The organism is Carboxylicivirga caseinilyticus (assembly GCF_050589785.1).
GTDB lineage: Bacteria > Bacteroidota > Bacteroidia > Bacteroidales > Marinilabiliaceae > Carboxylicivirga > Carboxylicivirga caseinilyticus.
The window spans coordinates 1-57671 of the sequence record NZ_JBNGOX010000005.1; the positions used below are offsets into that span (position 1 = coordinate 1).

The following is a 57671-nucleotide window of genomic DNA, read 5'->3' on the forward strand; positions in this document are numbered from 1 at the left end:
AGTCCCCTTCAGGGGATTTAGGGGTGACATAAAATGATATTTTATTACAAATTGAAACTAACGTTGTTCTGATGTTTAGTTTTTGGACACCCTCATTTCTATTTCTTGAAAAAGTTGTTCTGAATTACTCAGCTTGTGGCTCTTCAGCAGCTTCTTCAGTTCCTTCAGCTTCAGCCTCAGGAGCTTCTTCACCAGCAGCTTCTGCAGCGGCAGCTTTCGCAGCAGCTTCAGCTTCAGCAGCCAACTCAGCTTTTTGTTTAGCAAGAGATTCAGCTCTGTCAGCATTAATTTTTGCCTCACGGTCCAAAGCAGCTTTATCAGCATCAGCTTTAGCACTAGCCAAACCATCTTTCTTAGCCTGGATTTTACCTTCTTTCTCAGTTAACCAAGCATTGAAGCGTTTTTCAGCTTCAGCCTCATCGAAAGCACCTTTCTTAACACCTTCCAATAAGTGCTTTTTCATCATCACACCTTTGTACGAAAGAATCGCACGAGCAGTGTCAGTTGGTTGAGCACCATTTGCAAGCCAAGTAAGAGCTTTGTCAAAGTTCAAATTAATAGTAGCAGGATTTGTGTTCGGATTGTAAGAACCAATTCTTTCAATGAACTTTCCATCACGTGGAGCTCTGCTATCTGCAACTACGATGTGGTAGTATGCATACCTTTTACGTCCATGACGTGCCAGTCTGATTTTTACAGGCATAGTATTACGTTTTAATATTTAAACAATTGCAAAAACTCGTTTTGCGGCTGCAAAGATACACTATAAAAATATTTCCACAAAGCCCTCATTCACAATAATTCATTAAAATATAGTTTTATACAGCTCTTGTGAATAAACTGTTGACTAAATGGAAGAATATAAACTTCCTTTTCCAGCCTAAAAACGTAACTTCGCAGTATGGCTATAAAGCCAATCAGGTTGGATTTTTAATAAGTGTAGTTGCATGTATTTTTTAGTATTCGATACCGAAACCACAGGTTTACCCAAGAAGTTTAAAGCTCCGTTAAACGATTTTGACAACTGGCCCAGAATGATTCAACTGGCCTGGCAATGTCACGATCTAGAAGGAAATCTGTTGTTTGCCAAAAACCATGTGATCACACCCGATGGCTTTACCATTCCTGAAGATGTCATAGCTGTACATGGCATCAGCAATGAGATTGCTCATGAAAAAGGGGTTCCTCTTAAACAGGCTCTCGAAGATTTTATTACAGACATTAAACAAGCTAAATTCATCATAGGGCACAACGTTGAGTTTGATATCAACATAGTTGGTTCAGAACTGCTTCGTTGCGAAATGGAGGAGATAATGACTACTTCACCCAGCTTGTGTACCAAGGATGAGAGTACTGAGTATTGTGGACTTCGCAATAAAAGCGGATCGATTAAACCCCCGACATTAACTGAATTACATATTAAGCTCTTTAATGAGCCATTTCCTGAGGCCCACAATGCTGCTGCCGACGTTGAATATACTACCCGATGTTTTCTTGAACTGGTAAGAATTGGTGCTATTTCAAACCAAAGACTACAGATGTCTGAAGGTCAGATTCAGGCTTTCAAACAAAACAACCCGGCCCCCATTCAACCAGCAGGAATTAAATATGAGTCATTCAAGATTAATACCTTTGATGACATCTCCATCGAAGAGGAAGAACGAAAATTAAAAGAAGCTGCAGCTAATGCTCAGTCACATTCTTTCGTCCATCTTCATGTTCACTCACAATATTCCATCCTTGATGGTGCTGCCAAAACAGCTGATCTGGCCGCCAAGGCTGTGGAAGATAACATGCCTGCTGTGGCACTAACAGATCATGGAGGCATGTTCGGCATTAAAGAATTTCATGTTGCCTGCACAAAAGCCGGAGTAAAGCCTATTTTAGGAGTGGAAGCTTATGTTGCCCGAAGAGGTCATTTGCGCAAAGATGACAAGACAGATGCCGGTGGACACCACATAATACTGCTGGCAAAAAACTACAAAGGATATCAAAATCTTTTAAAACTGACATCCATTGCGCATACTACAGGTATGTATTACAAGCCACGTATCGATAAAGAACTGATTGAAAAATATCACGAAGGAGTAATTGCTTTAAGTGCCTGCCTGGGTGGCGAAGTAGCCCAGAATATAATGGCCGGAAATTTTGATAAGGCAAAAGAAATAATCCTTTGGTATAAAAATATTTTTGGCGACGATTATTACCTCGAAATGATGCGTCATAAAAACGATGATCCTCGTTTACGAATTGACGTATGGGAAAATCAGGTTAAAGTAAATAAAATGCTTCGCGAGTTTGCAGAGGAACTTAATGTTAAGCTGGTTGCCACTAACGATGTTCATTTTGTTGAACCTGGTCATGCCGAAGCACACGACGTATTGGTTTGTTTAAGCACTGGTCGTGATTATGATGACCCAACACGCATGCGTTACACCAAACAGGAATGGTTCAAAACCACTCAGGAAATGAACGAACTGTTTGCCGATATACCGGAAGCTTTGTCTAATACCATTGAGATTGCCAATAAAGTTGAAAACTTTGAGTTAAATGCCAATCCTATCATGCCACCTTTCGATATCCCAAAAGAATTTGGAACACTCGAAAGCTATGGCAAAAAATATACTGAAGAGAATTTAATTGAAGAATTTGGTGCTGAAAGATATGAGAAGTTAGGTGGTTACGACAAAGTCCTTCCAATTAAGCTGGAATCCGATTATCTTGAATACCTGACATTTGAAGGATGTAAAATAAGATATGGTGATAACCCGGAGGAGCATGTAACAGACCGGCTTAAATTTGAGTTGGAAACGATCAAGACGATGGGTTTCCCTGGTTACTTCCTGATTGTTCAGGATTTCATCAACTGGGCAAAAAACAATGGTGTACTGGTTGGTCCGGGGCGTGGTTCGGCAGCCGGTGCAGCCGTAGCATACTGCGTAGGAATTACTGATGTTGACCCCATTAAATACGACTTACTGTTTGAGCGCTTCCTGAATCCGGATCGAATATCAATGCCCGATGTCGATATCGACTTTGATGACGATGGTCGGCAGGCTGTACTGGATTACGTAACCCATAAATACGGACAGGATAAGGTAGCTCATATTTGTACCTTCGGTACCATGGCTACCAAAAGTTCGATAAAGGATGTTGCCCGTGTTCTTCGTTTGGACTTGTCGGAAGCAAACAGACTGGCCAAGATGGTACCGGAAGCACCCAAAATGAGTTTCAAAAAAGCTTATAAAGAGGAGCCTGAATTACTAAAAGAAAAAGATTCACCCAACCCATTGATTGCAAAAACCATGCAGTTTGCAGAGGCTCTGGAAGGGTCTGTTCGGCAAACCGGTGTGCATGCCTGTGGTGTTCTGATTGGCAAAAACCCTCTGGAAGAACATCTCCCGGTAATGCCAACAAAAGGTGAAGAGTTGCTTACCACCCAATACGACGGCCGTTTTGTTGAAGACATTGGCCTGTTGAAAATGGACTTTCTGGGCCTAAAAACACTTTCTATCATTAAGGAAGTTCTGGGAAATATTAAACTATCGAAGGGAATTGATGTTGACATCAATCATGTGGATCTGGAAGATGAAGAAACATTTAAACTTTTCAGTCGAGGTGAGACAACAGCCATTTTCCAGTTTGAGTCTCCGGGGATGAAAAAGCACCTTCGTGCTCTTCAACCTAACCGGTTTGAAGACCTGGTTGCCATGAACGCATTATACCGCCCGGGTCCGATGGAATATATCCCATCATTTATTGCCCGTAAGCATGGCAGGGAAGAGATTGTTTACGATCACCCAATGATGGAACCGTATCTGAAGGATACATACGGTATTACAGTTTACCAGGAACAGGTAATGCTTCAGTCGAGAGCACTAGGTGGATTTACCCGTGGTGATTCCGACTCACTGCGTAAAGCCATGGGTAAAAAGATCATGGCCATGATGGATAAACTAAAAACCAAGTTTATCGATGGCTGTCTGGGCAGTGAAGAATTTGTTCAGGCATGTAAAGATGGCAAGACCACCAATAAAGATCCACAAAAGCTTATCGATAAGATCTGGTCTGACTGGGAAGCCTTCGCCAGTTATGCTTTTAATAAATCACACTCCGTTTGTTATGCTTATGTAGCATACCAGACCGGTTATTTAAAAGCACACTATCCTGCTGAATTTATGGCTGGTGTATTAAGTCGCAACCTTAGCGACATCACCAAGATTACTAACTTCATGGAGGAGTGCCGTAATATGGGGATGGAGGTTCTTGGTCCGGATGTAAATGAAAGTTACCGTAAATTTACTGTAAACAAAAGCGGAGCCATTCGATTTGGAATGGCCGGTATCAAAGGCGTTGGTGAAGGTGCTGTAGAAGCCATTATCAAAGAACGAGAACAGAATGGCCCATTTAAGGATATATATGATTTTGTAGAACGTCTTCCTCTTACAACTGTTAATAAAAAGAACATAGAAGCTCTGGCTTATGCAGGTGCATTTGATAACCTGGGCAATTATCACAGGGCTCAGTTTTTTGTTCCTCTTCCTAACGAAGATACCGCTTTTATTGAGAATTTAATTCGTTACGGGAACCGATATCAAGCTGATTTAGCAACTTCGCAAAACTCATTATTTGGAGCTATCGGTGGTGCGGTGGAGATCAAAAAACCTGATATGCCAAATTGTGAACCCTTCTCCAACATTGAAAAGCTCAACAAGGAGAAAGACTTTATTGGCATTTACCTCTCAGCCCATCCACTCGACGACTACAAGTTGGAACTAACTCATTTCATCCAGAACAACCTAAAGCAACTGGAAGATCTGGAAGCAATGAAAGGTCGTGACATAAGCCTTGGAGGAATGGTTGTTAACATGCGCAGAGGAACAACCAAAAAAGGAAATCCATTTGGCATTATGACTCTTGAAGATTATAGCGGCTCTTATGAATTTGCCTTTTTTGGTCAAGATTTCACCGAGTACATGCCATATCTGGAGATAGGTTATTTTATTATACTGAAAGGCCGCGTGCAAGAGCGTAAGTTCAACAAAGACGAATTAGAAGTTAAGATCAACCATATATCTTTTTTAAGCGAATTGCGTGAGAAAATGGTAAGTACCATTACTTTACAGGTCCCTTTAAAGTCCATCACTCAGGAATTAATTACTGAAATGTCGGCTCTTTTGAATAAGAATGAAGGAAATGTGACGCTTAAATTCCAGGTAATTGATAACGAAAGTAAAAACAGTGTTCAACTTCTGTCTCGAACAATGAGAATTGATTTATCCGATGAATTGGTTCGGTATATTGAAGAACATCCCGACGTCACAATGAACATTGCATAGCCCTAAATGTTGTTCTTTGCATATTAGGCACATATGGAAAAAAAGTATATTTTTGGAATGAAAGAACTTATTTTTGATAACTTTGTGCTTTCATACACATACGAGAATAGTTAAAATTATTAATCATATTAAGAAAACAGATTTGCTATGTTGATTGAAGTTACTGATGCGAATTTTGAAGAGGTTGTCTTGAAATCAGACAAGCCTGTTTTGGTTGATTTCTGGGCTGAATGGTGTGGCCCTTGTAGGATGATTACTCCAATTGTTAAAGAATTATCTGAAGAATATGCAGAAACTGCAGTTATCACCAAAATGGATGTAGATAATAATCCTGAAACTTCAGTGAAGTTTGGCATCCGAAATATCCCAACCATTCTATTTTTCAAAAACGGAGAGGTTGTTGATAAACAAGTTGGCGCAAGCCCAAAAACAATACTGGCATCTAAATTAGATGCTCTGGTATAGTTCGACATAAAAGAAATATGGGCTGTCAGAACTGGCAGCCTTTTTTATATCCACACAAGACAAACTATCATGAAAAACCTATCAATTATTTTAACACTGAGTATTTTTGTTCTTTCCGGGTGTCAGTTTTTTGCCCCTGAAACTTCAACAAATACATCGGGAAATAAAAATCCTGATGGTACAGTCATCAAGAAAACAAACTTTAACAACGATCCATCTGCACCAGTAGAATGGGAAACGACCTATAAATTAATGGAAGATGGTCCGGCTGTTAAACATGGTTTAGCAAAGAGATACTACAAAACAGGTAAACTTGCCGAAACATTTAATTACGTAAACAATAAAAAAGAAGGTTTACGCACCACCTATCATGGTAATGGTAAAGTGTACAAAGAACAAATGTACAAAAACGATCGTTTGGACGGCATTTGTAAACGTTACGACAGAGATGGAAACCTGGTGGCTGAATACCCATATAAAGGTGGACTTCCTGGAGTTGGATTAAAGGAATACACCAACCTAGGTGTTGAACGTCCTGCACCAGTTCTTTCAATAAAAGAAGAAAATAACATTCGAACAAGTAACAACTACATTATTACATGTTCGCTTGTTGGAGAGGCCGCAAGTAAAATCAAATCAGTTGATTTCTACCACGGAGACTTAATTGAAGGAAAATACTACCACAAAAACCTAACTCCACTACGTCCAATTTCTGACACTAAAGGTCAGTTAACGATTAATGTTCCTAAAGGAGCATCGTTAAATAAATCATTGAACTTTGTTGCTGTTGCAAAAACAAAAGACGGATTAACATACATACTTCAAAAGAAAATTGCTGTTGATGTTCGTGGAGTTTAGTAAGAAAAGTAAAAAATAACTACATAAAAAAAGCGTCCAAAATTGGACGCTTTTTTATGTAATTATTTAATTACAAAATCATATTTACCCCATCTACATTTGCTATATTATGCAATCCGCAACATCCAACAAGCCTTTCTCTAATACTTCTCGCATAATCTCATTATAAGCATTAATAAAGGTTTTTGAGCTCTCGTAAAATATTCGGCAGCAATCTATCAAACTACTGCCTTCTTACTAATAACGAACAAACTTATAACCTATCCTAATATCATTCCAACAATAGTAGCAGAAAGAAGCGAAGCAAGTGTACCCGCTAATAAAGCTCTGAAACCATATTTTGACAAGAACTCTCTTTTATTTGGAGCTAATCCTCCAATTCCACCAATCTGAATACCAATAGAAGCAAAATTGGCAAATCCACACAACATATATGTTGCCATTAATATTGATTTTGTATCAGTAAGAACGCCTGATGTTTTAAACTCTGCCAAACTGGTATAACCCACAAATTCACTGGCAATTAATTTCTCTCCCAATAACTGCCCCACTAATGCTATATCCTGCGATGGAACACCAATCAACCACATTAATGGCGCCAATCCATATCCGAGAATAAATTCAAGATTAAAATGCTGGTATTGACCATTAGTCATTTCAGCAATTGCAGTATTTAAACTGGTCCACTGTCCCACTTTATCAAAACCGTAGTTAATCAAGGCTATAAAAGCAAAGAACACCAACAACATGGCACCTACATTGGCTGCAAGCTTCAAGCCTTCAGTAGTTCCGTTACTCATTGCATCAAGTATGTTGCTACCAATTTTATCCATTGATATTTTTACTTCCGACTCAATTTCTTCTGTTTGAGGAACCAATACTTTGGCTACCACAATAGCTCCAGGAGCAGCCATCACTGAAGCAGTTAATAAATGCTTGGCAAACATCAATCGTTGTACAGGATCATCTCCACCTAAGAATCCGATGTATGCAGCCAAAACCCCACCGGCAACCGTTGCCATACCACCGACCATCACCAAAAACATTTCAGATGTATTCATCTTTGGCAAATAGGCTTTAATCATAAGAGGAGCCTCTGTCTGTCCTAAAAAGATATTACCTGCAACAGACAAACTCTCAGCACCTGATAATTTTAATGCCCGAGTCATCAACCAGGCTAAAGCCCAAACAATTTTTTGTATCACCCCTAAATAAAACAAAACACTGGTTAGTGCTGAAAAGAATATGATGGTTGGTAAAATCTGGAATGCGAAAATATATCCAAAGGATGATGAATCTAGTAAGCCTCCTAATAAAAACTCAGCTCCTACTTTGGTAAAATCAAGAACCAACGTAAATAACTTCCCAAAAAATTCAAACATGCTTTGAACAAAAGGCACATATAAAACACATACAGCCAAAAGCACCTGGATCACCAAACCGATCCCTACTACTTTCCACGAAATGGCCTTTCGGTTAATACTAAACAACCAGGCGATGCCAATAATAGCAACCATTCCTAATAATCCACGAAGGATTGTTAAAAAACTAAATGAGGCACCGGGTTCAACCACACTTTGTAAGGCAGGCGTTTGTGCCGACACTATTTGCATAGCAACCAGTGCCAACAAGGTAAAAATCACTTTCTTCATCGGAAGATTTTATAAATGTAAAAAGGGTGAACAATTCACCCTGCTTTATTCTTAAAACTTAATAATTATCGTTATTCTTCTTCTCGGGAATTAATTTCATCCCTAATATCAGAAGCTCTTTCATAGTCCTCCCCTTCAATGGCTTCCTGCAATAGTTTTTTTAGCTCCTCAATACTTTTCTCTTTGTATTTTTCAGCTGAAACAGGCTTTGTAGTAGAGGTCTTTTTTACAGGTTGTTCTTCTTTACTATCAAAATCAAGTACTATACCTGCTTTTTCAATTATGCTCTCGTAAGTGTAAATCGGGCACTCAAAACGAAGAGCCAAGGCAACAGCATCAGAAGTTCTTGAATCAATATGCAACTGCTCTTCTCCTCTTTGACAAATCAATTCAGAATAAAATATACCTTCTTCCAGTTTATAAATTACTACCTCAAGTATTTCTATTTCGAACGATTTTGAAAAATTTAAAAACAGATCGTGTGTCAAAGGACGAGGCGGCTCAAGGCCTTCTAATTTAATTGCTATTGATTGCGCTTCTACACCCCCAATTATTATAGGAATTCTTCGGTCTCCTTCCTCCTCTGCCAACACTAACGCATAGGCTCCCGATTGAGTTTGACTGTATGATAATCCTAAAATATTGAGCTTAACCTTTTTATTACTCATAAAACAATTGTTTCTTCACCTTAAAAACCACTAAACAAGGCGAATTCTAAATACAAATGGTATACCAAAACAAATATAGTAATTACTTTTAAACTAAAGGAGGTTAGATTTTGAATTAAAAACCTGATATATGTGTTTGAATATTATAAAAATCTAATTTTCAGCATAAGTAAAGTAAATTTGTTTGTGTGATGCAATATTTTTTTATACTTTTGCACTCCATTGAATCTTGCGGGGTAGAAAAAGTGGCTGATTTTAGTGTTAAAGCCCACCTCCTGGATAGAACCATAAATAATTGGTGATATGTACGCAGTTGTTGATATTGCTGGACAGCAATTCAAAGTAGAAAAAGACAGAAAGATCTTTGTGCATCGATTGAGTGCAGAGGAAGGTTCCTCTGTAGAATTTGAAAAAGTACTTTTGCTTGACAATGAAGGAGATGTTAAAATTGGCGCTCCGGTGTTGGAAGGTGCAAAAGTAACAGCTAAAGTATTATCTCACGTAAAAGGAGATAAAGTGATCGTTTTCAAAAAGAAACGTAGAAAAACTTTCAAGAAGAAAAACGGACACCGTCAGTACTTTACACAAATTCAAATCGAAGAAATCGTAGGTTGATAACTCAAAAAAATTAGAATAAGATGGCACATAAGAAAGGCGTCGGTAGTTCGAAGAACGGTAGAGAGTCGGAAAGTAAACGACTAGGCGTAAAAATCTATGGCGGTCAAGCTGCCAAAGCTGGTAACATTTTAGTTCGTCAGCGCGGAACTCAGCACCATCCAGGCGAAAACGTTGGTATTGGTAAAGACCACACTTTATTCGCTTTGATCAACGGTAAAGTTGAGTTCACAAAGAAAAGAAACAACCGATCTTACGTATCAGTAGTTCCATTTGCTGAATAAGATCGCTGAAAGCACAATTAAATCTCCTGTTTTTATTACTTTCGTGATGAATTCAGGAGATTTTTTTATCCAATTAATTGAAGAAGTATGTTGACCTTAAAATTCATTCAAGAACAAAAGGATGAAGTCATCAAACGTCTTAAAGTAAAGCGTTTTGATGCAACCGAAATTATAGAGGAAATAATCCGTCTCGATAACGAGCGTAAATCCACCCAGGCTCAGGTGGAAACCTTACAAGCTGAAATGAACAGCTTATCTAAGGAAATTGGACAACTTTTTAAGAGCGGGCAAGTTGAAGAGGCAAACAAGGCTAAAGCCAAAACCGGTGAATTAAAGGATAGTATCAAAGAATTGGATAATAAACTTTCCGAAACCACAACCCAGCTTAACAACCAGTTGGTTCAATTACCAAATGTACCCAATGAATTGGTTCCGGAAGGGAAAGGAGAGGAAGACAATGTTGAAGTAAAAAACGGTGGTAAGATTCCTGAATTACACAATGCCGTTCCTCACTGGGATTTAATTAAGCAATACGACCTGATTGATTTTGAATTAGGCACCAAAATAACCGGTGCGGGTTTTCCAGTATACAAAGGCAAAGGAGCACGTTTACAACGTGCATTAATCAACTTCTTTTTAGATGAAGCTGTTAAAGCCGGATATATGGAAGTTCTGCCTCCATTAGTTGTAAACGAGGATTCAGGTTTTGGAACAGGACAGTTGCCTGACAAGGAAGGTCAGATGTATCATGTTACGGCTGATAATCTTTACCTGATCCCTACTGCCGAAGTACCGGTAACCAACCTTTATCGCGATGTAATTCTAAAGGCTTCTGAAATGCCTATTAAAAACTGTGCTTATTCAGCTTGCTTCCGACGTGAAGCAGGTTCATGGGGAGCACACGTTCGTGGATTGAATCGTTTACATCAATTCGACAAAGTAGAGATTGTTCAGGTTGCCCATCCTTCTAATTCATATGAAGTATTGGAACAGATGGTTGCTCATGTACAAACATTAGTAGAAAAGCTTGAATTACCTTGGCGCATTCTTCGTCTATGTGGTGGCGACATCAGTTTCACTTCTGCTTTAACATACGATTTTGAAGTATATTCTGCAGCCCAGGAACGCTGGCTGGAAGTTAGCTCTGTCTCAAATTTTGAAAGTTACCAGGCAAATCGCTTGAAGCTTCGATATAAAGAAGATGGAGAAAAGAAAACTCAGCTGGCTCACACATTAAACGGAAGTGCATTGGCATTGCCGCGTATTATGGCTGCCTTGCTTGAAAACAACCAAACAGAAGAAGGCATTCGTATTCCTGAAGTACTTGTGCCATATACTGGCTTCGATATCATTAAGTAATTAATATATACATGGCGGGATAAATTTATTCCGCCTATATTTTTATTTTATGTTTATTTTCAACACTACTTTTTCTGTACAAAACACAGCCATTAATAACTGGCGAACATGGATGGACAGAAACTATTTACCAACCATGCAGGATATGATTCAAGGAATTCGGGTTGAATTATACGAAGTAATGGCTGTGATTCATGATGACAGCACCAACTTCTCCTGTCAACTACTTTGTAAATCACCAGAGGAGCTGGAAACGATTAATAAATACAATACTATTTTAATGGATAATCTATCAGGTCATCTGGGAGAGAAATGTCTTCATTTTAGCTCTATCCTAAAAGAAATTTAGGCTTGCCACAAGAACGAATCATATTAGGTATTGACCCGGGAACAACTGTAATGGGTTACGGAGTTATTAAGGTTGAAGGTAAATCAGCCCACCTGGTAACATTAGGAGTTCTTGAACTACATAAATATACCGATCACTATCTTAAACTTCAAAAGATTTTTGAGCGTGTAGTTGGACTGGTTGACAGCTACCACCCTGATGAATTGGCCATTGAAGCACCTTTCTATGGTAAAAATGTTCAATCGATGCTGAAGCTTGGGCGTGCCCAGGGAGTTGCTATGGCAGCCGCCTTATCACGATCGGTGCCCATCTTTGAATATGCTCCTCTTAAAATTAAACAGGCAATTACCGGTAATGGGCGTGCATCAAAAGAACAGGTGGCAATCCTACTTAAACAAATGCTCAAATTAAAAGAAATTCCCGAATATCTGGATGCAACTGATGGACTCGCAGCTGCCTATTGCCACTTTCTTCAAAATCAGAAGTTACAACTTACAGGTGGCGTCAAAAGCTGGAAAGAATTTATTAACAAAAATCCAGGCAGGATAAAAAAATAGGGCTGCTTCAAAAGAAACAGCCCTCTATATCATAACACCTTAATTTACAAGGCTTCTTTTATCTTCTCTGCAATTACAATAAATTCTTCCTGCGAGTATTTAAGTTTAGGCTTTGAGAAACTAAGATCTGTCTCTGCCTGCAAAGGAACAAGATGAATGTGTGCATGAGGAACTTCCAATCCTAATACAGCCACACCAACACGTTTACATTCAATCACTTTTTTCTGAGCCAATGCAATCTTTTTAGCAAACACCATCATATCTGCTAGAAGCTCATCTTCCAAATCAAACAAATAATCAGTTTCCTGCTTTGGAATAACTAAAGTATGACCTTCAGACAGTGGATTAATGTCTAAAAACGCAAAAAAGCGATCATCTTCAGCTATCTTGTAACAAGGAATTTCTCCGTTTATAATGCGAGTGAAAATTGTTGGCATGCCTAATCTTTTTACAATGAAATTTCAATCACCTCAAAAGTCATCAAACCTGATGGCACCTGAATATCAACCTGATCTCCAACTTTCTTACCAAGTAATCCTTTAGCAATTGGGGTCTCAATTGAGATTTTACCTTCTTTCAGGTTTGCTTCACTTTCAGGAACCAGCGTATACGTCATGGTAGCATTATTCTTAAGGTTCTTAATTTTAACCTTATTCAAAAGCTGAACCTTTGAAGTGTCCAGTTTTGATTCATCCAAAATACGGCTGTTTGCAATAGTATCTTTCAGTTTTGCAATTCGCATTTCCAACAATCCCTGTGCTTCTTTGGCTGCATCATATTCGGCATTCTCAGACAAATCACCTTTATCTCTGGCTTCAGCAATCTGCCTTGAGATAGATGGACGTTCAACAGTTTCCATATGGTGCAACTCTTCCCTAAGTTTCTTTAAACCTGATTCGGTTACATATTGTATTGACATTTTTTCTTTTTTAAAGTTTTCAGTATGACCTAAAAAAACAAAAGAATCCCGATTACCTCAGAACTCTTTCGTACAAATATACGAAAGTTTAGCTCAACCACAAATTAAAATATTATCGACAACTTTTTAATTAACTGCTAAATAGCTCATTGTCATTGGTAGGGACGATTGAGTATTTCGGAGTAGATAACAGCCTTTCTCATATCTACCTCCTCAACATCAAAGATAAAAGGATCGTGCTCTTCTTCGGTATTTATCACCTCCAAGGGCTCTATACTTCTTTTAACAATCGGTTTAGCAACGTTTTTAGCAAATGGCTTTATTTCTGTTTTTGGCTTTTCAAAGACCGGCTGGGGTTTTGGAACTTTGGGTTTAGAAAACATTTCCCGAATCTCTTCCATCAATGGCTCCTCTTCATCCAATGGATCATATGGATTGGACGATTCAGAACCAGGCCTTGGCACATTCTTCTTGGCTTGTTGTGCTTTACGAATCACACTAAAAACCAATGCGCCTAACATCACCAGTACATATAATATATCACCAAAATCATCCATAACTAATCAATATAAGCATCTACTATTCTAAAGCATGATTGCATATGCTTTTTGATAACTGAACAGAATTTCTCTAACAATTACAAAAAAGCAAGCTTAAATTTAAGAGGGTTAAGATGATTCTCAAAATTTATTTGATGATTTCTTTAACTAATCTTAATTTTTTAGTGATTTACAACATAAAAGATATATTTGCACGTTTAATACTCATCAGGGTAAAAAATATAAAAATGAGAAAGTTCTGGATAGTTGGGGTAATGTTATTGATATCTATTGCATGCAACAAGGATCGTTATAATCCTATTCCCAATATTTCGTTTTACGGAACCATTAATCTTGAATTACCACAATATAACTACACCTCATTTGTAGTTAAATATGCAGGCAATGTTAAATTAGGGCATAATGGAGTTGTTGTATTGAAGCTTTCGAATTCGAACTACGACATTTCTGCTTTTGATTTGATGTGCCCACATGAACACGATGTTCCCGGATACTTTTACACCGAATTAGAAACTAATGGTGATGTGGAAGTTACTTGTCCACATTGTGGTTCTGTTTTTAGTTTAGCCAGTGGAAACCCGATTGAAGGTCCTGCTCAATACGGTTTGAGGCAATACCAAACAAACTTAAATGGCAACTACCTCACTATCTCCAACTAGGATTTTCATAGAATAAAAAAGCCCATCTTCCGATGAGCTTTATTGATAATATCTTTATACAATTAGTATCTGTAATGTTCAGGTTTGAATGGACCATCTGCACTTATTCCCAAATAGGAAGCCTGCTCATCAGTTAATCGAGTTAATTTAACTCCTAATTTACCAAGATGTAATCGGGCTACTTCCTCATCTAAATGTTTAGGAAGTGTATAAACCCCTACTTCATAATCATTTTGCCACAATTCCAATTGGGCCAATGTTTGGTTTGTAAATGAATTACTCATTACAAAACTTGGATGACCAGTTGCATTACCAAGATTCACCAAACGACCACGTGACAATAAAATAATTGCGTGACCATCAGGGAAACGGAACATATCAACCTGAGGCTTGATATTGATCTCTTCAATTCCCGGGAATTTCTCAAGTTTCTCAACCTGAATTTCGTTATCGAAGTGACCTATATTACATACAATAGCCTGATCTTTCATTCCTTCAAGATGCTCAATACGGATCACATCTTTATTTCCTGTTGTTGTAACATAAATATCTCCTTCTGCCAAGGCATCTTCAACAGTTGAAACTTCGTAACCTTCCATAGCTGCCTGCAAAGCACAGATCGGATCAATTTCGGTAACAATTACTCGCGCACCAAAACCACGCATACTTTGCGCACAACCTTTACCTACATCACCGTAACCACAAACAACAACTGTTTTACCGGCTACCATCACATCAGTACCACGCTTAATTCCATCAGCCAAACTCTCGCGACAACCATACAAGTTATCAAACTTCGATTTTGTAACAGAGTCATTAACATTTATAGCAGGAAAAAGCAACTCACCTTTTTCCTTCATCTGGTACAAACGATGAACTCCTGTAGTAGTTTCTTCACTTACTCCTTTTAGTCCTTTGGCTACATTTGACCAACGTTGAGGATCTGCTTCGAATGTGCTTTTTACAATTGCGATTAATTCTTTGTAATCTTCACCTTCGTTACTGTAATCGGCATCAAGGAAAGAAGCATCATTTAAAGCCTGAGCTCCTTTGTGAATCATTAAAGTAGCATCACCACCATCGTCTACGATCAAATCAGGTCCTTGTCCGTTACCAAAATCCAAAGCACGCTCGGTACACCACCAGTACTCTTTTAATGTTTCACCTTTCCAGGCAAAAACCGGCACTCCGGCCTTAGCAATGGCAGCAGCAGCATGATCTTGAGTACTATATATATTACAGCTGCACCATCTTACTGATGCGCCTAAATCAACTAAAGTTTCGATAAGAACAGCAGTTTGAATAGTCATATGTAACGACCCCATCACTTTAGCACCCTTCAAAGGCTTTTCTTTACCGTATTTGTCGCGCAGAGCCATCAATCCCGGCATTTCCTTCTCTGCAATTTCAATTTCTTTACGGCCATAATCGGCCTGACTAAGGTCAGCAACCTTAAAGTCTACTTTATCTGTTACTATATCTGCCATCTTTCTATTTTTAGGACTGCAAAATTACAAAATAATTGCGAATTAACTATTTAGAAACACTTTAAGAAGTCAATTGAAAACGTAACAACTTACAAAGTCTCCGTTTTATTTACAATTGACCGGATGGTTTGTTCATCTTTTTTTAACTGATTGATGAGGGCTTCAACATTTTCAAACTTCATTTCATCACGAACCCTTTGGATAAATTCAATCTGAATCTCCTCAGAATAAATATCACGATGAAAATCAAAAATATGCACTTCCAGAGAGCGGTGATCAACATTATGATTGACCGTAGGACGAAAACCTATATTAAGCATCCCTCCAAATAGCTTACCTTCAACATGCACTGAGCAAGCATAAACACCATCGGGTGGTATAAGCTTAAACGATTCGTTGACTTCAATATTGGCGGTCGGATAACCAATTCGCCTTCCCAACTGCTGACCTCCCATCACACGACCACTTAACAGATAAGGATAGCCTAATATCTGGTTGGCTTTTTCGATATTACCATTCAATAAATGATTACGAATATCGGTTGAACTGGTTTTTAACCCTGCTGTTTCAACAGCCTCAACCTGAGAAATACCAAAGTTATATTTCTCAGCTAATTCGGTATATTTTTCAAATCTTGATTCGCGATCTTTTCCAAAACGATGGTTATAACCCATTAAAAGATGATAAATTCCAATCTTCTGAACCAGAAACTCACTAATAAATTCTTCGGATGTAAGATTCGCCAGTTCTTTTGTGAATGGTATTAAAAGCAGGTGATCAATACCTAACTGACTGAATAATATTGTTCGTTCCTCAGGTGAAGTTAAAAAGCGAAGACTTTCTTTATCCTGGTTTAATACCATTCTTGGATGAGGCCAAAAAGTAATTACCACTGCTTCACCCTTTGACGCCTTTGCTTTTTCAACAAGCTGAGCCAGCAACATACGATGCCCTGTATGCACTCCGTCGAACATACCAATAGTTACAACTGGCCTTGTTGCTTTAAATGTGGATAAATCAGAATGGACTTTCACTTCTTTTGTTTTGCACAAAAATAACAAAAACAACTGCAAGCATAAAAGAAAACAGGTTTGAAACTGGCAATCTAGAAATCCAGCAGTTCTTTAAGCTTCTTATAACCTGTACGACTAACCTTTAATTTACAATCTTTACTGATTACTGCAAGCTGTGTATCTTTATTATATGGTTCCAGCTGCTTTATCTTTTCAACATTTACCACATAGCTTCGATGTATACGAATAAAGTTCTCAGGAGGCAGGTGATCCTCAAAATACTTCATGGTTTTAGCTTTCAGGAAATGCGCATCTGAAGTATATATCATTACATAATCATCCTGAGCTTCAATATACAATATATCTTCCAAAGGAATAACTTCCAGCTTATTGCCTTTCTTAACCACGATACGCTCCAGCTTTTCTTCTGATTGCTCCTGTATTGAATTAATTTGCTGTTGATTACTTTTCTCACCTGTCTCAAGTTTTTGAATCAACTTCTTAACAGCATCTCCAAAACGCTTCTCATTAAAAGGTTTTAACAAATAATCAACCGCATTCAATTCAAAAGCTTTTAATGCATACTGATCGTATGCAGTTGAGAAAACAACCAATACAGGATCGTCAATCACTTCCATTAACTCTAATCCTGTCACTTTTGGCATCTGAATATCCAGGAACATCAAATGAGGTTTATATTCCTTTACTGACTTTAATGCTTCAAAACCATTAGAACACTCATCAACCACTTCAATATTTTCCCATCTTTTGAGATAAGATTTAATGATATTCCTTGCCAATGGTTCATCATCAACAATTAAAGCTCTATAAATATTACTCATCAAACACCATATTTATTTTGAATTCTTCTGTGGAATTCTGAGTGAAACTTCAAAATAACCATTTTCTTTATTTACTGTCAATAAATCAGTCCGCCCGTATACCAATCGAAGCCGATCCCTGACATTATCCAACCCTACACCTTCACCTTTTCTGCTTCTCAGGGCCTCTTCATCAAAATTATTAACCACACTAATCTCAAGATCTCCTTCAAGACATCTGCAGAAAGTACGAATCTCAACAGGCTCAACACTTTCATAAACACCATACTTCACTGCATTCTCATATAATGGCTGAAGAATCATGACTGGCAAAACCATATCGTAACAGGTTGAAGGCACATCTGAAGTACTTGTTAATCTATCTCCAAACCTTACCTTTTCAATCTCCAGATATCTTTCTACATTTTTCAATTCCTCTTTGAGCGGAAGAACTTTCTCTTCATTTTTCTTTAATGAATAACGAAGAAATTCAGAAAGCTTATTAATCATTTCCCTTGCATCATCTGAATTGGATATGGTAAGAGCACTTATGCTATTTAAGCTGTTAAACAGGAAATGAGGATTCAGTTGAGATTTTAAAGCTTTCAGTTCTGATTCGCGTAGCAAACGATTCAATTTTTCCTGACTTCTGTTCTTCTCATCCAACTCTTCGTAGAACTTAAACATATAATAAATGAGCACAAACAACAAGTATTGAAAGGCGCCAACCACTATTCTTATAATGTAAGCACGCTGATTGAAAATAATATCTAACTCCTCCTTACTAAAGCTAAATTGTAAGATCAATTTACCCATTAACAACCATAGTCCAACAATTACAATACCTGCAATCAAAAACTGCATAAAAGTATTCCATTGCCCCTTATTTTTATCGATATACAATACCGGATACCAGATACTCAGTCCGATAAAAAACATTAAACTATTAAATACAAGACCATCAGCAATTAGTAACTTCAGGTTCAGGTCATATATCAGCCAATCCACAAGAGAATGAAGCACCGCGATAAGAACCCATACTACGGTATAAAATTTAAAAATTCTTGATTGACTAACTATTGGATGGATCATCAGCGTATTTATTTTACATTGATAATTAATTCATTACAACATAGGAACTCAAAGTGGTTATTTTAGAAATTTCTTAATTCACCTCCACCAAAAATTGCAACTCCTTTAATATACAATGTTTTTGAAGGATCTGACACTGTTTCATTATAGTAGGTTCTTTTATCAGCAAAACCACCAAAAATCGAAACCACTTCAGTTTTAACATTCCAACCTCGAGGTACGATCAGCTTTGCACCACCAAATATGGTTACCATCTCAAGTACAGCACCCTCATCAGAAAGTTGACATCTTTCCAAATTAATTTCACTTCCTCCGAATACAGCCGTTATTTTTCCACCTTTAAAATTATTGGATTCAATCTGACTTACTCCACCTCCAAATACATTCACCTCATCAATAATTTCATCTGAATTTGATGTAATATGGTTATGAGGTAATAATGGTTTTCGTTTAAAATAAATGCTAACTCCTATGAGTACTAATAATAATGGCCAGAACTTAAATACATCGCGAAAATCAACAAAAGGAAATAAATCAGGAATAATAAAAAAACCACCAATCGATAACAGAATGATTGCAGAAGTAAATTCCTTTTTCAACAAATTAAACAAACCAAAAGCAACCAAAATCATTGGCCACGTAAACAGAACACTACTTATTTCATATGGCAATATGTCTAATGTTCCTAATAATAAAACTATACCGATAGCGATAAAAAATAACCCTACCAAACCACGATGTCCGCCTCTGCTTTTTTGGTGTTCACTATGACTAAAATCTTTCATGATATTTTTTTTAAAATGTTTATACTAAAATATCAGGTTGTTACGTTATAAAAAACGAATAATCGGCCAACTACGAATTTAATGCGGTGAGTTACGAAAGGGGTATAATAATTCTTTCATTTTAGTTGGCAATTCCTTAAATTTATTCGTCAATTATAGTAACATATGGAAAATTTTGACTATCCAAAATCTTCAAACACCCTATCCATCGCCGGACTCGCCCTCTCCGTTATGGCTTTCGTTATAGCCTTAATTCCTTGTTTTGGAATGATCGCTTTTTTACCGGCATTGTTAGGTTTAGTTTTTGCATTAATTGGTTTAGCCCAACAGGAAAAACACAGAACCCCCAAAAGCATTGCCATTGTTGGTATTGTGATGAGCACAACTTCATTGCTTATTGCCGGGGCCTGGACCGGAATCATCTCCTCTCTTTCGGAACATGCCGATGATCGCGTTAAAGAACATGTTGAGTTTATTATCGATGACATCAAAAAGGATCTGAAAGATGCCAACATTCACATTAAAATAGAAGAGCACAGCTTAAGTGATGAAGAAATCGATCAAATTGCTGAAGATGCCGAAGCTGCAGGTGAAGTTGCAAAAGAAATTGTTACCGAAATTTTAAAAGGATTTAGGTCAATTGATATTAAATCCAATAACAAAACCATCACCATAAAGATTCCCCGAGACGAATTGACTTTAGAAGAACTGGATGAACTTGAGCATGAACTGGATAAACTGGAAAAGGAAATGCAAGAGCTCATCGAAGATTTTTCTATAACTCTCGAAGTCAGAAAGAATGAATAAAGGCAGCAATATTGGAGATTGGAGACTTTTTCAGTTCTTTTTACTGATTGGATTGAGTATTGGCCTCTTATATCCCTTGTTAAGCTTCAAAGGCATAACGGAAGTAAGTTGCCCTTTTAATCATCTAACCTCCGAACCGTGTCCTTCATGCGGCCTATCCAGAGCATGGAACCTGCTTTATAACGGGCAGTTTGAGCAGGCATTGGAAGCTAATCCCAATGCCTACCGATTACTAATGCTTTTAATTCTTCAAATAATATGGAGAGGCTATCTGATTGTTAAAGCCGTAAGTGGAAAACCAATTATAATCTGGGATTTTATCATCACTATTTCATCTGTTGCCTTACTTGCCGGCCCTTATTTAAAGGACCTTCTTCGATTTGTTATCAGTAATTACTCCTGATTACTTCTCTTCTCGATTATACATAAAGGCTCTCCACCTTTCTTCAGGTAAATTAGCTTCTTCGAGTGCTGCACGCGAAAGACTAAAAAACAAATCAGACAAACGATTGATGAATAATAGTATCGATCGCTCTACTTTATGTTGATTATGCAAACCAATCAGCTTACGTTCACCTCTTCTCAACTGAGTTCGAACAACATGACAAAGAGCCGAAATTTCATTGCCCCCAGGTAAAATAAAATAATCTGATTTACTGCTTAATGAATTCTCTATTTCATCAATCCATTTCTCACAAAAAACATCCATCCCATCTGGTAATGGCATTTTATTTTTTCCTTTCAATTCCTCAGGTGTTGCCAGATGCGACATGGTATTCATTAACTCAACCTGTATTTGGTGCAGTTTATCCTGCCAGCTGTGATTCGAATCCAATCTGGTTCGAAGTAATCCAATGAATGAATTCACCTCATCAAAGGTTCCGTAGGTATCTACCCTGATATCATCTTTACTTACTCTTACTCCTCCAAGTAATCCCGTCTGACCTCTGTCTCCTGTTTTAGTATATATCTTCATAATGTAATTATTTCTTCAAAGTCCTCGTCAATGCAAACAACCCATTTGAATAAATGTTGAGTAATTTTTTAAAACTTCAACAAATACAACAAGCCATTGTTATGGTATCAGAAAAACTGAAGAGCATGAATAATCTGGCAGACATTAGAGATGAATACACAAAAAACTCACTCGAAAGAAAAGACCTTAATGACAGTCCGTTTGAACAGTTTCATAAATGGATGAATGAGGCCATAGAGAGTCAATGCCTTCATCCTAATGCAATGAGTCTGGCCACTGCCGATAATGAAGGCATGCCCGACGTTAGAATAGTATTATTAAAAGATGCCAGTGTTAAGGGTTTTACTTTTTTCACTAACTACCAGAGTCAAAAAGGAAATGAACTGGCTGAAAACAATAAAGCTTGTCTTAATTTCTTCTGGGGTGAATTGGAACGCCAGGTGAGGATTAGTGGAAGTATCGAAAAAATCAATAAGCAACTGTCTGACGAATATTTTCAATCACGTCCAAGAGAAAGTCAGATCGGCGCAATTGTTTCTCCACAAAGTCAGGTTATTGCAGAAAATTTTCTGACAAATAAATACAACGAACTCAAAAATACATACGAAAATCAACCTATTCCACGACCGGAACACTGGGGAGGATACATTTTGAATCCTCATAAAATTGAGTTCTGGCAGGGTAGAACCAGTCGGCTTCACGATCGGTTTGTTTATACCAAACAAGCCGATGCATGGAAAATTGATCGGCTTGCTCCTTAATTTATTTATAATTTTATGGTCTGATGTTCTGTAAACGCTTGTTGAGTCTTCGTAATTTGAAAGTTTCGAAGTATTGTATTATACCTCTTAATACATCAAAGTACAGTGTGAAATAAAAAATTATAATCCCTAGCCAAATCACAAGCGTATTAAAAAATGGAGTCGTAATGCTAATCCCCATCACACGTTTACTGGCCGAATAAAAATGCGCCCTTCCCCAATTTGAAACTGGTTCCTTAAAAATTGGATGTCGTTTTCTGATAATTAACCGATCAGTTATCTCAATTTGCTGCAGTTCACGCTTATTTAAAACCAATTCCTCTAAAGCTTCGTTTTGGTACTTCTTTTTAAAATCAAGAAACTTTTCTTTTGATCCATATTTAGCGATCTGCTCTTCATATTCCCGGTCTTTTTTCTTCTTAGCTTCCTTATACTGGCTATTGTAAATTTTCTTTTCCTGCTCCAGATAGTCGTTTATCTGATCGTGCACTTCCTCTGAATATTTTACTTTACCACTTATGAAAAAAGATAAAGATGGAAAATGTGAAACAGGACTTTCTGACAGTTTTATTATCTCCGAAATCAGAAGCTGAGATTTACCTTCGAGAGCTTCTGTATTTTGTGCATCAAGAAACTGTTTACATTGAGTATTAATATCCTTCAATTCGGGTATAAGAACACTTCCTTTAAAAGATAAATTACTTACTTCCTTTTCGATATTAAAAAATAGTTTTTCGTAATCGTTATTCATGTACTGATTCACAGCCAAGGCCTCATAGGCCCATCTGGAAGTCATCATATCACCAATTCGTGGAACATATTCTTCAGAGGCTATTGTCCGGTGCAACTTATCAAATCCTACAATTACACCACTAAACAATAACTGGGGAACCAAAATTAATGGTATGAGAATGTATATGGTAACTACTGAATTTAATCCACTACTTATATTTAATCCAAGCATATTGGCAAAACATGATGTGCTAAACAGAATAAACCAATAGCTTAAAGTAAGCCCTTCTATTTCAAGTATATTATTCCCAATCAAAACAAAAGTCAACGATTGAATGGCAGAAATTATAAACATGATAACCACCTTGGCGTTTAAGAAACTGGATCTGCTCAAATTCAAAAATGCCTCACGCTGAAGCAGCCTTTTATCCTTAAATATCTCCTCTGCACTAACCGTCAAACCCAGAAAAAGTGATACTACAACCGACATAAACAGATAAGCCGGTAAATTCACATTTTTACTGAAGAGGTAGACATTCAGGTTTCCATCTTCACCACTGATATATTTGGTAAAAAACCCAAGAATCAAAGCTAATATAGGCGCTTCGAGCAGATTAATAAAAATATATTGCCTATTCTTAATCTTCGATAAAACATCGCGTTTAAAATAGATTTTAAACTGTTCAAAACGGCCTGGAATATTATATAAGTTAGGGGGTAATTTTTCTTTTTTATCAGCAACGGGTTTTATTTTCCACTCGAATTTACTTTCGAATTTCTCCAGATAATGATTATACCATTCTTCAGGCGAGACTTTTCTTCTACGAATTAATTTACCATTCGGATTAACCATACGAGCCTCAATAATTCTTAATGGCTGCTCAGTATGAATATTTCCACAGGCATAACATTCACTTTCCTCAGGGTTCACATAGTGAGCCATCTGTTTGAAATAAGTGATGGCATTGGTTGGATTACCATTGTAAATGATACGACCACCCTTATCGATAATTAAAAGCTTATCAAGTAATTTATATAAATCACTGCTTGGCTGATGAATATTAATGATAACCAATCTACCCTTTAAAGTTTGACGCTTTAAGAGCACCATTACTTTCTCCGAATCCATCGAAGACAAACCGGATGTTGGTTCATCAACAAATAAAATAGACGGTTCACGAATTAACTCCAGGGCTATGTTCAGACGTTTACGCTGACCACCACTGAGAATTTTATTTAAAGGCGATCCCACCACCAGATCACGAGCCTCTACTAAATCAAAATCGTGCAAAGCTCTTTCAACCACTTCAATTATTTCATCTTCGGTAAAATGGCTAAAACATAACCTTGCATTATAAAAGAGGTTTTCAAATACTGTCAATTCCTCTTTTAATAAATCATCCTGTGGAACATATCCAATTACCCCCGCAAGTTCTTCAGGTTCGTTGTGCAGATCATAACCATTGATCGTAATCTTTCCGGTAGCCAATTGATGTTTACCATTCAACACATTAAGAAGGGTAGATTTTCCTGTGCCACTTCCTCCCATAACGCCTACCAGCTGACCAGATCGACCTGTAAAACTAAAGGGATGAATACCAACATGATTATTATTGAATTTATAAGAAATATCCAGAGCCCGATATACGATTCTGCCACGATCGGCTCTTGCAATAAACTTTTCGGCAATGGTGCCATAATAAACAGGCGCTATCCTGGAAGTTTTAATAACTGATCCGGGTGATATGACAGTAGCTCTGTTCTGCTCAACCTTATGTCCATTCAAATATAAATTTCGGTTACCGGAATAACGGAAAATAAATTGATTGGTAGCTCTGATATGTAAAACCCAAACAAACACCTGTTGCTTGGGATTATATAAATGCTTTATTCGTTCATCTGGCTTTTCATGCTGCCCACTGATAAGCAGTACATTTTCTTTATGATTGACCCCTAGAGGATGATCCACTACAAATTGTCGCAGATTGAGATAATCATCTGTATCAAGCATTAGATATTCTGCCAATCGATCTGTAAACAGGCTTTCAACCTCCGATACAATTTCATCACGCATAATGAAATTGAGCATATTACTTACCAGCAAAAACTTAGTGGATAACTCAAGTTCCTGATTAAGCTCTTCACAAATGGCCTTAAGCTTGTCCATATTATAGGAAGCCTGCTTATCACGTGCTTCCTGATCATGGCTATATGAATTGGCATGATATTTTTTGATATAGAAATTGTAGCGATCAAGCGCCATTTCTACATAATCGCTGTTTAGGTTTCGCGACAAGAAATTTTTAACTGCGACCACACCATTACCTGTTTCCTGCTCTTCTTTCTGGTCAGTTAACAGTGCAAAAATCTGCATTAGTGCTTCAAGCAATAATTCACTCATTTATCAGGATTTTGAGTTGGATTTGAAGTTAATAATTTTTGCTTTATCGAGGCACAAAAAAAGGGAAACCCACAGGCTTCCCTATATATAACTTTGCCTTAACAGTTACGAAACAAACTTTTCACGAACCACTGCAACGTTTTCAACAATAGCAGTTAATTGATCCTCTGTAATACTACCTGCATCAATACTATTATAAATCTCATGAAGAATCTTCAAATCTTCAATGGTCTCCATAATATCAGTATTATCTTCTTTTTGATTTAGAAGAGTCATCAACTTATTTAATGGTTCTTTTTGATTCATAATGATAGAAACCATCTCTTTGTTGTTAAATGTATCTTCCGAAATATGAGTAGAAATATAAAGTGCTTCCACCCAGCTTCCACTAACTACTAACAAAGAAACAGACTCTCTTTCACTCTTATTTAAATACTCGTAAGTATCGTAAAATGAATCAGTGATTAAGTCAACCAAAGCCTCTTTATTATCAAGATTGCTTTCAATTTTTTGTAAAAGATCATTATCCAAAGCAGCTGCAATATCCAATTCTTCAATCAGACTTTTAGATGCACTCATAAAATCAACTGTTTCCTGCTTTTGGTTATAAGTACTGGCATAACTTAGATCAGCACTGTAGATACCCAGGTTCAATGCCTGACTTTTTTCTGTCAGATACTTTTCTACGTTAGAAACAGGGTTACTTAATGAAAGAATATAGGCTGCTTCAATACGGTTAAGCATTTCTGTCACCTCAAAAGATGTTGGTAACGGATACACAAATTCCCTAACCTCTTTTTCAACATTTTCTTTTTTAATTTCAGGAGCACTACTTGTTGTAGACGACTTACTTCCCATGTTGCATGAAGCAAATATTACAGTTGCAATAATCAATGATACTACCGGAAAAATGCTTTTCATTATTTTAGGTCTTTATAATTTCCACAAATATAATCGAAATTAAAAATAATTTGTTTTGATGTCTCTTATTTTTGTGACAATTATCAATAAAGCATGATTAAATTAAAAATCCACTCATCCATTTCAGGGTTGATTTGTTACTATCCGGAAGTCATTCAATTTAAATGTCTTTCCATAAACATTAAATTACCATAATTTATCTGTTGTATATTATTGTTATTTCAATGAATAATCAAACAAAAGGTGTTTTACTGGCTGCAACAACAGCATTGCTTTGGGGTATGCTGGCCATCGGTTTAAAAGTTTCACTTAATTATTTTGACTCTTATACAGTTGTTTGGTTTCGATTTTTTATAGCCACTGTTAGTTTGATCTCCATTTTCTCAATTAAAAAACCTTCATTCCTTAATGTATTGAAGAAACCTCCAAGGCTGATGTTACTGGCTGGTTTATTTTTAGGATTTAACTACATTGGTTACATGCAGGGAATTAAGCTGGCTGGTCCTGCTGCTACCCAAATTATTATTCAAACCGGTCCGATTGTTTTAGGTTTGGTAGGCTTTATCATCTTTAAAGAGAAAATAAATCTGATACGGGGAATAGGTTTTTTAATTGCCGCTCTTGGATTCAGTGTTTTTTATTTTTACCAAATTAGTGAATTTGGAACCGAAAAGACAGAATTCACCAAAGGAGTGGCATGGATTCTATTTGGAGCCTTATCATGGGTAAGCTATGCCGTTACCAACAAAAAACTGGTGACACAATGGCATCCACAACAAGTTAATCTAATCGTTTTTGCCTTGCCGGTAATATTATTTCTTCCAATGGCTGATTTCTCGGCTTTGACTTCTAATCACGAATGGTGGATATGGCTTTTAATGATTGCTTTAGGCATTAATACTGTTGTAGCTTATGGCACGCTTGCTGCTTCATTCAAATATGCCGAAGCGAACCGTATCAGCATTGTTATTACTCTCAATCCGATTATCACATTTATCTTTTTGGAGATAATGATGACTATGAATGTACAATGGTTCGAAATAAAACCTGTTCCAACCATGGCATTTGCAGGAGCCGCCCTTGTTTTACTTGGTGCCATACTCGCTGTTGGAATTAAAAGACGATAATTATCTGACAGCCTGCCCTCTTCTTGCAATCAAAACAATTCCATATTCCTTTTCGATGAACTGGAAATAATGGTAAAGTCGAAAATTAAAATCGATGCCATAGTCAGTATTGCTTTCGTATGGAATGTTAGTTTCATAAAAATCTCCATACCTGAATGGATTCGCGTGCCTGATATTCCATTCGGTACAATACTGAAGATTCCATTGTTTGTAATATTCATTTGAATAAAACTCTTTGGAATAAGGCTGTGATATCAGGTAGCTTTCGAATCGGGGATCAAGAACAATTAATTCGTATTCGGTACTGTCGGCAGCTAATTCAATTTCAGCCTTTGATTGGTTCTGAATGTCTTTGGTAGTTGAACAGGCCACAATTACGCCAATGACAAGAATAATAAAGAAATACTTTTTCATGACATTTTTGTTTGGTTACAAGCAATTTACAACAAAAAACATTCCAATCAATTATTTACTACTACATAAATCACTCTACCAATTTAATTACTATTGACCAAATATCACTCTTAGTCTTTTAAATTTCAAAATTGATGGGAAAGTACTATTCAAACTTAAAAGACAATAGAATTATGACCTGAACACAAAACAAAAGGCCATTTCAAAACGAAACGGCCTTTATTTATTATTTATTAAATAGCTAATTCAAGAATTAAACTACTCCCATTTAGTATTTTTCATGTCACCCGAAGTTAAAAGTTCGATGTGCATTTTAAATGCTGCGTTTAATGCAGTTGGAGTTTGCGGAGCACCTTCGGTTAATTTCAGGTATCCTCTTAAAATATCTTTATAATCAGGGTGAACACAATTTTCAATAATTGCCTCAGCACGCTGACGTGGAGACTTGCCCCTTAAATCGGCAACCCCTTGTTCTGTAATTATAACTTTAACAGAGTGCTCTGAGTGATCCTGGTGCGATACCATAGGAACAATAGCCGAAATAGCTCCACCTTTAGCAACAGAAGGACAAGTAAAAATTGACAGGAACGAGTTACGCGTAAAGTCACCCGAACCACCAATACCATTCATCATTTTTGTTCCTAATATGTGAGTAGAGTTAATGTTACCAAAAATGTCAGCCTCAATAGCCGTGTTAATGGTAATCAAACCTAACTGACGAACTAACTCAGGATTATTAGAAATTTCTTGCGGACGAAGAACCAATTTATCTTTAAAGAAATCATAATCTTCATAAATACCTTCTAGTACCGGAGGCGAAACAGTTAACGAACAACCCGAAGCAAATGTGATTTGACCCTTACGCATTAATTCAATTACTGACTCCTGAATAACCTCAGTATACATTTTAAACGGAGGAATTTCAGGGTTAGAACCCAACGAACCTAATACTGCATTTGCAATGTTTCCAACACCCGATTGAATTGGTAAAAACTCTTTTGGTATAATGCCTTTTCCGATTTGTCCGGCTAAGAAAGCAGCAACATTATCACCAATCTTTTGAGTTACCTCGTCAACAGGAGAAAAACCGCCTGTTTCATCAGGTGCATCGGTTTCAACAATACCCATAATTTTGGCAGGTGCAATTCTAAGTACTGGATCACCAATGCGCATTTCAGGTGTGTGAACCGGAATCGACTTTCTGTAAGGAGGATCTAACGGTTCATAAATATCATGAAGCCCCTTAATCTTTGCAGGGTGCTTTTTATTTAATTCAATAATAACTCTCTTAGCCAAACGAACAGCAGTGGGAGAAATACCAACACCCGAAGTTAGTACCACCTCACCATTTGGAGAAACATCAGCAGCTTCAATAACAGCCACATCAATATCACCAAAAAAGCCGTAACGCATCTCCTGAGCTAAAGCCGATAAGTGCATATCAAAGTACTCTACACCACCACTATTAATAGAGTTTCGAAGGTCTTTATTCGACTGATACGGAGTACGGAATTTTACCGCGTTAGCACGAGCTAATGAACCGTCAAGCGAGTCGCCTGTTGATGCACCCGAGATGACACCAATTTTAAATTCCCTACCTGCAGCATGTTCAGCTTCTGCTTTTGCTGCAATTGCTTTAGGTACAACCTTAGGAGACCCTGCCGGAGTAAAACCGCTGAAGGCCACATTTGCATCATGATGGATATATGATGCAGCTTCTTCTGGAGTTAATATTCTAAATGACATATTTTTTAAAAAATTTTCGCAAATATAACTGATGCCTGAAACATTCCATATTAAAATGGATACTTTATGGGTAAAAGTGTTGTATAGCAGGTAAATTTGTGGCAGTCTGTTTAAAGTTTTAGCAAAATACTAAACATTACTTTCGCAAATACCTTTAATGTTAAGTTCCGATTTGGGGCTTCAATTACGAATTGGTATTTTTGAAAACTATGAATAATATGACAGGCGAAGAGTTTGAGATGGAATGGGATAAACTGATATTGCGGCTAAGCAAGCACTTTAAAGTAACTGCCGAGTACGAGTTTATTCTTTTTATGATGGGTATTCAGGAAATGGGTATTGGTTTTAAAGAGTTTAGTAAAACCGAAAAGATGGATTTGATTAATGTGGCCCGATGTCGCATACTGGCTCGTCAGGGTTACATTAAAGAAACAGGTCTCGACCCCGACGGATGGCCTATTTTTAATGCTGACCCAAAACTAAAATCAATGATGCCATCCTATCAGAACCAACTGATTAAGAAAGGAATCATTGAATATTTTAAAAACGTAGAATTCAATAATTAAGAGTTATATATACAATCAATTCTTTTGATTCTTATCAATTAATAACAAAGTTTCAATTGAATTTAATTGTTTAATCAGACAAAAATAATTGACATATGAATAAAGTAGTAGCCTTACTAGCTGTTGCATTGCTTTTTGCTTCATGCTCTCCCCGATTAAAGCCTAACCAGGTTCTGTTTAAAACCAACAAAGGCGATATTTTAATTGAATTATATGATGAAACACCTAAACATCGGGATAATTTTAAAAAGCTTGCAAGCGAAGGATTCTATGATCAGTTATTATTTCATCGTGTCATTAAGGAATTTATGATACAGGGAGGAGATCCTGAATCCAAAGGTGCTGAAGCCGGAAAGCAGTTGGGGAACGGTGGTCCGGGTTATACTATTGATGCGGAGATCGATTTTCCGAAATTATTTCATAAAAAAGGAGCATTGGCCGCAGCTCGTATGGGTGATAACGTCAATCCAGAGAAGAAATCTTCAGGTTCGCAATTTTATATTGTACAAGGTAAAACATTTACTGATGAAGAATTTGTAAAGGTTGAAAACCGCTTGAAATCAATGCAGCGTCAGGGAATATTCTATCAGACATTAGAAGGATATAAGGATACTCTTATGAGTTTGCGTCAGGCAGGCGATCAGCAAGCCGTTATGGATATGCAAATGAAAATTAATGAACTGGTAGAAGAAAAAGTGGCAGCTGCTCCTGATGTTACAATCCCGGAAAACATTAAAGAGGTTTACCGAACTATTGGTGGTGTACCTCATTTAGATGGAAACTACACTGTTTTTGGTGAAGTAATTGAAGGTTTGGATATTGTTGATTCCATTGCTGCCGTTGAATGCGATAATAATGATCGTCCAATTGAGGATGTTGTTATTGAAAAAGTATTCACCGGGAAATAAAAAACAATAAAAAAAATGAATATCTCAGTTGGAAGAAAATACCTTGCATTATTATTAGTATACCTAATTGGTAGTTTTAGTTCGATGGCACAAGAGCCAGTATTCTATGTAACGATATCCACCAATATGGGTAATATGAAAATAAAGCTCTACAACGAAACACCAAATCACCGCGATAACTTTTTAAAGCTTGCCGGTGAACAACATTTCGATGGCACTTTGTTTTATCGGGTTGTTAAAGGGTTTGTTATTCAAGGTGGTTCTTCCGACTCCAGAAATGCAGCTCCGGGGCGAGCTATTGGTTATGGAAAAGCAATTAATATCGACTCGGAATTTAACCATGAGTGCTTTCATAAGAAAGGAGCCATCTGCGCTCCTCGCCAGCCCGAAGATGTGAATCATTTTAAGATGTCAGACATTTCTCAGTTTTACATTGTTCAGGGCCGAAAATACACCAGTGAAGAATTAGATTTAATTGAAAAAGCGACCAATAATCCGATTAAGAAAGAACTCAAAACACAATTTTATCTTCCTCATAAAGAAGAACTGGCTCGTTTAAAAGAAGAAAATCCGAAAGAATTTAATCGATTATTACGCGATATTAAAGATAAGATTGCCTTTCATTACGGCATCTCTGATAAAAAAGAATTTACTGAGGAACAACGTAGAGCTTATACCAGCATAGGAGGAACTCCTGAGTTGGATGGCGACTATACTGTTTTTGGTGAGATTGTAGAAGGTTTGGATGTACTCAATAAAATTGCAGCAATGGAAGTTGACAAAGCCAATCGTCCTTATACTGACGTTAAAATTAAAGTAACTGTAGATAAACTTTAATACTATGATCCGTATCCTGCTGATTACGATACTTTCAATGATATTTATCGGTTGTCAATCAGGTTCCGATAAATCAAAGAAAGACCAGAAAGCCCCGTTTAAAGGGTCATTTACCGATAATGCCCAGGGAATTGTCAGCCTACGTACTTTTGACCATTACACCCGCCGGCTTGATGATGGATATGGATTTTATGTTGGTCCTAACCTCGTTGTAACAAACCTTAGTTGGTTAAAAGGTGCATACAAAGTGCAAAGTTCACCACTCGATCTGGAAGACTTTTCATCGGTGCAGGGGTATCTTGCATATGATCTGAATCTTGACCTTGTGTTATTAAAGGCAACCCGTCGCAACCTTAATTACATCAAAATCAAGGAGTCAGAACAAAGTCCTGATTCAATCTACAGTTTGTTCCGTAAAAACAGTAAACTTTATGCAAACAATGGTACAATACTCAGTAAAGAAGTAAGTGACACCATTTCATTCGGACTATCTGATATCAATGCCCGCATTGGAGAGCCTGTATTTGCTGATAATCACCGGCCTGTTGGCATTGTACAATCGATAGATGAAAATACACAGATACTATTTTCCAAATGGATCGAAAAACTATTGAAAGATCATAGTAAAACAGCTCAATCGATCTATAACTTAAGAGATAAAACCAACAAGGTCTATATTTCGCACACCAAAGTTAAAGGGTTCAGAATCATCACCAACAAAGGAAATATCGAAATTGCCTTATCAGATCAAACACCTAAGTACCGTGATAATTTCATCAAGCTTGTCAGCGATCACTTTTACGATAGCTTACTGGTACATCGTGTTATCAAAGACTTTTTAATACAGACAGGGGCATCTGATACCAAATACGCAAAGAAAGATGATGTAGTTGGGTGGAAAGGACCCGGTTACACGCTTCCGATGAATGTGGTACCCGGATTATTTCATAAAAGAGGTATGATTGCAGCATCCAAACTACCGGCTGACCGAAATAAACACAATAGAAGTGATGGGTCGCAATTTTACATTGTTGCCGGTCGCATTTTCACCAACCAGGAGCTGGACGATCTGGAAAAAGAAAAAAATATTAAATACACTGCCGAACAACGACAGGTGTATACAACTATTGGCGGTGCGCCTTATTTGGATGGTGAATATACCGTTTTCGGATGGGTAACCAAAGGTATGGATGTAGTTGACAAATTAGCTGCGTCAAAAACGTATGCCATCGACAGGCCTGTTGACGAAATAAGAATCCAGACCATTGAAATATTGAAAAAATAAGTTTAACGGTATAAAAATAGTAGCAAAGACTGCCCTAAACCAATGCTTTTATTAATTTTGCAAGTCGCTATAATAAAGTAAATAAAGAAACAATGTTAGATAGGATCAATCAATTAGTTGAGGAAATTAAAAGTCTGGCTGCCAGTTCTGCAGAAGAGGCTGAAAAACTGAGGATAAAGTATTTGAGTAAGAAAGGTTTGGTTTCCCAATTATTTGATGAGTTTAAAACTATACCCAACGATCAGAAACGTGAAGTAGGTAAGGTGCTTAACATCTTAAAAACACAGACTCTCGACAAAATCAACGAATTGAAAGATTCATTTGCCGCATCAACCAATAGTTCAGTTGGTGTAGATTTAACGCTACCTGGCACATCAGCTGAACTAGGTAGTCGTCATCCACTTTCAATTGTGAAAAACGAGATTGTTGAGATTTTCGCAAGATTGGGATTCAATGTTGCTGAAGGTCCGGAAATAGAAGATGATTACCATGTGTTTACTGCACTTAATTTCCCACCAGAACATCCGGCAAGGGATATGCAGGATACTTTTTTCATTGCAACCAATCCTGATGTCTTACTTCGTACACATACCTCATCGGTTCAGGTACGTGTAATGGAAAAAACACAGCCTCCAATTCGAGCTATTTTCCCTGGTAGAGTATTTCGTAACGAAGCCATTTCGGCTCGTGCACACTGTATCTTCCACCAGGTAGAAGGTTTATATATTGACGAAAACGTTTCGTTTGCCGATTTGAAGCAAACCTTATTGTATTTTGCCAAAGAAATGTTCGGACCTGAAACAAAGATCAGACTTCGTCCGTCGTATTTCCCTTTTACTGAACCTTCAGCTGAGATGGACATCTCATGTTCGTTATGTGGTGGCAAAGGATGTAACGTTTGTAAATATACCGGATGGGTTGAAATTCTGGGTTGTGGAATGGTTGATCCTGAGGTATTGGAAGCAAGTAACATCGACAGTAAGAAATATACCGGATTTGCTTTTGGCATGGGAATCGAGCGTATTACAATGCTAAAATACCAGATCAAGGATATCAGACTGTTTTTTGAGAATGATAAAAGATTTCTTGATCAGTTCAAATCTGCTCAGATATAAAAAAGAAATAACCAACACAAAAAATCCCGCTATTGAGCGGGATTTTTTTATGACATTTATCATCTTACAGATGTTTAAAAACATATTTTGCTTATTCCACAATCCGTATTTCGGTTGTAAGCGGAATGGCTTTTTTGTATAAAGCAGATACTCCACAATATTTTTCTTCCGACAATCCAACTGCCTTTTGTAATTTATCTAATGGTAAATCTTTACCCTTAAACTGATAAATCACATGCATTTTCTCGTAGTATTTTGGATGTTCTTCAGTCATATCTCCTTCTACAATCACTTGTAGATCTTCAAATTCCACACGCATCTTCTTTAAAATACTAACCACATCCATACCAGTGCAACCAGCCAAAGCAGTTAACATAAGAGGCTTTGGTCGTGGCCCCTTATCTTCACCTCCATTTTCAGGAGCGGCATCCAAAACCAATTTATGACCAAACAATTCTGTTTCCCAGGACATGTTACCTGTCCATTTTAAATTTACCGTACTTTTCATATATCAATGCTTTTAGATATTTCCATGTATTACAAATATAATCTCTTTTTATATCTTTGTGCAGTTTTATGACATTTATCACTTTTTATAATCTTTAAGTTGTTCTTGTTATGAAAAGCATACAAAATGTGCCTTTTAACGAAGATATTGACCTTCTTTCATATGATATCTTTCACGGATTGAATGAAGAAGAGCTTGAGATGTTATCTCAATCAATGAGTTGCTCTCACCATAAACGCGGTAATATTCTTTATCACGAAGGAAGCCGGATCAATGGTACTTACATTGTGATTAAGGGAATATTGAAGATTTATAAAACCGGTTTTGATGGGAAAGAGCAAATTATTCGTTTTGCAAAAAACGGTGATTTAATAGGATTTCGCTCAATCATCAGTGATGAGTTGGCTTGTACAACTGCCAAAGTGGTAAATGAAGCTCTTTTATGTTACCTGCCGGGAGAATTACTAACCAATTTAATTAAGGTTAATTCTGAATTTGCAATGTCGTTAATGAAACTGACATGCCGCGAGTTGGGAGAATCCAATAAATTCCTTACTGATATTGCTCAGAAAACAGTAAGAGAACGATTGGCCGAAGTATTATTGCTTTTGATGGATACTTTTGATCTGGATGAAGACCATACCCTTCAAATCTCATTGACTCGTGAAGAATTGGCTAATATGGTTGGTACAGCTACCGAATCTGTCATTCGTTTACTTTCGGAGTTTAAAACCGATAAATTAATTGAACTAAACGGACGTAAAATCAAGCTTTTGAATATTCCTAAGTTGATTAAGATTGGTAATGTATACATTTAAAAATTGTTTACGATAAAAAAAATGCTGATCCAATGGGTCAGCATTTTTTTATTTTATTTCCAGATCTCAATTTTCAATGGTGGAATAGGTAAGTCCTTTCCTCCTCTAGAAATTCCAGTTTTTAATATCTCACCTTTTATATCTGAATCAGTTTTTGCTTTCAGAGCAGCTAAGATGGATGAACCAGTAGGAGTACACAATTCAACATCAATTGGCCCCATTACTCCAGGAAGTTCATTAGTGTCAAAAATGATCTTTGTTGCAGGAGCCGGCACTGGCATATGTCCATGCGAAAAGGTTATGTGTCCACCCCCCCAGCTTACAGCATTTGTTAACACAGCTTCGGTTGGAGAGTTCAACAGCTGCAAACCATAGGCAGCACCTGTAATATCAATTAAAATATCCTGAGCTTCATGCAAATAAGCATCTTCATGAGGATGATCGTGATCGTGATGATGTGAATGACTGTGATGATGATCATGTTCATGATGATGGTGAGTATGAGAATGAATATGATCTGTCAGGAAAGTATTTTCTTTATGTGCCTTGATTTCAGCTTTCACCAAAATGTCCAATGCCTTAAAACCAAAATCACGATAAAGACCCTCAATTTTCAAATCTTCGAATATATGCTCAAGCAAATGATACGCCTTATGTCCTGATAAATGACCATGATGGTGTTCCACCTGCATCGTCAAACGTTTTGCTCCATCGTCTGTTGTATTCACTTCAATGGTGGCATCTCCAATCTTATGAGCTGCCAAGAGCATTGCGTCAATCATTAATTTCTCGTCTGCTCCTGCCGAAATCAAAGCTGCAGCAAACATATCTCCAGCAACACCACCAGTAGGATCAATTACTAATTGCATAAAATATTTTTTTACTATTTATAAAACTACTACTTCTTCCTCTTCTGCGTCGAGTCCACGATTGATAAAATCATTTAATGGTTTAACCGTCTTTATGGCCTTCGCTAAAATATCTTTGCCATTCTTACCAGTCATCTCTTCATCTGATAAAGAATGAGACACGATATAGGATTTGTATTTTAAAAGATCAATGTCTTCAAAATCCTTTGGAAACCCCTTGGGAGCCATCTTCAGCTTGTCCTGATACAGCTCTGGATACATTGCTTTAAACTCTTTTGAATATATGATATCCTTAAATTCATCATTAAAATTATAAACTTCTTTACGAACCTTTTTTAATTCTTCGGCAGGTGGGCAATAGATACCTCCGGCAACAAAAGACTCTCCCGGTTCGGCATGAAAATAATAACCACCTCTCGGGCTTTTGCGTCCACCTCTAACGATATAGGCTCCCATATTTGTTTTATACGGAGTCTTATTCTTCGAAAATCGGGTATCACGATATATTCTGAAAACACAATCTTTTGGCTCAATTGGGCCAATACTATCATCAATTGAATGTATTAAAGCAATCAATTCGCTTACAGATTTTTCAAATGATGCTTTCGCTTTCTGATAAAATGGCTTATTCTCCTGAAACCAGTCTCTGGTATTGTTGCTTTTGAGCTGTGTCAAAAAATCGTATACAATTGGTTCAATCATATTAAAGGCTTTAAACGTATGAAAAGTAATCAAATCCTAAATATCAACAAAACAAAGATTGTTGTGGTTTACACTTGTTTCATTCTTTTTAGCAGTGTACATTTGACTTTAAGGAATGGAATCTAAAATAATATTGCATGCTTAAATACGCTATTATTGTTGCCGGAGGTAGTGGAAAAAGAATGGGCAGTTATATTCCCAAACAGTTTTTAGAGATTGAAGGACTTCCTGTTTTAATGCATACACTGCGTACTTTCAATCTTTTCGATCCTCAAATAAAACTGGTATTAGTATTACCGGCAACACAGGTCGATTACTGGAGAGATCTCTGTAATAAATACAGTTTCGATATTAAACACCACATTACGACAGGAGGAGAGACACGTTTTGAAAGTGTAAAGAAAGGGCTTAGTATCATTGACACTCCGTCATTAATAGGTATTCACGATGGCGTTCGGCCATTTGTTTCTCCCGACACCTTAAAGCGTTGTTATCATCATGCAGAAGTACTGGGTAATGCTGTTCCGGTATTGGATGCATTTGAGTCTGTTCGTCAGGTTGATGAAGAAAAAAGCCGGGCTCTGGATAGAAGTACCATTAAATTGGTTCAAACTCCACAGGTATTTAAGTCTGATCTTTTATTGGCTGCCTATAATCAGGAATACAGCCCCTTATTTACCGATGATGCCTCTGTAGTTGAAGCAAATGGTGACACTATTCACCTTGTAGCCGGCAATCGTGAAAACATCAAAATCACCACACCTACTGACATGGTACTTGGCGAAGCTTTTCTGAAGGCTGGTTTCAAAGACAACTCAGATGATAGTGAAGATATCAATGAATAACCCTCATGATATAAGTACTTATAATAGATAGATTAAAGTTGTAAAACAAAAATCCTATAGAATTATATTTATCCCATCTCAATGGCATAAAAATTGCATAAAATAAGTCGTAATTCTAAGTTTTGCTTTTAAGCAAGTCTCAATTATTTACTTATTACAACTCCCAAGAAATGGTTCGACTTCCCCTGGTCGAACCATTTATTTTGTAACTATTCGGTTTAATTATTTACCCAATGATGTCTTAAACTCTTCAATAATAGGCAAGGCTTTTTCTTCATCAACTTTTTGAATGTATAAATCAACAGAAGTTGATGTTCCACCTACAAAACCGGCTGCATTACCCGATTCATAATCATTTCGTATCAATGATGTTATACCATTATCTTCCAGAATATTCTTAAGGTGAGTTACAGTAAGTTCTGTATTACTAAATACATGAACCATATCGCTTGTATCATTCATAACGTATCTTTTTTAGTTGCACTTGTTTACTAAAGATAAACTAAATTGCTGAATTAGTTATACAAAAAAGAGCCATTCGAATGAACAGCTCTTACTTTTTATTGTGTTGTAACTTTACTTACTTTTTTCTATCAATTCGATAAAATCATCGAATAAAAACTCAGTATCAGTTGGTCCGCTTGATGCTTCCGGATGGAACTGAGTTGAGAAGAATGGTTTGCTTTTATGACGTATTCCCTCATTGGTTTTATCATTCACATTAACAAACAACGGTTCCCAATCGCTTGACAAACTATCATTATCAATAGCAAAACCATGGTTCTGGCTTGTTATATAACAAGTATCGGTTCCTACTTTAATAACCGGGTGGTTATGTGCTCTATGGCCATACTTTAACTTATAAGTATTGGCACCTGAAGCTATACCCAACAACTGATTTCCTAAACAGATGCCAAAAATAGGTTTTCCTATTTCCATGGCTTTTTGAATATGCTTCACTGTATCAGGACACATCTGAGGATCTCCGGGGCCATTAGAAAGCATTACACCATCATAATCCTCCTGAGTAAAGTCGTAATCCCAAGGCACTACTGTAACAGTTGTATCGCGCTTTAACAGGCAACGAAGAATATTATATTTTGCACCAGTATCGACCAAAACAACTTTGTTTTTACCATTACCAAATACTTTCTTCTCATTAACACTAACCTTAGCAACCAGATTCTCTTTATTAGGATCATTGAAATCAATGCTTTCTCCATCAATCTCAATCTTACCTAACATTGAACCCTTTTCGCGAAGAATCTTTGTAAGTGCGCGTGTATCAACATCAAAAATACCAGGAACTTCATTCTGAATTAACCACTCACGAAGACTGTTTTCAGCATTCCAGTGGCTGTATTCAAAAGAGTAGTCAGAAATAATTAATCCGGAGATATGAATTCGATCCGACTCATAAAACTTTGGTATACCATTTTCCTTCTCATCTTTTGGAACTCCATAGTTACCAATCAAAGGATAGGTTGCTACCAGTATTTGCCCTTCATAAGAGGGATCAGTTAAACTTTCAGGATACCCGGTCATTGCGGTGTTAAATACCACCTCACCGGCAACCGATTTATGATATCCAAATGATTTTCCCTCGAAGACTGTTCCGTCTTCCAACACTAATTTAATCTTTTGTAATTCTGGCATACCCATTGACAAATAAGTCGTTTGCTTTCAATAATACAGAAAAAATGCATTTACCTCTCTTTGATAAATGCATGCATATTGTTTCGTTTTTTATGCGGTACAAATGTAATAATTATTTGTTGGTTTGGCCAATATAAAATTCTCAAATGTATAAATATTACAATATTTTCGATTTGGTGCATATATATACAAAAGAAGGGCTGCTCAATCTCCCCCTTGAAACAGCCCTTCATACCCAATCAACAAAATTCTTTATCTATGGTCCATCTCGAGATATGGAATATATTCTAATACATTTTTATACGCTGGTCGAATAATTCTTTTGCTTGAACCACATACTTCTTCCAGGCGGTGAGCACACCATCCGGCAATACGAGAAACAGCAAATATCGGAGTGTAAATTTCTTTTGGAATATTCAGACAATCGTATACAAATCCACTGTAGAAGTCAACGTTTGCGCAAATCACCTTGGCATTTTCACCTTTAAATTGATAAAAAACTTCCGGTGCCAGTTTTTCAACTGATGCATATAAATTAAACTCATCCAATCGACCTTTTTCTTTCGCTAAGGCCTCTGCTTTCTCTTTCAATAAAACAGCACGAGGATCAGAATAAGTATAAATAGCATGACCAATACCATAAATCTTACCTGTATTGTCGAATGCTTTTTTATTCAGAATTTTTAAAAGATATTCAGCCACTTCCTGCTCATCAGCCCAATTGGAAACATTAGCCTTAATGTTTTCCATCATATCCATCACTTTCAGGTTAGCTCCACCATGAAGCCCCCCTTTAAGCGATCCTAGTGCAGCTGCAATAGCAGAATAGGTATCCGTTTGAGCCGAACTAACCACACGTGTTGTGAACGAAGAGTTATTACCCCCGCCATGTTCAGCATGTATTACCAGCGAAAGATCTAATAAATCTGCTTCCAGCTTGGTATAATTCTCACCTTTCAGCATGTACAGGAAATTCTCTGCTGCACTTAACTCAGGCTGTGGATGACGAATCACCAACGATTTTCGCTGATAAGAGTGACGCATTCCAAAATAAGAATAGGCAACAATTACAGGAAACTTAGCAATTAAGCTAATAGACTGCTTAATCAGGTTAGTAGGTGACAAATCTTCAGCTTCTTCGTCGGCAGTATATAAACCCAAAACAGAACGTGCCAACATATTCATGATATCACGTCCACGAAGCGAAAGAATCATATTTTTAGAGAAGAACGGAGGTAGATCACGTTCTGCCACTAGTAAATCATCAAAAGATTTTAAATCATCGGCCGTAGGCAAATGACCAGAAAGAAGCAAATAGGCGGTTTCTTCAAACCCATGACGACCTGCACTCTGAAAGCCTTTAACAAGATCTTTCAATTCAACACCTCTATAATACAATCTTCCTTCCCTCGGAGTAATTTTATTATCGACCCTGTCGTAGCCTACAACATCACCTATTGTAGTTAAGCCAACGAGTACTCCAGAAAAATCGGCATTACGCAATCCCCTTTTTACATTAAACTTATCAAAAAGTTCTTTATCAATATTGCTCGATTTTACAGCACCTTCAGCTAATTTATCATATAATGACATAGACAATGTTTTATTTTCAACGTACCAGTTTCTCAACAGCATCAGCTACTTCATTGAAACTGAATTCACTTATTACTAATTCTTTCTTACTCTTTATTTCACTGGTACAAAGGTTACCTATGGAACCTTCGTGCGTATGTTTTACTTTATAATCTGTCTCAAACTTTCCTGATTGAATATGCTCTCCAACCTGTTTGTAAGCATCTCTGAAAGGAATACCTTTTAATACCAACTTATTAACTTCTTCAACGCTAAAGGCCAGCTGGTATTTTTCTTCCTTCATCACATCCTGTTTCACTTCAATGTTTTGAATTGCAAATGTTGCAATTTCCAAACAGTTAATTAACTCGTCAAATGCAGGAAGAAACTGTTCTTTTATCAATTGTAAATCCCTGAAATAACCAGTTGGTAAGTTGGCAGTTATCATTCCAATACTTTCGGGCAATGCCTGCAATCGGTTGCATCTGGCTCTTAACAACTCGAATACATCCGGATTTTTCTTATGTGGCATAATGCTCGATCCTGTAGTTAATTCATCAGGAAGTTTAAGGAATCCAAAATTCTGACTGGTATACATACAACCATCGATTGCAAGTTTGCCAACTGTTGTTGCAATAGACGATAATGCATAGGCCACCGTTCTCTCCGTTTTTCCTCTTCCCATTTGAGCATACACTACATTGTAGTTCAGATCATCAAACCCTAACAAACGAGTTGTTAACTTACGGTTTAATGGAAACGATGATCCATATCCTGCAGCTGCTCCTAAAGGATTTTGATTGGCTGTTTTCCAGGCTGCCACCAACATGTGCAAATCATCCACCAAACTTTCGGCAAAGGCACCAAACCATAGACCGAATGATGATGGCATCGCCACCTGTAAATGTGTATATCCTGGAATTAAGACATCCTTATGCTCTTCACTTTTTGCCTGAAGCACTTCAAACAATTTGTTAATAGCAATAACTACATCGTGTATCCGATGGCGGATGTAAAGCTTCAAATCCAGCAGAACCTGATCGTTTCTCGATCTCCCACTGTGAACCTTTTTACCAACATCCCCGAGTTTACGTGTCAATAATAGTTCTACTTGCGAGTGAACATCCTCGATTCCTACTTCGATTTCAAATTGTCCTTCTTCAGCCTGAACATACAAATCCTTTAAAACTGGAATTAATTCATCCAGATCTGATTTACTTAATAGTCCAACACTCTCAAGCATAGTAATGTGTGCAATTGTTCCCATAATATCAAATGGAGCAAGTAACACATCCAGTTCACGATCGCGTCCCACCGTGAAGTCTTCTATCTTTTTATTTACCGAAATTCCTTTATCCCATAACTTCATAAGTCACATAAATTAAATGGTAGATAAAAAGTAAAGAGATCATAAATAAATCGTTTCTGTTTGTTATGAAACAAACCATATTTATTTCGATTCGTCAAATATATTTACTTTTTTCTACTAATTAAAGACAACCTTCTAATATTTATGACTTTTGTCATAATTTGTAATGCTTTTAAACTATTAAGCCATTTAATAGCTTAACATAGAGTTCAACTCCTTCCCGAATCTCACTTAAATAGATGTATTCATCAGGTGTATGAGAACGGGCAGAATCTCCCGGGCCCATTTTAAGAGTTGTAAAAGGCATAACTGCCTGATCGGATGTTGTTGGCGAACCATAATACGTTCGGCCTAATTCAATTCCTTTCTGAACCAATGGATGATCCAAAGAAATGAATGAACTATTTAACCGATAAGATCTTGCAACAACATCACAGTTCACCTCCTTTTCAATTATTGAATGCAGTTCCTTATTACTATAACATTCATTCAATCGAATATCAACCACAAACTTACAGCTGTCTGGTACCACATTATGCTGTGTTCCGCATTGAATCTGGGTCACTGTCATTTTAACTTCTCCAAGATGAGGCGATATCTTTTCAAATTGATGAGTTCTGAACCATTCAATATCGGGCAATGCTTTATACAAAGCATTATCTCCTTCATTACGTGCTGCATGACCTGTTTTACCATGCGCTTCACAATCCAATACCATCAATCCTTTTTCTGCAACTGCCATTTGCATTTGTGTTGGTTCTCCAACCACAGCCAAATCAATGTTACCTAATTCACTCAAAATAGAAGCAACTCCATTCTGTCCCGACACCTCTTCTTCTGCTGTGGCGGCGAAAACCAGGTTATAAGACTGATCTGTATTCTTAAGTGTGAGAAAAGTTGACAATAAAGCGACCAATGGACCTCCCGCATCATTAGTACCTAAACCTGTTAATTTATCATCCTCCAATGTTGCTGAAAAAGGATCATAAGTCCATTTTACAGATGGCCTAACAGTATCCAAATGAGAATTAAGCAGAATGGTTGGTTTATCAGGCTCAGGCTTTTGAGCCCAACACCAAACATTGTTACCTTGCCTGTTAACTTCACAATCCTTTGATTTCAGATACGAAGCCATCAGATCAGCAACCTTTTCCTCCTGCCTGCTTAATGATTCAATTTCAATCAGCTTTTTTAGAAGTTCTATCGCCTCTTCTGTATTTTGTTGCAGTTGGGTCATTTGATTATTAAAGTTTTAAAACGGTTCCGTGAGAGAAGCCATTTTTTAATCCGTCGGTATTGGAAATTACAATTTCTGCAACACCTCTTTTAAGAGCTGCAAAGCCATTATCGAGCTTTGGTATCATTCCATCGGAAATAATTCCTTCTTCTTTATACTGCTGATATAATTCTGTATCAAGCTTCTCAATAACAGAATCCTCATCCGAAGGATCTTTCAGTACTCCTTTCTTTTCAAAGCAGAAAGCCAGTTGAACTTTAAAATCCATTGCCAAGGATTTTGCCAGCTCTGATGCCATTGTATCAGCATTTGTATTTAACAGCTGACCTTTGCCATTGTGAGTAATTGGTGCAACAACAGGTATTACATCTGCGTTGATTAAGTCCAGTAACTGCTCAACATTCACTCCAACAACATCACCTACATAACCATAGTCAATATCTTTGACCTCACGTTTTTTAGCGCGTACAACATCCAGATCTGCACCACAAAGACCGATGGCCGATTTATTCATTGATTGTAATTGGGCTACAATATTTTTATTAACCAATCCAGCATATACCATCACCACAACCTTCAGCGTTTCAGCATCAGTAATACGTCTTCCATCCACCATTTGAGTTTTGATACCCAAGGCTTCTGAAATGGCTGTAGCAGATCTTCCTCCTCCATGCACCAGAATTTTCTTTCCTGCTATCTTCGAAAAATCATTAATAAAAGAAGTAAGTGTATCGGGATTCTCGACCACTTTACCTCCTACCTTTACTATGGTTAAGCGTTCTTGCATTTGTTTTTACTTTAAACTTTCAAGCATTCGTTTTATAACTACCTGAGCCGAAACCACCCTATTGGCCGCTTCTTCAACTACAATACTATTCTCACTATCAATAACAGCATCGGTTACAATCATATTACGACGAACAGGCAAACAGTGCATGAACTTGGCATTATTGGTTAAAGCCATCTTTTCTTCATCAACCGTCCAACTCATATCTTTCGACAGAATCTTTCCATATTCATTATAAGAAGCCCAGTTTTTAGCATATATAAAATCAGCACCTTCAAAAGCTTTTTTCTGATCGTACTCAATGGTTACTCCATTGCTGAATTCAGGTGCCAACTCATAACCTTCGGGATGCGTCACAACCAATTCCACATCTGCTTCTTTCATCCACTCTACAAATGAGTTAGGTACTGCCTGTGGCAATGCACGGGGATGTGGTGCCCATGTAAGAACCACCTTTGGCTTAGCCTTTGTTTTATGTTCTTCTATTGTAAATAAATCAGCAAAAGCCTGTAAAGGATGACGCGTTGCACTTTCCATGCTTATAACCGGAACACCAGAAAATTCAATAAACTGATTCAGGATACGCTCCTCATAATCGGCATTTTTGTCTTCAAATGAAGCAAACGATCGAACAGCAATGATATCACAATAACGTCCGATTACAGGAACAGCTTCACGCAAATGTTCCGGCTTATCTCCGTCCATCACCACACCGAATTCCGTTTCCAGTTTCCAGCCATCATTATTTACGTCTAACACTATCACGTTCATACCAAGATTCATAGCTGCCTTCTGCGTACTTAAACGGGTGCGCAGGCTTGAATTGAAAAAAATCATCACAATGGTTTTATTCTTACCTAAAGTATCCCATGCATAAGGATTTTTTTTCACTTCAGCCGCTTCTTTCAAAGCCTGGCTTAAATCTCCAATATCATCAACAGTTAAATAACGTCTCATCCCTGTGTGTTTTATTTAATTTGTAAGTTTTGAGTAGTATTCAGTTGTTATCAAAAAACAAACTCTTTCTACATTAAACTTTATCATTTATAGTTTAATTAATCTCTTATGTGTCCTTCTCCTCTAACAATCCATTTATAGCTGGTTAGCTCTTTCAAAGCCATCGGACCGCGAGCATGTAGTTTTTGGGTACTAATTCCAATCTCGGCACCTAAGCCAAATTGAGCACCATCAGTAAATGCCGTACTGGCATTGACATAAACAACAGCTGCATCCACCTCATTCAGGTAACGCTGAATTCTGTCGTCATCCTGTGAAATTATTGCCTCGCTGTGTTTGGAACTGTATTGATAGACATGATCCAAAGCTTCATCAAAGGTTCCTACCGTTTTAATTGACATTTTGTACGAGAGGAATTCAGTGCCAAAATCCTTTTCTGTAGCTTTTTTTAATAAAGCAGCTGGATATAATCCATCCAGTTTTTTATGGGATGCATCGTCTGCAAAAATCTCTACTTGCTCTTTTGCCATCGGATGTACCAATACAGGCAAATCATTTAACCTGCTTTTATGAAGAATCAAACAATCCAAGGCATTACAAACACTCACCCTTCGTGTTTTTGCATTAAAAATGACCTGTTGCCCCACATTTAGGTCCGCTGACTCATCGAAATAAGTATGTACTATGCCTGCACCTGTTTCAATCACAGGAATCTTAGCATTCTCACGAACATAATTAATTAATCCCTGTGAGCCACGAGGTATCAGTACATCAACAAAACCATCTGCTTTCAACAACTCTTCGGTTGCCTTTCTATCGGCCGGCAATAGCTGTAATATATCCGGATTAACGCCATGATCGCGCAACACGTTATGAATAACCTTAACCAGCTCGAGGTTACTATATTCGGCATCACTACCTCCTTTAAGCACACAGGCATTACCCGATCTCAAACAAAGTGCAAAAACATCAACAGTAACATTAGGCCTTGATTCATAGATAATTCCAACAACACCCAATGCAACACGTTTCTTCTCTAATTTCAAACCATTGGGCAATACTTTTTCTTCCAGCACTTCACCTACCGGAACAGGCAATTCAGCCACACTTTCCAGATCAGAGGCAATACTCTCGAGTCTTTCAGATGTAAGTTTCAAACGATCATATCTGGGATCAGCAGGATCCATCCTGTCTAAATCAGCTTTATTAGCTTCCAAAATTCTGGTCTCATCAACCAATAATGCTTTACTCAAAGACCTTAAAATAGCCTCTGACTGCTTCTCTCCTAATGTTGCCAGGCTACGGGCGGCGTTTTTTACTTTTTGAAAATAACTTTCGTACATAGCTTAAGACTTTTGGGGCTCGTTAATTAGTTCAGGATACAAATACAAATAATCGTAATGCACCAGAGGTTTATATCTTGAATCGCTTAAATGCTCTTCTGCTTTTTTATGATCATAGGCAGCTTTACCAATTCCGATGATCTGATTTTCTTCGTTCTTAATCCGAATCAAATCACCTTTTTTAAAGCTTCCATTAAAAGAAACTACTCCAGCCAGCAATAAACTTACTGCTTTAGGCGAATACAGTGCGTCACAAGCACCTTTATTAATCTTTACTTCAGCCTGAGCAAAACCTTCAGAATAAGCCATCCATTGCTTAATTGCCGTTTTTGGTTCAGATGCTTCGAAATGCGTATGCTCAAGTGTTTCATTGCTTTGTAACAAATCCAGCAAAACATTATCTCTGGTTCCGTTTGCAATATGAACATCAATCCCTGACAAAGCAGTTTTCTTGGCAATATTGCATTTCGTCAACATACCACCTCTGCCAAAATCAGATTTTGTTGTTGAGATATATTTACTCAGATCCTCGTCGTTACTTGATATCTTTTGAATCACAACCGATCCTGGCTCATCAGGATGACCATTGTAAATACCGTTAATATTAGATAGTATAACCAAGCCTTTACATCCCATCATAGATGCCATCATCCCACTCAATTCATCATTATCGGTAAACATCAAAGCTGTTACAGAAACGGCATCATTTTCGTTAACGATTGGCAAAATATTGTTTTCCCAGAGTGCCGAAACACAATTCTTCATGTTCAGATAATGCTCACGGGTTCTGAAATCCTGCTTTGTCACCAATACCTGGGCAACCTGAATGTTATGCTTCGCAAATAATTCGGAGTAAAGATTTGTGAGTTTAACCTGTCCAACCGAAGACAACACCTGCCTTTGTGAGACACGATCCAGTTTTTTATCCATCTTAATCAATCCTCTGGCTGAAGCCACCGCACCCGATGAAACCAAAACGATTTTTTTACCGGATTGATGCAATGCAGCAATCTGATCCACCAAATGACTGACTCTATCCTGATTAAGGCCGCCAGAACTATTAGCTAATACGTTGGATCCTATTTTAATGGTTAATTTCGAGTACATTACTTCTTGCTATTCTCAATCTTATTAAACGATGTCAACAAACCTTTTATCAATGAAGAGCTGAAACCCTGATGTTCCATCTCGTTCAATCCGGAAATTGTTACACCACGCGGGGTTGTAACTTTGTCAATCTCGTCTTCGGGGTGATTCCCTTTTTGAATAAGCAAGTCTGCAGCACCTTTTACTGTTTGGGCTGCTATCTGCAGTGCCAGTTTTGAGCCGAACCCAATTTCTATACCGCCCTGGGTAGCAGCACGGATAAAACGCATAGCAAAGGCGATACCACAAGCTGCCAATACTGTTGATGCTGCCATTAATTCTTCAGGAACAATCAGTGCCTGCCCCATTTGTTCAAACAAAGCTATGACTGTTTCTTCCTGCTTTTGGGTAGCATTGTGCGACGATACACAGGTCATTGATTCACCTATCTCAATGGCAGTATTGGGCATTGCTCTGAAAATAGGCAACGACATTCCACAATATTTCTCAATTTGTTCTGAAGATACGCCTGTTGCCAGAGAAATAACGATGGTCTCTTTTGTTAAAGCCGGAGTGATCTCATCAATCACCTCCTCTATCTGATAAGGTTTAACAGCCAGAAATACAACATCAGCATCTTTTGTAGCCAACAAATTATTATCTGTAACAACTACGCCTTGATCAGCAAAGTTGCTTAACAACTTAATACGTCTTCGTGTAATGGTTAACTGAGATGGTTTTACTAATCCTTTATCAATAATACCAGCAGCGATTGCTGAGCCCAGGTTGCCTCCTCCGATAATGGTTAATTTAGCTACTTCCATGTTGCGATAATTTGAGAAATCTTAGTGTTGATTTATAATTGAAAACCTTTTTAGAGATTATAAATTTACACAAAACTCCCAAATAATCGATAATCAGATCTATCAGGGCGACTATTATTAGGTCAACTAATGCTTCTCGCCTTTAACTTCTTCAATATCTACTTTGATATGAGACCAGTTTTCACCTGATTTTATCCGATATAACTGCATCTCACTAATTCCAAATTGTTTGGCAATTAACTTCAGGCGGGTTTTTCGATTCGGATCAAAGATTTTCTTTTTCAATCGTATCACCTGAGTTGCAGTTAACTTATGACCTTGCTGAGTTTTCCGTGTTTTTTGTTTTTCTCTGGCTTTAAGAACCAATGGGTTTTGTTGTTGATGTTCAAACATCTCCTTTTTGGAAGCCCATTTCAGGTTATCAATGTAATTATTTGATTTATTGTAATCTTTATGTATTACAAAGGTCTGATCATCTGAATCTTTTGGAATAAACAATTCGGCTACCAGCTTATGCACATAAAACGTTTTTGATTTACCATAAGGCCTTAAGGGTAATGTTGGATAACCTCTCAACATTCCACCTCTTATAACATCGGCATCCTCAGGTTTATCAATATAACTTATTATTCTTCCATAATTTGAAATTGAGTAACGCTTCATTAAAGCGCCTTCTCCGAATTTCAATTCCTTCCATTCTTCGTTCCAGTATGATCTAACCATCTAAATTAATATAAGTTAACCACTTTCAATAGCATCACCCAGGCTATTCATAAAATAGTCTACGTGACTCCTCTTGAGTGTTAGAGGAGGTAATAACCTCATTGTATTTGTGCCGGAAACGCCAGTAAAAATATGATTTTTTCTTAATAATCCACTCCTTAATTTACTTACCTCGGAAGTAAGTTCAACACCTATCATCAACCCAACACCTCTAACTTCCTTAAATTTATTGGTTTTGATAAGTTCATTTTTTAATAAATTTCCTTGCTCAAAACTATTTTCAACCAGTTTTTCTTCCTTAATAACTTCCAAAACAGCAAGGGAAGCTGCACAAGCCAGGTGATTCCCTCCAAAAGTTGTTCCGAGAAGTCCATAGCTTGGCTCAATATCCGGGGAAATTAATACCCCACCAACAGGAAATCCATTACCCATACCTTTAGCCATGGTTACCATATCTGGCTTTAAGCTGGTATATTGAAAGGCAAAAAACTTTCCACTTCTGCCATACCCCGATTGTATCTCATCGAGAATAAGCATTGTTCCATGTTTTTTACATAACTTTTCCAATCCTTCCATAAAACCAGCATCCGGTATAACAATACCACCAATACCCTGAATACCTTCTATTATTACCGCTGCAACATCATTTTTTGAAAGAGATTTTTCAACTGCTTCCAAATCATTCAATGGTAAAATTTCCTTCTGATGATCAGCATTAAATGGAGCAACAATCTTTGGATTATCAGTAATGGCAACAGCTCCTGAAGTACGACCATGAAAACCTTTTTTGAAAGAAATGATCTTACTTCGTCCTGTTTTAAAAGAGGCAAGTTTTAAGGCATTTTCATTTGCCTCAGCACCCGAATTACACAAAAACAATTGATAATCGGGCATACCCGAAGCTTCGCCCAATTTTTCTGCCAGTTCGTTTTGCAAAGGATTCTGAACAGAATTACTGTAAAAGCCAATCTTATTAACCTGATCTGTTATGCGTTCTATATAATGAGGGTGACTATGTCCAATGGAAATAACAGCATGACCACCGTATAAATCAAGATATTTATTCCCCTGATCATCCCACACATAGCAGTCTAATCCTTTAACAGGAGTAATATCAAACAACGGATAAACGTCGAAAAGTTTCATAGTACTGTGTTTTATAATGAATTAACAGTATTATTAAATCGTAAAAAGTTGGAAAAGGAATGGATGTTGTACCACAGACTCGTTAGTCTGCAGTACAGGCAAGTATGGAGTCGTACTCTATACAAAGAAGAATGAACACCTAAAAATTTAAACCAAATAAACCTGCCTAAAATGCGACGGGTTTGAGGAGTAGCCCCATTACTTCATCCAAACCAAAAAGAATATTCATATTTTGTACCGCCTGACCGGAAGCCCCTTTGAGCAAGTTGTCGATCACGCTTACTATATGTATTTTATTATTGTGTTTTTTAACTTGCACCACTGCCTTATTAGTATTTACTACCATTTTCACATCCGGACTTTTATCTGTAACTATGGTAAAAGGATGCGGCTCGTAATACTTTCTGTATAGTTCCTTTGCTTCAGTTTCACTTAAGTCACAATCCAAATATACCGAAGCCAAAATACCTCTAGGAAAATTACCACGCATCGGAACAAAGTTGATTTCCTTTTCAAAACCAGACTGCAACTGAACCATGGTTTCTCCAATTTCTCCTAAATGCTGATGCGAGAATGATTTATAAACAGATGCATTGTTGTTACGCCAGCTAAAATGAGTGGTTGCACTTGGTGCCTGTCCGGCCCCTGTAGAACCTGTTATGGCATGTATGTGAATCTCATTTAGCAAACCTTTAGAAGCAAGTGGTAACAAAGCCAATTGTATGGCTGTTGCAAAACACCCCGGATTGGCAATTTTATCCGCTTTCTTAATTTGATCAAGGTTGCACTCCGGTAATCCATACACAAAACCATCGGCATCTTTATTCAATCTGAAATCGTTACTCAGATCGATAATTTTACCTTTGTATGATTCAGGCATTTCATCCACAAACGATTTTGAACGCCCATGTCCCATACACAAAAACAATACATTTGCATTATCGTAATCCACTTCGGCAACAAAGTTCATATCAATATCTCCAATCAAATCAGCATGAATGCTACAAACATCCAATCCTGCCTGACTGTTACTTTGAATAAAACTAATTTCTGCCTGTGGATGATGAACCAGTAAACGAATCAACTCACCGGCGGTATAACCGGCCCCACCAACTATGCCAACTTTAATCTTCTGCATCCTCTAAATTCAGTTCCCCTTTATTTACTGCGTTATATATTTTCATTGGAGTAGATAAGATGGTGGTAAATCCTTCAACATCTGAGGCAGACCATGCCTTATTCATTTCACCATACTCACCAAATACACTACTCATTAAATCATGTTCTGATTCAATTCCAACCACCTGAAAGTGATAAGGTTTTAGTTTGATAATAACCTTACCAGTAACATTTCGTTGAGTACTTTCAAGGAATTTCTCAATATCGCGCATGGATGGTTCCAGGTATTGCGACTCATGTAAAAACATTCCGTACCAGTTACCCAATTGTTCCTTCCAATGCATTTGCCACTTGGTAAGAACATGCTTTTCCAACACATGGTGAGCTTTGATAATTACTAAAGGCGCAGCAGCCTCAAACCCTACTCTACCCTTAATTCCGATGATAGTATCACCCACATGCATGTCTCTGCCAACTGCATATGGCGCAGCAAATCCTTCAATGGCTTTTATAGCATCAATTTTATTATCGTAAGCCTGTCCATTGATTTTACTAAGTTCACCTTTCTCAAAATCGATGGTTAAAGTTTCCTCTCCATCTTTTACCATCTGACTTGGATAAGCCGCTTCAGGTAAAGTTTGATTGGAAGTTAAAGTTTCTTTTCCTCCAATACTTGTTCCCCAAAGACCCTTATTAATGGAATATTCCATTTTGGTCCAGTCGCGATTGATTCCACGTTTTTTTAAGAAGTCAATCTCAGCTTCACGTGATAACTGCAACTCACGAATAGGTGCGATCACCTTAATTTCAGGAGCTAATACCTGAAAAGTCAGATCAAATCTAACCTGGTCGTTACCTGCACCTGTACTACCGTGAGCAATGTATTTAGCACCAATTTTTCGTGCATACTCAACAATAGCAAGAGCCTGAAAGATACGCTCTGAGCTAACAGATAAAGGATAAGTATTATTTTTTAACACATTGCCATAAATCATATAACGAATACAGCGCTGATAATAGCGATCGGTAACATCTAAAGCAATATGTTTGGTTACACCTAATTCATAGGCTTTACCCTCAATATCCTTTAATTCAGTTTCAGAAAAACCACCGGTATTGGCTAAAGCCGAATACACGTCCAGTTGCCTTTCCTCGGTCAGGTACTTTACACAAAATGATGTATCTAATCCTCCGCTATACGCTAAAACTACTTTATCCTTCATCTTTTTAATGTTAGCTTTCTTTATCACTATACAAAAAGAGCCATTGCTCTCTTAAACTTATTCAGAACGTTATCTTTGTTATTGTTATTCTTCTTCAATTGCAATGTCTCTCGCACTGATTGCCAGCGGCTTTTCATACTTTTTGACTTCTGCTTTTCTTCGTTTACAGATTTCATTTTTTCAGGATCAAAAAGCATTCCTGTGCACAAACAGTGCTTTCTCGAAGTTCTCAGCAAAATATCATAGTTCACACAGGTTTGACAACCTTTCCAGAACATCTCATCGTCCGTTAACTCAGAGAAAGTAACAGGTCTGTAACCTAAATCTGAATTAATCTTCATTACGGCAAGACCAGTCGTCAGACCAAATAATTTGGCCTGTGGATATCGGGTTCTTGAAAGTTCAAAGGCCTTACTTTTAATGGCTTTCGCAAGCCCATTACCTCTAAAACGATCAACAACAATCAAACCGGAGTTAGCAACAAACTTCTCGTGTCCCCAGGTCTCTATGTAACAAAAACCTGCGAACTGTCCCTCGTGCAAAGCTAATATTGCCTTCCCCTCTTCAATTTTCTTTTGGATATATTCAGGATTTCGCTTGGCAATACCAGTGCCTCTAACCTTTGCAGCTTCTGCAATGGTCTCCAGAATTATATCCACGTATGTGGCATGTTCTTTTTGTGCGACAAAAATGTTGAACTCCATCGTCTTACTAATCTGTTCTGTTTTTCTTATATTGTTTTTTCTTTTAACCCTGGCATAAACAATGATAAAGCATTGATTACGTCCGTTTTACTTACTCCTTCACGACTAATGAGTAAAATTGTATCATCACCCGCGATAGTTCCTAATATCTCATATGGTCCGTGACTGTCAATAACAGATGCTATTCCGTTAGCAAATCCCGGACGTGTTTTAATAATTGCCATTTGACCTGAAAATTCCATCGATTCCACACCGCTTACCGGAAAATCTTCATTCGAAGGTAAGGAAGCTTCAACCTTTTGTCCAATATCAGGTATTACATATTTATATCCTGTTTCAACATCTGGCACTTTAGCTACCTTAAGGTATTTCAAATCACGCGATAGGGTGGCCTGAGTCAGTTTAAAACCTTCCTCTTCAAGCAAACTAACCAGCTCTTCCTGCGAACTAACTTTTCGCGAACTGACCAGATGCTTAATAGCCAATAATCGTTGCGCTTTAATTTTCATTCTTCTATTAATGTATATTTATTCGGTGTCGATGCAAATTTATTCATTAATTATTAATTTCAAAGCTGTTTTTTATAAAATTTATGTATTTTTGCATGACAATTTTATTTGAAAACAATAAACAGGTGGTCAAGTGACTATAACACTACTGAATACAAGCACTCTATCGATATTTTCTTACACATCATATCTATTCATTTTATTTTTTTTATTCATTATCAATCAAAAATTAACCTCAAATTTTAAGCTTGAGGCTTTTTTTTGCATAAAAAATGAATTTTTTCCAACAAAAAGTAAAAACAGATATACACAACTGTAAGAAGAGAGGGAGTAATAAAAATTGAATTATAAGTAGCTAGCAAACAATAAACTGCATTGTAAAATGAAGAAGAACGTCAAGAAGGTCGTTGTACTGGGCTCAGGAGCGCTAAAAATCGGAGAAGCAGGTGAATTTGATTATTCAGGATCTCAAGCTTTAAAAGCCCTGAAAGAAGAAGGTATTGAAACGGTATTGATCAACCCCAACATTGCAACCGTACAAACTTCAGAAGGTATCGCTGATAAAATTTACTATCTGCCTGTTACACCGTACTTCGTTGAAGAAGTGATGAAGAAAGAAAAGCCTGAAGGTATTCTTTTGGCTTTTGGAGGACAAACTGCTTTAAATTGCGGTACTAAATTGTATGAAGCAGGTACACTTGCCAAATACAATGTGGAAGTTTTAGGAACACCTGTTCAATCGATTATCGACACAGAAGACCGTGAGATCTTCGCCAATAAATTGAAAGAAATCGATGTTAAGACCCCAATAAGTATTGCGGTTACCAATATTGAAGATGCAGTGAAGGCATCCGATGTTATCGGATTCCCTATTATTGTGAGAGCTGCCTATACCTTAGGAGGTATGGGTTCCGGTTTTTGTTCGAACAAAGAAGAACTGATTGCCCGTGCTGAGAATGCTTTCTCTTATTCAAACCAGATTTTGGTAGAGGAATCATTAAAAGGCTGGAAAGAGGTTGAGTACGAAGTAGTGCGCGATGCATACAACAACTGTATTACGGTTTGTAACATGGAAAACTTTGACCCGCTGGGAATTCATACTGGTGAAAGTATCGTTGTTGCTCCATCACAAACCTTATCCAATGCTGAATATCACAAACTTCGTGAGTTAGCAATTAAGATCATTCGTCACATTGGAATTGTTGGAGAATGTAACGTACAGTATGCGTTGGATCCTTATTCAGAAGACTATCGTGTTATTGAGGTGAATGCCCGTCTTTCTCGCTCAAGTGCTTTAGCCTCTAAAGCAACTGGTTATCCATTAGCCTTTATAGCTGCTAAGTTAGGTTTGGGATATAGCCTTCACGAATTGAAGAACTCAGTAACCAAAACAACTACAGCATTCTTCGAACCTGCACTTGACTACATTGTTTGTAAAATACCTCGTTGGGATTTAGGTAAATTTACAGGTGTATCGAAACAGATTGGTTCGAGCATGAAGAGTGTGGGTGAGATCATGGCCATCGGTCGAAACTTTGAAGAAGCTATTCAAAAAGGTCTTCGAATGGTTGGTCAGGGCATGCACGGATTTGTGGCCAATCAACCACTTAAAAACAAAGATATTAAAGAAGAGTTAGCTGAGCCAACCGATCAAAGGGTATTTGCTATCTCTGAAGCGCTTCAGGAAGGTATGTCTGTCGATGAGATTCATAACCTGACCCGCATCGACAAATGGTTTCTTGAGAAACTTAAGAATATCACAGACCACAAAGAACTTCTTGAAAAATACAATACACTGGAAGATCTTCCAACAGAAGAACTTTTAAATGCCAAGAAAATGGGATTCTCTGATTTCCAGGTTTCTCGTTTGGTTCTAAAAACCGATGGTATAGAAATGGAAAAAGGTCTGCTTTCCGTTCGTGAATATCGTAAGGCAAATGGCATTTTACCTGTTGTGAAACAAATTGATACAATGGCAGGTGAGTTTCCTGCTCAAATCAATTACTTATATCTGACCTATAGTGGAACTGAACATGATATTGATTACGAAAGGGATGGAAAATCCGTAATCGTTCTTGGTTCAGGAGCCTATCGTATTGGATCATCAGTTGAGTTCGACTGGTGTAGCGTTAACTCTCTTAACACAATTAACGCTCAGGGTTACCGATCGATCATGATCAACTACAACCCTGAAACAGTGAGTACCGACTACGATATGTGTAGCCGACTATACTTTGATGAATTGACTCAGGAAAGAGTGATGGACATCATTGACCTTGAAATACCCAAAGGAGTGATTGTATCGGTTGGTGGACAGATTCCGAATAACCTGGCAATGAAATTACATCGTCAGAATGTGCCAATTTTAGGAACCTCTCCAACTGACATTGACCGCGCTGAAAACCGGCAGAAATTCTCAAGCCTGTTGGATGACCTAGGTGTTGACCAGCCACGTTGGAGTGAATTGACTTCCATCGACGATATTTTCAAATTTGTTGATGAAGTAGGCTTCCCTGTTTTGGTTCGTCCTTCTTATGTACTTTCAGGTGCTGCGATGAATGTGGTTTCGAACAAAGACGAATTGGAACACTTCCTAACACTGGCAGCCAATGTATCCAAAGAATTCCCGGTAGTTGTTTCAGAATTTATTGAAGAAGCCAAGGAGATTGAAATCGACGCTGTAGCTAACAACGGTGAGGTAATTGCATATGCAATCAGTGAACACATCGAATTTGCCGGTGTACACTCTGGTGATGCAACTATTGTATTCCCTCCTCAGAAGCTATATGTTGAGACCATTCGTAGAATCAAGAAGATAGCCCGCGAGATTGCTAAAGGCTTGAATATTACAGGTCCATTCAACATGCAGTTGCTGGCAAAAGACAACGATATTAAAGTAATTGAGTGTAACTTACGTGCTTCACGAAGCTTCCCGTTTGTTTCTAAAGTATTAAAGGTGAATCTTATCGATATGGCAACCAGAGCTATGCTTGGTCTACCTGTTGAAAAGCTTACCAAAAGTTCTTTCGAACTGGATTACGTGGGTATCAAAGCTCCTCAGTTCTCTTTTGCACGTTTACAAAAAGCCGACCCTGTATTAGGTGTTGATATGTCATCAACCGGTGAGGTAGGTTGTATTGGTGAAAATTATTATGATGCTGTTCTGCAATCAATGCTATCAGTAGGATATCGTGTACCTGAAAAGAATGTGTTGATTTCTTCCGGTCCTGCGCGTTCAAAACTGGAATTATTGAAGAGTGCAGCATTATTAAAAGAACGTGGTTATAATCTTTTTGCAACAGGCGGAACTCATAAGTTCTTTGCTGAGAATGGAATTGAAACAACATTGGTATACTGGCCAAACCAGGATCAGAAACCAAACGTAATCGATCTCATTCGCGAAAAGAAGATTGATTTGGTAATTAATATTCCTAAAAACTTATCTAAAGATGAGTTGAAAAATGGATACCAAATACGTCGTGATGCTATCGACTTTAACATTCCATTGATTACTAATGCACGATTAGCAAGTGCTTTCATCTATTCGTTCTGTAAATTAGGACAAGAGCACATTAGCATTAAGCATTGGGATGAAT

The 57671-nt window shown here is 37.4% G+C and carries 56 protein-coding genes (1 of these 56 running past the window's edge); 21 read left to right on the forward strand and 35 right to left on the reverse strand.

The genetic code is table 11. The annotated features are described in order from the left end of the window. Positions 1-124: 124 nt before the first annotated feature. Entirely contained in the window at positions 125-703 is a 579-nt protein-coding gene (locus tag ACRD62_RS03590) for a 30S ribosomal protein S16 (RefSeq protein ID WP_430818754.1), read from the reverse strand. A 244-nt stretch (positions 704-947) separates the two neighbouring features. Between ACRD62_RS03590 and dnaE the strand changes: the two genes are divergently transcribed. The 3 genes from dnaE to ACRD62_RS03605 all read left to right on the forward strand — a co-directional run bounded on the left by dnaE (position 948) and on the right by ACRD62_RS03605 (position 6662). Continuing rightward, the gene (dnaE, locus tag ACRD62_RS03595; protein WP_430818755.1) at positions 948-5339 is read left to right on the forward strand and encodes a DNA polymerase III subunit alpha; all 4392 of its coding nucleotides are present in this window, start codon (positions 948-950) and stop codon (positions 5337-5339) included. A 147-nt stretch (positions 5340-5486) separates the two neighbouring features. Continuing rightward, positions 5487-5804: a thioredoxin gene (gene trxA, locus ACRD62_RS03600; protein ID WP_321407499.1), complete on the forward strand. Its 318-nt coding sequence runs from the start codon at positions 5487-5489 to the stop codon at positions 5802-5804. Between the two features lie 69 nt (positions 5805-5873). Further along, complete coding sequence (locus ACRD62_RS03605; protein WP_430818756.1) at positions 5874-6662, forward strand: toxin-antitoxin system YwqK family antitoxin; 789 nt, start codon at positions 5874-5876, stop codon at positions 6660-6662. A gap of 260 nt (positions 6663-6922) precedes the next feature. Here the strand turns inward: ACRD62_RS03605 and ACRD62_RS03610 are convergent, their stop codons facing one another. Together ACRD62_RS03610 and ACRD62_RS03615 are read right to left on the reverse strand one after the other, a co-directional pair. Further along, positions 6923-8314: a NupC/NupG family nucleoside CNT transporter gene (locus ACRD62_RS03610; RefSeq protein ID WP_430818757.1), complete on the reverse strand. Its 1392-nt coding sequence runs from the start codon at positions 8312-8314 to the stop codon at positions 6923-6925. A gap of 71 nt (positions 8315-8385) precedes the next feature. Then, the gene (locus tag ACRD62_RS03615; protein WP_430818758.1) at positions 8386-8982 is read right to left on the reverse strand and encodes a bifunctional nuclease family protein; all 597 of its coding nucleotides are present in this window, start codon (positions 8980-8982) and stop codon (positions 8386-8388) included. Positions 8983-9285: 303 nt separating this feature from the next. Between ACRD62_RS03615 and rplU the strand changes: the two genes are divergently transcribed. From rplU to ruvC, 5 genes are all read left to right on the forward strand, one after another. Next, positions 9286-9597, forward strand: coding sequence for a 50S ribosomal protein L21 (gene rplU, locus ACRD62_RS03620; RefSeq protein ID WP_321407492.1), 312 nt, complete (start codon positions 9286-9288; stop codon positions 9595-9597). Positions 9598-9620: 23 nt separating this feature from the next. Further along, positions 9621-9881: a 50S ribosomal protein L27 gene (gene rpmA, locus ACRD62_RS03625; protein ID WP_319400187.1), complete on the forward strand. Its 261-nt coding sequence runs from the start codon at positions 9621-9623 to the stop codon at positions 9879-9881. A gap of 87 nt (positions 9882-9968) precedes the next feature. Continuing rightward, positions 9969-11240, forward strand: coding sequence for a serine--tRNA ligase (gene serS / locus ACRD62_RS03630; RefSeq protein ID WP_430818759.1), 1272 nt, complete (start codon positions 9969-9971; stop codon positions 11238-11240). A 49-nt stretch (positions 11241-11289) separates the two neighbouring features. Beyond that, positions 11290-11589, forward strand: a complete 300-nt coding sequence (locus ACRD62_RS03635) for a DUF4286 family protein (protein WP_430818760.1) — start codon at positions 11290-11292, stop codon at positions 11587-11589. Between the two features lie 2 nt (positions 11590-11591). Further along, positions 11592-12146: a crossover junction endodeoxyribonuclease RuvC gene (gene ruvC, locus ACRD62_RS03640; RefSeq protein ID WP_321407483.1), complete on the forward strand. Its 555-nt coding sequence runs from the start codon at positions 11592-11594 to the stop codon at positions 12144-12146. Positions 12147-12190: 44 nt separating this feature from the next. Here ruvC and ACRD62_RS03645 read toward each other — a convergent pair whose 3' ends face one another. The 3 genes from ACRD62_RS03645 to ACRD62_RS03655 form a co-directional block, all read right to left on the reverse strand. After that, positions 12191-12583 (reverse strand): HIT family protein, encoded by a 393-nt coding sequence (locus tag ACRD62_RS03645; RefSeq protein ID WP_430818761.1) that lies wholly within the window; start codon positions 12581-12583, stop codon positions 12191-12193. 11 nt (positions 12584-12594) lie between these two features. Beyond that, a complete protein-coding gene (greA, locus tag ACRD62_RS03650; RefSeq protein ID WP_430818763.1) occupies positions 12595-13065 on the reverse strand; it encodes a transcription elongation factor GreA in 471 nt (156 codons plus the stop codon). Positions 13066-13217: 152 nt separating this feature from the next. After that, a complete protein-coding gene (locus tag ACRD62_RS03655; RefSeq protein WP_430818764.1) occupies positions 13218-13622 on the reverse strand; it encodes a hypothetical protein in 405 nt (134 codons plus the stop codon). A 230-nt stretch (positions 13623-13852) separates the two neighbouring features. Between ACRD62_RS03655 and ACRD62_RS03660 the strand changes: the two genes are divergently transcribed. After that, a complete protein-coding gene (locus ACRD62_RS03660; RefSeq protein ID WP_430818765.1) occupies positions 13853-14284 on the forward strand; it encodes a Rieske (2Fe-2S) protein in 432 nt (143 codons plus the stop codon). Positions 14285-14346: 62 nt separating this feature from the next. Here ACRD62_RS03660 and ahcY read toward each other — a convergent pair whose 3' ends face one another. From ahcY to ACRD62_RS03685, 5 genes are all read right to left on the reverse strand, one after another. Next, entirely contained in the window at positions 14347-15771 is a 1425-nt protein-coding gene (ahcY, locus tag ACRD62_RS03665; RefSeq protein ID WP_430818766.1) for an adenosylhomocysteinase, read from the reverse strand. Positions 15772-15860: 89 nt separating this feature from the next. Continuing rightward, positions 15861-16805, reverse strand: coding sequence for a bifunctional riboflavin kinase/FAD synthetase (locus ACRD62_RS03670; protein ID WP_430818767.1), 945 nt, complete (start codon positions 16803-16805; stop codon positions 15861-15863). A gap of 71 nt (positions 16806-16876) precedes the next feature. Then, a complete protein-coding gene (locus tag ACRD62_RS03675) occupies positions 16877-17626 on the reverse strand; it encodes a LytR/AlgR family response regulator transcription factor (protein WP_430818768.1) in 750 nt (249 codons plus the stop codon). 12 nt (positions 17627-17638) lie between these two features. Next, positions 17639-18697 (reverse strand): sensor histidine kinase, encoded by a 1059-nt coding sequence (locus tag ACRD62_RS03680; protein ID WP_430818769.1) that lies wholly within the window; start codon positions 18695-18697, stop codon positions 17639-17641. Between the two features lie 62 nt (positions 18698-18759). Then, positions 18760-19482, reverse strand: a complete 723-nt coding sequence (locus ACRD62_RS03685) for a LiaF transmembrane domain-containing protein (RefSeq protein ID WP_430818770.1) — start codon at positions 19480-19482, stop codon at positions 18760-18762. 165 nt (positions 19483-19647) lie between these two features. On the opposite strand from ACRD62_RS03685, the gene ACRD62_RS03690 reads away from it, so the two are divergent. Both ACRD62_RS03690 and ACRD62_RS03695 read left to right on the forward strand, forming a co-directional pair. Next, the gene (locus tag ACRD62_RS03690) at positions 19648-20289 is read left to right on the forward strand and encodes a hypothetical protein (RefSeq protein ID WP_430818771.1); all 642 of its coding nucleotides are present in this window, start codon (positions 19648-19650) and stop codon (positions 20287-20289) included. After that, positions 20282-20692, forward strand: coding sequence for a DUF2752 domain-containing protein (locus tag ACRD62_RS03695; RefSeq protein WP_430818772.1), 411 nt, complete (start codon positions 20282-20284; stop codon positions 20690-20692). The genes ACRD62_RS03690 and ACRD62_RS03695 overlap by 8 nt, the downstream gene beginning before the upstream one ends. Here ACRD62_RS03695 and ACRD62_RS03700 read toward each other — a convergent pair whose 3' ends face one another. Further along, complete coding sequence (locus tag ACRD62_RS03700; protein WP_430818773.1) at positions 20693-21265, reverse strand: cob(I)yrinic acid a,c-diamide adenosyltransferase; 573 nt, start codon at positions 21263-21265, stop codon at positions 20693-20695. A gap of 53 nt (positions 21266-21318) precedes the next feature. On the opposite strand from ACRD62_RS03700, the gene pdxH reads away from it, so the two are divergent. Then, positions 21319-22026, forward strand: a complete 708-nt coding sequence (pdxH, locus tag ACRD62_RS03705; RefSeq protein ID WP_430818774.1) for a pyridoxamine 5'-phosphate oxidase — start codon at positions 21319-21321, stop codon at positions 22024-22026. 13 nt (positions 22027-22039) lie between these two features. Here pdxH and ACRD62_RS03710 read toward each other — a convergent pair whose 3' ends face one another. Further along, positions 22040-25159 (reverse strand): ATP-binding cassette domain-containing protein, encoded by a 3120-nt coding sequence (locus ACRD62_RS03710; protein ID WP_430818775.1) that lies wholly within the window; start codon positions 25157-25159, stop codon positions 22040-22042. 105 nt (positions 25160-25264) lie between these two features. After that, positions 25265-26080: a hypothetical protein gene (locus tag ACRD62_RS03715; protein ID WP_430818776.1), complete on the reverse strand. Its 816-nt coding sequence runs from the start codon at positions 26078-26080 to the stop codon at positions 25265-25267. 224 nt (positions 26081-26304) lie between these two features. Between ACRD62_RS03715 and ACRD62_RS03720 the strand changes: the two genes are divergently transcribed. Then, positions 26305-27207 (forward strand): DMT family transporter, encoded by a 903-nt coding sequence (locus tag ACRD62_RS03720; RefSeq protein WP_430818777.1) that lies wholly within the window; start codon positions 26305-26307, stop codon positions 27205-27207. Here the strand turns inward: ACRD62_RS03720 and ACRD62_RS03725 are convergent, their stop codons facing one another. Together ACRD62_RS03725 and ACRD62_RS03730 are read right to left on the reverse strand one after the other, a co-directional pair. Further along, entirely contained in the window at positions 27208-27621 is a 414-nt protein-coding gene (locus ACRD62_RS03725) for a DUF6146 family protein (RefSeq protein ID WP_430818778.1), read from the reverse strand. 258 nt (positions 27622-27879) lie between these two features. Then, positions 27880-29367 (reverse strand): butyryl-CoA:acetate CoA transferase, encoded by a 1488-nt coding sequence (locus tag ACRD62_RS03730; RefSeq protein ID WP_430818779.1) that lies wholly within the window; start codon positions 29365-29367, stop codon positions 27880-27882. A gap of 209 nt (positions 29368-29576) precedes the next feature. On the opposite strand from ACRD62_RS03730, the gene ACRD62_RS03735 reads away from it, so the two are divergent. The 5 genes from ACRD62_RS03735 to pheS all read left to right on the forward strand — a co-directional run bounded on the left by ACRD62_RS03735 (position 29577) and on the right by pheS (position 34078). Beyond that, positions 29577-29933 carry a hypothetical protein gene (locus ACRD62_RS03735; RefSeq protein WP_430818780.1) on the forward strand — a complete coding sequence of 119 codons (357 nt, stop codon included), beginning with the start codon at positions 29577-29579 and terminating at the stop codon, positions 29931-29933. 95 nt (positions 29934-30028) lie between these two features. After that, a complete protein-coding gene (locus ACRD62_RS03740) occupies positions 30029-30841 on the forward strand; it encodes a peptidylprolyl isomerase (protein WP_430818781.1) in 813 nt (270 codons plus the stop codon). A 15-nt stretch (positions 30842-30856) separates the two neighbouring features. Continuing rightward, positions 30857-31678, forward strand: coding sequence for a peptidylprolyl isomerase (locus ACRD62_RS03745; RefSeq protein WP_430818783.1), 822 nt, complete (start codon positions 30857-30859; stop codon positions 31676-31678). 4 nt (positions 31679-31682) lie between these two features. Further along, positions 31683-32963 (forward strand): peptidylprolyl isomerase, encoded by a 1281-nt coding sequence (locus tag ACRD62_RS03750; RefSeq protein ID WP_430818784.1) that lies wholly within the window; start codon positions 31683-31685, stop codon positions 32961-32963. A 92-nt stretch (positions 32964-33055) separates the two neighbouring features. After that, on the forward strand, positions 33056-34078 hold the full coding sequence (gene pheS / locus ACRD62_RS03755) for a phenylalanine--tRNA ligase subunit alpha (protein ID WP_321407446.1): 1023 nt from the start codon (positions 33056-33058) through the stop codon (positions 34076-34078). Between the two features lie 91 nt (positions 34079-34169). Here the strand turns inward: pheS and ACRD62_RS03760 are convergent, their stop codons facing one another. Beyond that, positions 34170-34586 carry an OsmC family protein gene (locus ACRD62_RS03760; protein WP_430818785.1) on the reverse strand — a complete coding sequence of 139 codons (417 nt, stop codon included), beginning with the start codon at positions 34584-34586 and terminating at the stop codon, positions 34170-34172. Between the two features lie 110 nt (positions 34587-34696). Between ACRD62_RS03760 and ACRD62_RS03765 the strand changes: the two genes are divergently transcribed. Further along, on the forward strand, positions 34697-35404 hold the full coding sequence (locus ACRD62_RS03765) for a Crp/Fnr family transcriptional regulator (RefSeq protein WP_430818786.1): 708 nt from the start codon (positions 34697-34699) through the stop codon (positions 35402-35404). 53 nt (positions 35405-35457) lie between these two features. Here ACRD62_RS03765 and larC read toward each other — a convergent pair whose 3' ends face one another. After that, positions 35458-36273 (reverse strand): nickel insertion protein, encoded by an 816-nt coding sequence (gene larC / locus ACRD62_RS03770; RefSeq protein WP_430818787.1) that lies wholly within the window; start codon positions 36271-36273, stop codon positions 35458-35460. Positions 36274-36291: 18 nt separating this feature from the next. Beyond that, complete coding sequence (locus tag ACRD62_RS03775; protein WP_430818788.1) at positions 36292-36975, reverse strand: DUF2461 domain-containing protein; 684 nt, start codon at positions 36973-36975, stop codon at positions 36292-36294. Positions 36976-37112: 137 nt separating this feature from the next. Between ACRD62_RS03775 and ACRD62_RS03780 the strand changes: the two genes are divergently transcribed. Then, on the forward strand, positions 37113-37820 hold the full coding sequence (locus tag ACRD62_RS03780) for a 2-C-methyl-D-erythritol 4-phosphate cytidylyltransferase (RefSeq protein ID WP_430818789.1): 708 nt from the start codon (positions 37113-37115) through the stop codon (positions 37818-37820). Positions 37821-38042: 222 nt separating this feature from the next. Here the strand turns inward: ACRD62_RS03780 and ACRD62_RS03785 are convergent, their stop codons facing one another. The 16 genes from ACRD62_RS03785 to ACRD62_RS03860 form a co-directional block, all read right to left on the reverse strand. Continuing rightward, on the reverse strand, positions 38043-38282 hold the full coding sequence (locus tag ACRD62_RS03785) for a putative signal transducing protein (RefSeq protein WP_321407436.1): 240 nt from the start codon (positions 38280-38282) through the stop codon (positions 38043-38045). Between the two features lie 114 nt (positions 38283-38396). Next, positions 38397-39476, reverse strand: a complete 1080-nt coding sequence (gene carA / locus ACRD62_RS03790) for a glutamine-hydrolyzing carbamoyl-phosphate synthase small subunit (protein ID WP_430818790.1) — start codon at positions 39474-39476, stop codon at positions 38397-38399. A 252-nt stretch (positions 39477-39728) separates the two neighbouring features. Then, a complete protein-coding gene (locus ACRD62_RS03795) occupies positions 39729-41069 on the reverse strand; it encodes a citrate/2-methylcitrate synthase (RefSeq protein ID WP_430818791.1) in 1341 nt (446 codons plus the stop codon). A gap of 16 nt (positions 41070-41085) precedes the next feature. Further along, positions 41086-42417, reverse strand: coding sequence for an argininosuccinate lyase (gene argH, locus ACRD62_RS03800; RefSeq protein ID WP_430818792.1), 1332 nt, complete (start codon positions 42415-42417; stop codon positions 41086-41088). A 172-nt stretch (positions 42418-42589) separates the two neighbouring features. After that, positions 42590-43654, reverse strand: a complete 1065-nt coding sequence (locus ACRD62_RS03805) for a M20 family metallo-hydrolase (RefSeq protein WP_430818793.1) — start codon at positions 43652-43654, stop codon at positions 42590-42592. Between the two features lie 7 nt (positions 43655-43661). After that, positions 43662-44441 carry an acetylglutamate kinase gene (gene argB / locus ACRD62_RS03810; RefSeq protein WP_430818794.1) on the reverse strand — a complete coding sequence of 260 codons (780 nt, stop codon included), beginning with the start codon at positions 44439-44441 and terminating at the stop codon, positions 43662-43664. A gap of 6 nt (positions 44442-44447) precedes the next feature. Further along, complete coding sequence (locus tag ACRD62_RS03815) at positions 44448-45398, reverse strand: N-acetylornithine carbamoyltransferase (protein ID WP_430818795.1); 951 nt, start codon at positions 45396-45398, stop codon at positions 44448-44450. 98 nt (positions 45399-45496) lie between these two features. After that, complete coding sequence (locus ACRD62_RS03820; protein WP_430818796.1) at positions 45497-46741, reverse strand: glutamate-5-semialdehyde dehydrogenase; 1245 nt, start codon at positions 46739-46741, stop codon at positions 45497-45499. Positions 46742-46744: 3 nt separating this feature from the next. Further along, positions 46745-47848, reverse strand: coding sequence for a glutamate 5-kinase (gene proB, locus ACRD62_RS03825; RefSeq protein ID WP_430818797.1), 1104 nt, complete (start codon positions 47846-47848; stop codon positions 46745-46747). Next, the gene (proC, locus tag ACRD62_RS03830; protein ID WP_430818798.1) at positions 47848-48651 is read right to left on the reverse strand and encodes a pyrroline-5-carboxylate reductase; all 804 of its coding nucleotides are present in this window, start codon (positions 48649-48651) and stop codon (positions 47848-47850) included. Before proC ends, proB begins: the two co-directional genes overlap by 1 nt. Positions 48652-48777: 126 nt before the next feature. After that, positions 48778-49374: an HNH endonuclease gene (locus ACRD62_RS03835; protein WP_430818799.1), complete on the reverse strand. Its 597-nt coding sequence runs from the start codon at positions 49372-49374 to the stop codon at positions 48778-48780. A gap of 15 nt (positions 49375-49389) precedes the next feature. Continuing rightward, entirely contained in the window at positions 49390-50520 is a 1131-nt protein-coding gene (locus tag ACRD62_RS03840; RefSeq protein ID WP_430818800.1) for an aspartate aminotransferase family protein, read from the reverse strand. Positions 50521-50686: 166 nt separating this feature from the next. Continuing rightward, positions 50687-51658, reverse strand: a complete 972-nt coding sequence (argC, locus tag ACRD62_RS03845; RefSeq protein WP_430818801.1) for an N-acetyl-gamma-glutamyl-phosphate reductase — start codon at positions 51656-51658, stop codon at positions 50687-50689. Continuing rightward, on the reverse strand, positions 51645-52862 hold the full coding sequence (locus ACRD62_RS03850; RefSeq protein WP_430818802.1) for an argininosuccinate synthase: 1218 nt from the start codon (positions 52860-52862) through the stop codon (positions 51645-51647). Before ACRD62_RS03850 ends, argC begins: the two co-directional genes overlap by 14 nt. Positions 52863-52888: 26 nt before the next feature. Next, a complete protein-coding gene (locus ACRD62_RS03855; RefSeq protein ID WP_430818803.1) occupies positions 52889-53566 on the reverse strand; it encodes a GNAT family N-acetyltransferase in 678 nt (225 codons plus the stop codon). A 26-nt stretch (positions 53567-53592) separates the two neighbouring features. Next, positions 53593-54075, reverse strand: a complete 483-nt coding sequence (locus ACRD62_RS03860) for an arginine repressor (RefSeq protein ID WP_430818804.1) — start codon at positions 54073-54075, stop codon at positions 53593-53595. A 382-nt stretch (positions 54076-54457) separates the two neighbouring features. Here ACRD62_RS03860 and carB point away from each other — a divergent pair, with 382 nt between their 5' ends. Beyond that, on the forward strand, positions 54458-57671 hold the 5' portion of the coding sequence (gene carB / locus ACRD62_RS03865) for a carbamoyl-phosphate synthase (glutamine-hydrolyzing) large subunit (RefSeq protein WP_430818805.1). The gene runs 8 nt beyond the window's last position; only the first 3214 of its 3222 coding nucleotides appear in the window; its start codon is at positions 54458-54460; its stop codon lies off the right edge, out of view.

Excerpts from the sequence above, each read along its gene's own strand:
- ACRD62_RS03590 (WP_430818754.1), bottom strand. The coding sequence starts at position 703 with ATGCCTGTAAAAATCAGACTGGCACGTCATGGACGTAAAAGGTATGCA.
- dnaE (WP_430818755.1), top strand. The coding sequence starts at position 948 with ATGTATTTTTTAGTATTCGATACCGAAACCACAGGTTTACCCAAGAAG.
- trxA (WP_321407499.1), top strand. The coding sequence starts at position 5,487 with ATGTTGATTGAAGTTACTGATGCGAATTTTGAAGAGGTTGTCTTGAAA.
- ACRD62_RS03605 (WP_430818756.1), top strand. The coding sequence starts at position 5,874 with ATGAAAAACCTATCAATTATTTTAACACTGAGTATTTTTGTTCTTTCC.
- ACRD62_RS03610 (WP_430818757.1), bottom strand. The coding sequence starts at position 8,314 with ATGAAGAAAGTGATTTTTACCTTGTTGGCACTGGTTGCTATGCAAATA.
- ACRD62_RS03615 (WP_430818758.1), bottom strand. The coding sequence starts at position 8,982 with ATGAGTAATAAAAAGGTTAAGCTCAATATTTTAGGATTATCATACAGT.
- rplU (WP_321407492.1), top strand. The coding sequence starts at position 9,286 with ATGTACGCAGTTGTTGATATTGCTGGACAGCAATTCAAAGTAGAAAAA.
- rpmA (WP_319400187.1), top strand. The coding sequence starts at position 9,621 with ATGGCACATAAGAAAGGCGTCGGTAGTTCGAAGAACGGTAGAGAGTCG.
- serS (WP_430818759.1), top strand. The coding sequence starts at position 9,969 with ATGTTGACCTTAAAATTCATTCAAGAACAAAAGGATGAAGTCATCAAA.
- ACRD62_RS03635 (WP_430818760.1), top strand. The coding sequence starts at position 11,290 with ATGTTTATTTTCAACACTACTTTTTCTGTACAAAACACAGCCATTAAT.
- ACRD62_RS03645 (WP_430818761.1), bottom strand. The coding sequence starts at position 12,583 with ATGCCAACAATTTTCACTCGCATTATAAACGGAGAAATTCCTTGTTAC.
- greA (WP_430818763.1), bottom strand. The coding sequence starts at position 13,065 with ATGTCAATACAATATGTAACCGAATCAGGTTTAAAGAAACTTAGGGAA.
- ACRD62_RS03655 (WP_430818764.1), bottom strand. The coding sequence starts at position 13,622 with ATGGATGATTTTGGTGATATATTATATGTACTGGTGATGTTAGGCGCA.
- ACRD62_RS03660 (WP_430818765.1), top strand. The coding sequence starts at position 13,853 with ATGAGAAAGTTCTGGATAGTTGGGGTAATGTTATTGATATCTATTGCA.
- ahcY (WP_430818766.1), bottom strand. The coding sequence starts at position 15,771 with ATGGCAGATATAGTAACAGATAAAGTAGACTTTAAGGTTGCTGACCTT.
- ACRD62_RS03675 (WP_430818768.1), bottom strand. The coding sequence starts at position 17,626 with ATGAGTAATATTTATAGAGCTTTAATTGTTGATGATGAACCATTGGCA.
- ACRD62_RS03680 (WP_430818769.1), bottom strand. The coding sequence starts at position 18,697 with ATGATCCATCCAATAGTTAGTCAATCAAGAATTTTTAAATTTTATACC.
- ACRD62_RS03685 (WP_430818770.1), bottom strand. The coding sequence starts at position 19,482 with ATGAAAGATTTTAGTCATAGTGAACACCAAAAAAGCAGAGGCGGACAT.
- ACRD62_RS03690 (WP_430818771.1), top strand. The coding sequence starts at position 19,648 with ATGGAAAATTTTGACTATCCAAAATCTTCAAACACCCTATCCATCGCC.
- ACRD62_RS03695 (WP_430818772.1), top strand. The coding sequence starts at position 20,282 with ATGAATAAAGGCAGCAATATTGGAGATTGGAGACTTTTTCAGTTCTTT.
- ACRD62_RS03700 (WP_430818773.1), bottom strand. The coding sequence starts at position 21,265 with ATGAAGATATATACTAAAACAGGAGACAGAGGTCAGACGGGATTACTT.
- pdxH (WP_430818774.1), top strand. The coding sequence starts at position 21,319 with ATGTTGAGTAATTTTTTAAAACTTCAACAAATACAACAAGCCATTGTT.
- ACRD62_RS03710 (WP_430818775.1), bottom strand. The coding sequence starts at position 25,159 with ATGAGTGAATTATTGCTTGAAGCACTAATGCAGATTTTTGCACTGTTA.
- ACRD62_RS03715 (WP_430818776.1), bottom strand. The coding sequence starts at position 26,080 with ATGAAAAGCATTTTTCCGGTAGTATCATTGATTATTGCAACTGTAATA.
- ACRD62_RS03720 (WP_430818777.1), top strand. The coding sequence starts at position 26,305 with ATGAATAATCAAACAAAAGGTGTTTTACTGGCTGCAACAACAGCATTG.
- ACRD62_RS03725 (WP_430818778.1), bottom strand. The coding sequence starts at position 27,621 with ATGAAAAAGTATTTCTTTATTATTCTTGTCATTGGCGTAATTGTGGCC.
- ACRD62_RS03730 (WP_430818779.1), bottom strand. The coding sequence starts at position 29,367 with ATGTCATTTAGAATATTAACTCCAGAAGAAGCTGCATCATATATCCAT.
- ACRD62_RS03735 (WP_430818780.1), top strand. The coding sequence starts at position 29,577 with ATGAATAATATGACAGGCGAAGAGTTTGAGATGGAATGGGATAAACTG.
- ACRD62_RS03740 (WP_430818781.1), top strand. The coding sequence starts at position 30,029 with ATGAATAAAGTAGTAGCCTTACTAGCTGTTGCATTGCTTTTTGCTTCA.
- ACRD62_RS03745 (WP_430818783.1), top strand. The coding sequence starts at position 30,857 with ATGAATATCTCAGTTGGAAGAAAATACCTTGCATTATTATTAGTATAC.
- ACRD62_RS03750 (WP_430818784.1), top strand. The coding sequence starts at position 31,683 with ATGATCCGTATCCTGCTGATTACGATACTTTCAATGATATTTATCGGT.
- pheS (WP_321407446.1), top strand. The coding sequence starts at position 33,056 with ATGTTAGATAGGATCAATCAATTAGTTGAGGAAATTAAAAGTCTGGCT.
- ACRD62_RS03760 (WP_430818785.1), bottom strand. The coding sequence starts at position 34,586 with ATGAAAAGTACGGTAAATTTAAAATGGACAGGTAACATGTCCTGGGAA.
- ACRD62_RS03765 (WP_430818786.1), top strand. The coding sequence starts at position 34,697 with ATGAAAAGCATACAAAATGTGCCTTTTAACGAAGATATTGACCTTCTT.
- larC (WP_430818787.1), bottom strand. The coding sequence starts at position 36,273 with ATGCAATTAGTAATTGATCCTACTGGTGGTGTTGCTGGAGATATGTTT.
- ACRD62_RS03775 (WP_430818788.1), bottom strand. The coding sequence starts at position 36,975 with ATGATTGAACCAATTGTATACGATTTTTTGACACAGCTCAAAAGCAAC.
- ACRD62_RS03780 (WP_430818789.1), top strand. The coding sequence starts at position 37,113 with ATGCTTAAATACGCTATTATTGTTGCCGGAGGTAGTGGAAAAAGAATG.
- ACRD62_RS03785 (WP_321407436.1), bottom strand. The coding sequence starts at position 38,282 with ATGAATGATACAAGCGATATGGTTCATGTATTTAGTAATACAGAACTT.
- carA (WP_430818790.1), bottom strand. The coding sequence starts at position 39,476 with ATGCCAGAATTACAAAAGATTAAATTAGTGTTGGAAGACGGAACAGTC.
- ACRD62_RS03795 (WP_430818791.1), bottom strand. The coding sequence starts at position 41,069 with ATGTCATTATATGATAAATTAGCTGAAGGTGCTGTAAAATCGAGCAAT.
- argH (WP_430818792.1), bottom strand. The coding sequence starts at position 42,417 with ATGAAGTTATGGGATAAAGGAATTTCGGTAAATAAAAAGATAGAAGAC.
- ACRD62_RS03805 (WP_430818793.1), bottom strand. The coding sequence starts at position 43,654 with ATGACCCAACTGCAACAAAATACAGAAGAGGCGATAGAACTTCTAAAA.
- argB (WP_430818794.1), bottom strand. The coding sequence starts at position 44,441 with ATGCAAGAACGCTTAACCATAGTAAAGGTAGGAGGTAAAGTGGTCGAG.
- ACRD62_RS03815 (WP_430818795.1), bottom strand. The coding sequence starts at position 45,398 with ATGAGACGTTATTTAACTGTTGATGATATTGGAGATTTAAGCCAGGCT.
- ACRD62_RS03820 (WP_430818796.1), bottom strand. The coding sequence starts at position 46,741 with ATGTACGAAAGTTATTTTCAAAAAGTAAAAAACGCCGCCCGTAGCCTG.
- proB (WP_430818797.1), bottom strand. The coding sequence starts at position 47,848 with ATGTACTCGAAATTAACCATTAAAATAGGATCCAACGTATTAGCTAAT.
- proC (WP_430818798.1), bottom strand. The coding sequence starts at position 48,651 with ATGGAAGTAGCTAAATTAACCATTATCGGAGGAGGCAACCTGGGCTCA.
- ACRD62_RS03835 (WP_430818799.1), bottom strand. The coding sequence starts at position 49,374 with ATGGTTAGATCATACTGGAACGAAGAATGGAAGGAATTGAAATTCGGA.
- ACRD62_RS03840 (WP_430818800.1), bottom strand. The coding sequence starts at position 50,520 with ATGAAACTTTTCGACGTTTATCCGTTGTTTGATATTACTCCTGTTAAA.
- argC (WP_430818801.1), bottom strand. The coding sequence starts at position 51,658 with ATGCAGAAGATTAAAGTTGGCATAGTTGGTGGGGCCGGTTATACCGCC.
- ACRD62_RS03850 (WP_430818802.1), bottom strand. The coding sequence starts at position 52,862 with ATGAAGGATAAAGTAGTTTTAGCGTATAGCGGAGGATTAGATACATCA.
- ACRD62_RS03855 (WP_430818803.1), bottom strand. The coding sequence starts at position 53,566 with ATGGAGTTCAACATTTTTGTCGCACAAAAAGAACATGCCACATACGTG.
- ACRD62_RS03860 (WP_430818804.1), bottom strand. The coding sequence starts at position 54,075 with ATGAAAATTAAAGCGCAACGATTATTGGCTATTAAGCATCTGGTCAGT.